We start from the raw sequence: 57,671 nt of genomic DNA, 5'->3' as shown, positions 1-57,671 counted from the left end.
GGGGTTTATTATTTTTAGGTGTATTCATGGTCTTTGAAGTTAATGTTTAGAAACCTACCCTTTGAAAGTTTTTATGTGAAATATTAACAACTTGCACTATGCATTACTAATGGAAGTACTGTACTGTACACCCCCGAAAAGGATAGTTGGTATAAACTCCAAACATAAGAGCCATTCTTCCCTATCAACAAGTTTTCAGGGGCATTAACTTTTGCCTGCTTAAATCCTGAAAACACTGTTCCAGAAATCAAATTCCCACAGTTTTTTTTGCGTAAATGCTTCTACAAGCTTACATGAGAGGATTTTTACAAAAAATCAGGATCTAACAAAAAATCACGGAATAAATTCCCTGGTTAAGACTGGGGAACTGTAACCTCACTGGGCATCCAAGACCCCAAAAAATTGTAATTGTTAATAATGGAATACTTTTTTTCGTAATAAGTAGAAAATAATGTTGTCCCATGTTCCGATAACTTCATTCTTCACGCTGAGAGTGGTTAAATGATTTTTCAAAAACCCCTCATTTATCTTATATATTTTTACTTTCATTAAAACCCATCAATAAAGCAAAAGGAGAGAATTCCTTTCAAATCTTCCTCTTTGAATTCAGTAGGGCACGAAAGAACCACCTTAGAGATTGAGTTTCACGTTCCATCTACCGCTATTATAGGGTGCCTCCCCATGTCTATCAAGGACTAATAAATGCGGAATTGTAGGGGCAATTTTTCAATGATGCGGAGAAGATCCGAATTTATGGTTCCATGATATCTTCTGTCCAGATGGCTATGCGTACAACCCACGAGAAATTGCCGCTATCCGCACCGCAACGGGTAAAAGTCAGAAGAGATAAAGCCGTGAGCGAGTAAGTTTACCTTTTAGTGGTGTAAGGGTATAAGGCCATTTTATTTAAAACTCGCTTCAGCAAAATACCGATCTAAAGCATCGTCGATAACTGGAAGGAAATTCCCTTTTTCGCTACCCAAAGCATAGTAAAGCGGGCGGTAAGGTAAGGGCGTGACTCTTTTTGGTGGCAAAAGAGTTTTTTGTTGGATAACAGCGCCCTTCCGACGATTTATTTCTCGAACAAAGTCGGAACATTTCATTTCTCCCCGATTGCTCAAATGCCAAATTCCACTTTCATTATCAATTAATAAATCGAGTGCCATATTTACTAAATCTGGGGTGTAAGTAGGAGAAATAATCGTACGCTCTGAGTCAAAAAAGGAATAATGATTTTCCAAATAACTTGAACTACCCTTACCCAAATCCAGTGATTCCCAAGGGCTGAAGCAAAATCCACTGCGAATGATTAATGCTTGACAATGACCACCCACCGCCATTTCCTCAATTTCAACCATGTTTTTTCCGAAGAAGCTTTGCGGCTTCACATCATCACTCTCCAAATAGGGGCTGTTCTTGGTACCATCAAATACCAATACCGAGGATAGTGTAAGTGGCTTTATGTTGTATTTTTCACAAATAGCGATTAACTGTCTCATCTCCTTTACCTGATGCATCATGCTATTCCCAACTTTCTGCTCATTATTCATCCTTTTTGTATAATCGGTAGCATTTACAATGGCCCAAGGCTTATAGTGAAGAACAGCTTCCTCTAAGCTACTACCAACTCCATGATTCCTTAACTGATGGGTGAGCACCTGGTACTGAATTCCCCGCTGATGGCAACTCACTTCAAATGCCCGGCTCAAAGAACCATTATCCACTAATAGCAATAAGGGAGGCGAAGACACCTCCACTGGCCCGTCTATACTTCTAGCCAACGGCGGGTGAATAAATCGGCTTTCCTTTTGCCACCACCCCTTTTGTTGTAACAAGGGATGATAAAAGGGAGTGCCCGTGCTCAAGGCCTTAACATAGTGCGCCAAAGCGGTTTGCCGGGGCGCTGGCGAGCGCAAATCAAAAATACCAGATTCGTATTCACCATTAGGTTGAGTAAGCAATTTGTCCCACCCGTATGCACCTAGTAGTGACCATACGGTAAGTGCTTTTACGTTCACTTTCTCCTGATTTAATGCTATACAGATGTCCCAAACGTGTTTCAACCACCGCAGTTGTTCTTCTCGGGTACAGTGCAGATGAACCTCCGTTAATGCAATGTCGATGGGATAACGTTGATGAAGTTCTTTAAGCAATATTTTTAAACCCGAAGGTTGACCATGATTAATTCTAACTGCTTCAATGTCAGAGTAAGCTTCTTTGCCGTTACCGCCATGAAGATGAGATGGATATAAAGAAAGATTGTCGTCAAGATAGCGTTCTGAGGTAACATAGTGATTTACCCCCAATAAATCTGGAGGACAAGGGTTGTCTGAAAAAAATAAAAGCATTCTTTCGGGGATACCTAAATCAAAAAAATAACTCCACAAGGGATGATTACGATCAAAATTGCCCATTAGAAAATCATAGGTCAACCACCGCCGTTGATTTTCAAAATCGGCTTGATATTGTAACGAAGGGGTACTGTAGGTTTTGGCTAAATCTTCGGTTTGAATCAATTTTGCATCGGGGTTAATTTTCCTGATTTCTTGCATTGAAAGGACGATGCCTTTTAATTGATTCAGTAATATTTTGGCAAAGACTACATCATTTTTGGCATGGGGGTGCCAAAGTCCGTACAAACCTGCAAAACGCGCCGTCGTTAATGGCTCATTGATGGGTTTATAATGGGTAAGCCAAGGAAACTCATTAGCGACTTGTTTGGCAAAAGCACTCAGCCCTTCGGCAAAACCATCATCTAATAAATGAGTAAAAGAAGGACCACTCCCGTGATGAAGCAGTCCAACTATTGGCAATATGGAAAGAGAACGCAACTTGTTTAGTTGTGATGCTGCCCAATCCCACTGGATGGGAGATGCTAGTTGGGGTTGATAACGTTCCCAAAGTAACGGATAATGCAAGGCTTTTATACCTAAGCGAGCAAAGTGCTCAATGTCGTCTAACCGTTCATAATGTTGACTTTGGGATAATTGATCAATAAATATATCTCCTACCCGGTTATAACTACATTCCATACCAGCCCAGATATCTGGATCGAAACTTTGAATATTTTCAGAAGTCATACACTATTTTCTTTGAACATAGGCCTACCGATATCCGTCCTTATGTCAGACAAACCCTGGGCCTGCAAAATAGCCTTACGGTTTTCATTTTTTGGTGCCGTATCTTTTTTTGTTTTCAACCGATGGCGTACCAAAGCGGCCATACTTGCCCATGTAGCATCCCAAGAATTATCATGAAGAAAGGCATCTACTCTTTGCAACCAATGTTGCTTATCAGTTATTGCCAGCTCTTTTTCTGTACATTCGATAAATTCCTCTGGGGTTTCGACAATGTGCACTAAGTCATTTTTTCCGTAGGTATCCACTATATCTTTTATGGGCGTTGAAATGACTGGTTTGCCTCCCGCCAGATATTCAGGGGTTTTGGTAGGACTAATGTAACGTGTAGATTCATTGCGGGCAAATAGGCAGGTAGCCAGGTCCCAACCCGCTAAATAAAGCGGTAATTCTTCATATTTTTTGCTGCCTAAATAATGGATATTATCCTCCTGCGGCAGACTGGTTGAATCAATTTTGACAATAGGACCAATAATAATAAAATGCCATTGCGGGCGCATTTGAGCCACGTTCTTCAGCAGCTCTATGTCAAATCGTTCGTCTACAACCCCATAAAAACCGATGCGGGGATGAGGAATTAGCAATTGATCGGTAGGTTCTTTACTGTATTTTCGCGCTTGGTAGAAGTGGGCTTTGTCAATACTACTGGGAAAACAATAGACGGCTTCATGGACCTTTTTTTTAGCTTCAAAAATGCTTAACCCTCCCGTAAAAACGATATCGGCCTTCGCAAAAAGCGCTCTCTCTTTTTGTTTCAATTCGATGGGTGCAAACTTAAAGGCCGATAATTCATCCATACAATCATAGACGATAAGACGCGGCCGAAAAATGTCGCTGACGTCCAGCGCTAAGGGAGTATAGTACCAAAATAGATAATCTTTGATTGATTTTTGATAAAACAATACTGTTAATAATTTTTTTTGCCTTTCCAATATACAGGCAGTGGTAGATGATTGGAGAAATGGAGTAACAACCCAAAGATTTTTTTGAGGTGAACTAAGCTCGATTTTATCAATACCTTCGTATAAAATGGGTTCTTCAATAAAAAAAACGCGCGAATCATGCGCAAATCGACTCAACAAATGTTGCGGTCTTTGGTAGACAAAATTCCATCGCAAGTGAGAAAAACATACAATGTCTGTTAATAATTGCTCCATAATAATGCTTAATAATGGTGTGACATAATTTAATTCATAAGCTGTTAAGGCCGACAATCGGGGTAAAGTCGGGGTAAAACTGAAAATTTCATATGTTAAAATCAGCTTATCTTGGATACAATATATGTTTGTCTACAATTGTTCTTTTTGTTAGTCCTGTTAAAACTAACAACAAGTTCACCCCTAATTTTACTTTGCCCACCCATTATAACCCTCGTTTTGAGACATTTTAGGAGAATCGTATTTTACAGAGTTAGTAGCCAAAAGTTACATAAATTGTTTCTGTAGGCTTATAAAAGAACAATACCACCATTTGCTGGAATAGTTGCTGCCTATTTTTGGGACTTTCAATTCCCGATGGGGTAAGAGTACCCCATTTTTTTGCCAATTGTACATATTTAATCTTCTACTATTTCGCTGTTTGGGAACGTTGAGCAACCTGAGTTTTTGTGGCTTACTTTCGGGGGTGGGTAGTTAAAAATACGATGGATAAAACCGCTAAAAATTCACTTTGCCATAGCTAAATTGATTCAAACCGAAAACCGATTTTTAAGCCTTACACCCAGCGCCTTAACCGTTTGGAACAACAACTTTAAATAAATCTTGACAAACTGAGGCACGACCATTAGCCCGACTTTGTCATTTAATCGGTCAGCCAGTGAGTTACTCTACTCTCTTATGCATTAGCCGTAAGACACCACCATTGGCGCAGTCTATGGTTAAGTGTTTAGGGGGTGATGATTTTGCGTTCAGGAAAGGGAGTCATGATGGGGATGTGGTATCATTTTCAGTGCCCTTTCAGCAGGAATTTCAATTCCACTGAGGTACGCTTAAGAGAGTAGGTTCCAGGCATTAGAGGGGAGTTCGTAGGAAATTTCCACTTCCTGATTTTTTTCGGCGCGTTGTGGATAGCTTTCCTCGCCGATGAGCTTGCCTTCGTACACCATCTCTGACGTGTGTTCCATACGGATCGCGTGAGCGTGTAGCCACAGTTTGCGGTGACACAAAAAGTAGTAATTGACAAGGGTAGCATTAATGTTTATGTAATTTGTGGCAAAAACTGCTGTAAAAACGTTTCCAATGAAACAACCCACCCATTTTCCTGAAACGGATAGCTTTCCTTTACGCGACCAATCACAAATACCTTCTCCGCTTTTAAATCCTCCATGGCCACACGAAACCCTTTTTCAACGGTGGGGGCACTGCTTAACTTTATTTCGATAGCGGCTTTAATGTGTCCATTTTTTTCCAATACCAAATCACATTCTGTCCCTTGATGGGTACGGTAAAAATACGGTTGCAGGTCGCCCGAAAGAGCATCAATGATCTGTTCAATCACAAATCCTTCCCAGGAAGCGCCCACCTGAGGGTCTCCCAGGAGGCTCTCCACTGAATTTAAGTCCTTGAAAGCGTGTAAAATACCGCTGTCTCTCAAATAGATTTTGGGAGATTTTACCAATCTTTTTTGAATATTGACCGAATAGGGCATCAATCGTCGCACCAAAAACGCGCCTTCCATAAAATCCAAATAACGATTTACCGTCGGAGCCGTAAGCCCCATGGAGCGGGCAATACTTTCGGCGTTCCAAAGATTGGCGTGCGAACTCGCCAACATGCGCCAAAACCGCTCAATTGTCCTACTTTCCGCACTTAACCCCAACATGGCCAGGTCTTTTTCAATGTAGGTGCGGATAAAATTCTTTCGCCAAATCATACTGCTGCGGTCGGAAGGCGTCAGAAAAGCCAACGGAAACCCGCCCCGACTCCACAGTTTCATGGGTTCGCTGTTGTCCACTTCTCCCAACAGCAGCGGTGTCAACTCAATGTAGCCGATTCTTCCCGCCAGCGAATCGGCACTGCGACGTACCAACTCAGGAGAGGCCGAACCCAATAACAGAAATCGACCCGCGCGTCGGTCTCGGTCAATAAGGCCCCGCAGTTCGGCAAACAACTCGGGCATTTGCTGTATCTCGTCAAAAATCACCAGTTTATCCAAATATTGCTCCAGATACAGCGACGGGTCGGTCATTTTTTGGCGGTCGGCCGCTGTCTCCAGATCCAAATAATGAACCGATTGGTGCTTTGCCAGACTTTTGGCAAGGGTAGTTTTGCCCACCTGACGCGGCCCGACAATGCCAACGGCAGGAAAAATGGTTAAATATTCGTTTAAAAGAGGCGTAATATTTCTTAAAACTTCCATGAAAATCGAAAATTTGATTTTGGTTTTTCATGGTAAATGTACCTATTTTTTATAAAATATGTCTACACTTTTAAAAAGGAAAATCGTCTTCGCCTGGCTTATAATCTTATAATTTTGATGCAAACAAAGTACTTTACCTTGCGTGCAATCTACGTACCCGCAATTTTATATTATGAAAAAAATCAGTAAACCGCAGTTTGAAAGGCTCCAAAAAATCAATACCCGTCTCGTACCTACCGCCGAGTTGATGCGATTGTGTGAGTGTTCTGAAAAAAACCTTAAAAACGACCTTCGCTATCTGCCCGATACCTACAATGCCAAAATTCATTTTGACCGAAAGCTAAAAGGGTATCATTACCTGGACAAATTTGATTTGGATGTAAACGTTGCCCTTAGTGAACGTGAGTATAAAAATCAGGGCTTCGGTTGATGAACGTTCGACTGCATGTGGCTATCCGAAATATTACAGGGAAATCGGGCCTTGCTATTATTGAAACTATTCTGGCCAGTACCCGAGATCCCCATTATTTAGCCTCGTTAGTTGACGTACGTATGAAAAAATCCAAAGAGAAAATCGCTCAATCGCTTGACGGCTGGTGGAGACAGGAGCTGCTTTTCGAATTGCAGGCCTCCTTAGCTTTTTATAAGATTTATCAGAATGCCTTGGCAGAGTGCGACCAAGTAATTGAGCAGGCTTTACGAAGATGTATGCCTGTAGAACCAGTTGCTGTGTAATGGACCAAACTGCCTAATTTGCATCCCCCGAACATGATTGTAGTTAACATACCCCCCATCCTATCCTGTACAGCTATTTTTTATTCAGGCTCAGACACCTGTTTTTAAAAGTAATATACATTGGTTGAGTTTTTATCAGCCGTTACTAATAAAAACAAAAAGCCCGTTGTTTCATGTTTCAATGTTTCAGAGACTGGGGCTGTGAAACACTGAAACATGAAACACTTGGAACAGAAGTGCAACATTTGCATGAGCATAGTATAATTGCCGTTATTGGCTTATAAAGCAATACAGTCTGGTGTTGTTTTTGAGCTTGTCAATTTATGCTGTTTTTAATAGCAAAGCCCATGTAGCTCATACTTAAATCATTACTCTCTCTGAACCTTATCCTGCGACCCATTTCTCCATAGGTTATTTCCCCTTTTATCCGTTGGCGGCACAGAGAAATTATCTCAAACGGGTTCACTCCCGGACTCATCCCTTTCACATCTTTGGGCTGAAGTCCGTTGGATTTCATCAATGCATCAAGTTCTTTGGGTTTGATGAACATGTCATACACATGCAGGTTAGGGGGCATAAAAGCCGTCCATTTCCACTCCTGCATAATTTTAATCGCAATCAGTTTACTTTGGAAAGTCCGGTTAATGGTGTCGTAGAAAAATACTCCCCCAGGTTTAAGCACACGAGCTATTTCTGACATACACTTAGGCAGATCACGCACGTGCTCCAGCACATCACAGCAATAAACTACGTCAAATGAGTTGTCCGGGAAGGAAAGGTTTTCACCTGTGCCTGTTTGGTATTCAATGTCCAACCCGGAATAGTTGGCGTGATTTTTAGCGGTTTCGAGCGAGGCCTCTGAAGGGTCAATCCCTGTTACCTTAAAGCCTGCTGCGGCAAACTCTTCGGCCAATATTCCGCCCCCGCAGCCAATGTCCAAGGCTGTTTTATCAACTGCGCTCATTTTTAGCTGTTGGTTATATGCGTTAAGGAAATAAGGGAATCGACAGGGGTTCAAGCCCGTTTTTAAAAAGTAAAGTACGGCATTTTCCTGCCACCAGGAATCGCCTTGTGTGTTGTAAAGATGATTGTCGATCCGATTGTAGGTTTGTTCTGCTATTGCATTCATAATCAGTTGTGTTTATAATGCAAAGCTACCATCTGACCCTTCCAGAAAAGATTGATGTATGTTATGTTTTTCTGGTAAGTTTGTTTTTTAATCTGCTGTAGGATTCTGGTTCGATACCCAGATAAGAAGCAATGTATTTACCGGCGATGCGGTTGGTGATTCCGGGAAGTTTCTTCATCAGGAAGTCGAGTTTTTCTTCTGCTGTACTATATTTCTGGAGCATTAACTGTTCAATATCGGCATGATGGTTTCTTTTTTCTACCTTAGTACGCACTTCTGCCAGCGAAGGGATTTCGCTGGCCAGTTTATCCCAGTCAGCCACGCTGGCAACTTGCAGAGTACTGTCCTCCAGGGCCTGAAAGAAGAATTTGGTGGGAACCTTATTGACTCTGCTGTGAAGATCACCAACCCAATAGCCTTCAATATTGAATTCAACCACTATTTCGTTACCATTTGTATCAAGAAAAAACTTTCGAAAACATCCTTCTTCGCAATAAACCACATACTTACATATCTCTCCATGGGTATACAAATAGTCCTTTTTCTTTAATTGCCTGCAAGAAAAATGGCTTAAGACGTAAGCATACTGTTGCTCGGTCATGGGAACGAGTTCGCGTAATTTTTCTTGAAGGACGATTTTTTTCATGTTTTAGTAATTAATGGTGTGCTGACCGCTAAAAACTGGACACAGGACTATCCTTATTTTAGGTTATACTGATTTGATAAATGGGGTTATCTTTCATATCAAACCCCTTGGTTTTTAAGAAGTCAGCGGGACTTTGAAAACCGATGCCCCTGTGTATACTTTCAAAAGTATAAAAACCTCTAAAATCATTCATAATTTTTTTAATATCATTTAAATCTTTGAATTAAACACTCTGACAAACAGCACTTTCCATAATGGAATGATAAGCTTCAATATGGCTGTTTTGTTGAGGTGTTGTCTTGTCCTGTACAAACAAACGCGGGTTTGATAATACTTTTTTGCCTTAACTCCCAAACTCATAAAATCAACCCAAAACCAACCCATTTAGTAATAAAAACTTGTATAGCAATCAAAGTATAATTAATTTTTAAAATCATTGATTAAACCTATACAAATGCTGATTGGTTACGCCAGAGTGTCAACAAAAGACCAAAATTTAGAATCACCCTAGGATGACATCACTAAAGCGGGTTGCGAAATGATCTTTCAGGAAAAAGCTTCAGACATCAAAGCCGACTGGCCTGAATTGGAGAAGATGATGTCCCAACTTCGCAAAGGAGATGTGGTCTGTATCTACAATCTCGAACGTTTAGGTCGTTCTCTAAAAAATCTATTGGAACTGGTAGCGGAATTTGAGAAACGCGGAGTGGGCCTGCGCAGCCTGACCGACTCGATTGATACCACTACGCCGCAGGGGCGATTCTGGCCGAGTTGGAGAGGGACCAGATTCGGGAGCGAACCAAAGCGGGATTGGAAGCCGCTCGTGCCCGGGGGCGAAAAGGTGGACGAAGCAGCGGGCTTTCGGCCGAAGCGCAGAAAAAAGCAATGTTGGCCGAAATGTATTACAAAGAGGAAAAATTGGGCGTTGATGAAATTGCCAAAACCGTGGGTATTACCAAAATGACGTTTTATAAATATCTGCGACTTCGGGGGTAAAGATCAGTGCGTATCAAAAAGGAAAGTAAGTAAAGTAAGACGGCTGCTTTTAATCGCTGAATGCCCTGATTGAAGGCTTAGAACGGCCATGTTAATTTTATCATTTTTGCGTTTGTTATCACTGATACTTTCGATCTCAGTTCACTCATGTTGGAAAGGCCAGATCTACGTGTCTACGTGGCGGATTTACTGTAAATATATTAATTACCTTAATATATAGCATTGATAAGTCAATACTGTTATTGCTTTACTAAGCTGTCTTTTAGCTTTGCAAGAGACTGTAAAATAAGTATACTTACAGCTCTATTTGGAACTGCCACAATATTTCTCCTTATGTTATGAAAAAAATGCTGCTTCTAGCGTACCTTTTAGGAACGCTTATCGGTTTGAATGCCCAAAATGTAACCATTACTCCCAACGGCATTACACCCGCAGTTACTCACCCACGCCTTAGTTATGATGATATCTTGGCCTTGCCGAACCCGCAGGAAGGTGATATTGCTTACGATTTGACATTCAAATGTTTAAGGGTGTATACCGTTAATAAATGGCTGTGCAGTTATCAGGCGTACAGTGATAATTACAGTTCTCCCAATGCACAGGTATTTGCAGTTACGGGAGGAACCGAAGATGATTTACCGCAAGGTGTTGCCGTAGATGGCAGCGGGAATGTGTATGTGACAGGATATTTTAACAGCACCGCTAACATTGGCAATACTTCAATAACTTCTGTAGGTTTCAGTGATATTTTCTTAGCAAAGTACAACAGCAGCGGCAACTTACTTTGGGTTCAATCTGCGGGAGGAGTTTTTGGTGATCTTGGTTACGATGTTGCCATAGACGGTAGCGGAAATGTGTATATGACTGGCTCTTTTCAGGCCACGGCAACTTTTGGCAAAAATACTCCTAACCAGGCAATTATAGGTTCTTCAGGGATTAGCGATATATTTTTGGCTAAATACAACAGCAATGGAGTGTTTCAATGGGTAAGATCTGCCGGAGGGGCGGCGGCGGATTATGGTCAGGCAATTGCACTGGACGCGAATGGTAGTGTATATGTAACAGGCAATTACCAGGGTACTGCCAGTTTTAATATTACACCAAACATTACCACATTGACCTCTGCAGGGATGAGAGATATCTTTCTGGCCAAATATGACAGTAATGGCACGTTTCAATGGGTAAAATCTGCCGGAGGTGCGTCTGATGATTTTGGGATCGACATCGGCTTAGATAATAGTGGGAAAGTATACATAACGGGATATTATTCGGGTACGATCAACTTTGGTTCTATTTCTAAAACCGCTATGGGTAACACAGAAATATTTTTAACCAAATATGATCCGGTGACAGATGCTTGGGTTTGGGTACAGTCGCCCGGTGGTACAAGCTCCGACTATGCCTATTGTCTTGCCGTGGATGGCAACGGCAATGCCCATATCGCAGGCAATTATGGGGGAACGGCTGCTTTTGGTGATACGACGCTCAATTCTACTTCAGGCAATGCCTATATTGCTAAATATAACAGCAGTGGTATCTTACAATGGGTACGTTCGGCTTCAGGGTATAATCCTAAAATACCAGAAGGTATAGTATTGGATGGAAGCGGTAATGCTTATATGACGGGTTATTATTTTTATACCGCGAGCTTTGGTACCATCTCTACAACGGCTGCTGGGCAAAGTGATATTTTTGTGGCGAAGTATAATAATAATGGTATAATTCAATGGGTTAAATCGGCGGGGGGGACGAATTTTGAATATGTAAGCGGCATTGCTGCCAAAGAGAATGGGAGTTTATTTGTAATCGGTTATTATCAGGGAACTTCTTCCATCGGGACTTCCACTGTTACTTCAGCCGGCCTTAATGATGTGTTTATCATGCGAATGGATAAGTAAAGCCAATAATCGCTAAGTAGTTGTTCAAGAATAGTTTAAAGAATTAAGTTGCGCTCATGGGACATACTAATGAACCGATATTAAGCCAAGAAAAGCAGGCAGAATTAGAAAAAATGTTGAAAACAAGTGATAATCATATATGCGCAAAATTCTGTTATTTTTTCTGCTCTTAGGAGCCTGCTCCAAATCTAAAACTGACATTACACCTGAAGATTGTTTTGTTTCCTCAATATTTTCTACTTCCTCAGTGCTTTCGGGCACAGAAAGGTTTCTTTATAAATTTGATGAGCAAACGCGCATAGCATCTGTGGAGCGAGTAAATTCGTCAACCAGTACTACTTATACTTATGAAGCGTCAAAATTAGTTATTGTGGATAAATCGCCATCAGGCGCAACTAAAACATATCAATATACGATTACTAAAGACAGTCAGGGTCGAATCATTTCCATTTTTGAACCAATTTTTGGTAATCAACATGTAATTACCTACAACGCTGACGGGTATTTGTCTACTGTAGAATATCGGGTAAATGGCAAGATGTATGTTTCATCAAAGCGCATTTATAAAGATGGCAATATGGTAGAAAATACAGTTACGGATGATCAGGGTAGAGTCAATGTTTATAAATACACCTATGATTTAACTAAAAAAAATTATTCTCGAATAGCTGAATACGCTTTGGGTATTGAGCTTCCGGCATTCTCGGCAGGCAAATTTCTTTTGGGGCCAATATTAGGGGAAAGTTTAAAAAATTTACCTGTCAAAGCCCAATTGGGTTCAGAAGAAAGCCCCATGACTTACCAATTCGACAGTCGCTCTCGCCCTACACAGCTTACCATACTTATCAAGAATACTACTTTACAGTCTTTTTGGGAGTACAATTGCCCTTAGACCGTTCTCTAAAAATAATAATTTGTGTTATAAAAAACTCCAACTATGAGTATTTATAAATTAATTGGTCCGTTATTTTTGGGATGTGTGAGGTGGTCCATTTTAGACGGACAGTTCCTTGTGGCCAGCCAGCATCTTAGCGACCGTTTCTTGGCGAAAGGCTTCTTAATCAAGGCCGTTTATCCCCCTTTTACATCCATTTGAAAAAAGCTGTTGGGAAAATATAAGTAAGTTCATAAACACCATTAAGCCCTGAAATCTTGGCAAATACCAACATTTGGTGGAAAAAGGACGCTTAAATTTGCATCATAATCGTCCACTAAGACCATGCAAACACAAACGATTTTTAAACGAATTGCTCAGGGGTTTATTCTTGTATCAGCAATAGCCTTATTGTCCGTTAGCCTCATGGCTTTTTCCAATCCGCAATCAGTGATGAGTCTAGTTCAGGTAAAACTCACCAACACCGATGCCTTCAGCTCTATTCGGGGCGTTTACGGTGGTGTGGGGCTCACATTATTCATCAGCTTGCTTTACCTGATGGTACAGGATGTGCAGAAAGGGCTGCTCTTTCTAAGTTTACTGTGGGGATTTTACGCGCTCTCACGAGTCATAACTTTGTTTGTGGAAGGACCTCTGGGAGCGTTTGGTCGGCAATGGCTGATCATGGAGACCCTTTTCTTCATCATTGCTCTGACCCTATCCTGGGTAACACGGAAAGCAAGGCCATTTCCAGTTCATCCATAAAGCATCTTGATTTATTTTGAGTGCTCGCTAAGATCATCCATATCATGACTCCTCAGGGAACCATTTCCAGTGAACGTTTTCTCTTACGTTACACGATTGACGGTGAAGGGCCGCCAATGGTTGTTATTGGAAGCGCCGCCTATTATCCACGGACATTTATGGGAGATATTCGCCAACAACTTCAACTCCTCTTTATCGACCATCGTAGCTTTGCTCAGGCAACCAGCCCCCAGCCCAATACGGGCGCCATCAGCATGGACGTCCTGATTGAGAATATGGAGCCCGTTAGACAAACACTGGGTATTAAGTAGTTTACACTGGCGGGTCACTCCAGACATGCTTTTTTGACTCTTGAGTATTCCAAGCGCTACCCTCAGTATGTATCCCATCTGCTTCTGATAGAGGTAAGTCCTGACTTCAGTAACCGCACCAATCAGGCTCAATTTGATTTTTTTGAGCAAGATGCTACGCCGGAGCGAAAAGCAGCTTTACAACCGAGTTTGACTGCACTACCCGCATTGAACGCTGCCTAGCCCGAAGCTCGTTTCATCAGTTTATGTTTTTGTACAGTCCCCTAGGCTGGTATAATTACGACCGTTGATGCAACTCCGCTTTGGGAAGGAGTTACCACCAATATGACGATGATTGACTATGTATAGTGGGTACTTTTTCGAGATATTGACATTTTCCTAGGTTTAGATAAACTAACGCAGCCTGTACTTCTGGCGCTTGGACGCTACGATTACTAAACCGGAATGTCCTTCTTGTGGGAGCAAGCAAAGACCAGTTTAGTTTCAACAACTTACAGATTGCGATTTTTGAGCAGAGAGCGCATACACCCCATTGTGAAGAAGGCAGTCGGTTAAATCAATGCCTGCTGGATTGATTAGCACTTTATCCTTTTGAAAAAAAGCAGGAGGGATTTCATTAGCAGGCATCATAGCCTAATGAGCTAAAAATGAGCAGTACGCCAAGCACGGATTACCACACTTTTTTAACAGTTGATGCAGCCAATCAGGCAATTCAGGCAGCGGCATCTTTATCGCAGGCAGCTATCGGCCCAATTTTGCATCAACCAATTCATTTTCCTTAAATCAACTGACAAAATTTCATAAAATGACAACCTTTTTTAAGAATATTTTCTCCACCTCATTTATTCTGTTCGGCCTGCTGCTGAGTTTGGCCTCCTGTCAGACGAATCAGACGCCTGGCCCACAAGGCCCTAAAGGTGAAGACGGAGCACAAGGCCCCAAAGGTGACCCCGGCACGCAGGGACCCAAGGGGGAACCAGGCACTGTCAACGCTTGGAGCTATATCTATAAAAATCAGCGCTTTAGCGTCTGCTGTACTCCCGAATACAACAGTATAACAAAGACTTACACGACAACTGGGTATCTGTCACTAACGCCTGAGAAGTACGCCGAAATCGCTGACCAGGGCGTTGTGCTGGTTTATTTGCGCGATGAAATCAATAGTTGGACGCTGAGTTCGGTTCGTTATATTATACTCGGTGTTGACCCGACCGAGCCCGTCAGCGTAATCGAATCCACGGCACAAACCCTGGCCGATAAGGTCCGTATTCGGGCCATCCTGACCAGCCCACGTAATGGCAACCAGTCACTGCTGAACTACCGAGGTGATGTGAAAGTTATTTTGATTGCCCCTACCAATACCTTTGCCACGAACCTGCAGAACGCCCGCATCAATTGGAAAGACAGTCAGGCGGTTGAAGCGTATTTTCATGTTAAACCGAATTGATTAAGACGTGAAACTTTCCACGTAGTTCGGGGCGTATCCTACTGGACTTGCGACCTTTGAGAAAAACACTGCATTTTTTGAGTTTATAAGGTTTGCGTTGACTAAAAATTGTACTTTTTAATTAAAAAGAGTACCTAAACAGTTACAAAAAAGACATCGAAATTGGGACAAACTATTGACGGAAATATAAGGGAATGATATAATCTACGCCATTTATGTGGTGTTTGGTTCATGGCCGTGCGAGTGTTAATTCACGCTACGAAGAAAAAAGGCCACGATGCAGCAAAAAAGGACAGGAATTCAGGCGTTGCTTAGAGGTAGTACTGTCAACCAGGGACTGAGACATAAGAATGGCCGCTTGATAACTTTTTAACATATTTTTTAGGTAATACCTTTCAAATCAGTATTTTGGCATTTATTATTCTTCGCTAAATACTACTTACCTACAGTTATGAAAACCTATCTATACTTGTTATGCTTTTCTTTAGTCGCCTTATATGGGCAGGGACAAAAACTGACTTTTTTGAATCAAACTCCCTATCCCCTAACTGCCTATCTTGAAGTAATGTCAAGATATAAAGATTTTCAGGTTATTGATTCTTTTATTGTCAAGCCTCAATCCAATGTAGTTATTGAACGAAAAAAGCATCCTGTAAGCTTTTTTAACCTAAAAGTTAGTGGTAAACAGCAATCTCAAATTACCTTCATTTGGGACAATGAAATGAAAGTAATCCTTGACACAACGGGGAATCTGGTGAGCGCTAACAGTGCTTTGACCAACCAATGGGTAACGTTTGAGGCCCTTCAAATTAACCCTTTACGATCCCAACTGATGCAGAATACTATTGAGGCAAATAAGCGTATTCAGGCCGGAGATACCATAGGGGCAGAGGTGCAAAGATTAAAAACGGATGCGTTAGTTCGCGTTTTTAATAAAGCTTTGGACAGTCTTATTTTTTCGGGACAAACCAGCTTCATCAATTTCTATCTATTGGCGGGTAGGTGGAATGCTTGGCCAAGACAAACACTCAAGCAGCAACTTGAACGATACTCCTCTAATTGGGCAAATCATCCTTTGATGAAAGAGATAACGGATGAAATGACAAAAACAGAAAGCTTTGGTGAAGGGGTTAGAATTAAGTCCTTCAAAAAGAAAACTATCCTGAATACTGAGTTAAACCTGTCAACGATAAAATCTGAGTATATTTTGTTGGATTTTTGGGGAAGCTGGTGCGGTCCCTGTCTGAAAGCTATACCCGAATTAAAGTCACTCTACAGTAATTTTGATGAATCAAGACTTAAAATTGTCGGCATTGCGGGTGAAAATACCATCCCCAGTCAAGCAATGCGCGATATAATCGCTAAGAAAGAAATTCATTGGGATCAAATCGAAGAACTGCGCCAAGGCCATGAAACGTTAGCGCAAGCATTCAATATTACATTTTATCCAACGTATTTTTTACTTGACCGAAATTTAAAGATTATCAAAAGGGGAGATTCACGCATCCTGCCAGAGGTACAAAAAATACTTTCTGGAAAATAGTAGGCTTGTTTTCATTACTCTAAATCAAGGCTTTAACTGACAAAAATATTGTAACAACCTTGGTAAATCCAGAGATTAAAACTTATCATTACTAACTTTCTCCTGACTTGCTTAATGAAAACACATGTTTGAAACTATTCGTGAATTGAAGGAAACTTACCCCAATATAATAGGGGTAAGGTTTCAGGAACGACCCAAGTAGCTGCCCAACTCATTGGCAAGGAGTTTGCTCTTTTTGAGGAGTCTCAACGAAAGTTCACCGCCTGCTTTGGCTGAATAAGGGTTACTTAACGGCACAAACTCTACAGGATAGCCCAACGCCGCTTTGTAATCGCTGGTCAGTTTATCGCCCATCTGCCCCGTATTATAGCGCAGCACCGTTTGGCTATTTTCTTCGGTCCAGCTTGATTCAGCAGGATGGATCTTTTTACCATTGTTGAGCAGGCTCACGTCAATCATGCGGTCGCGTGCAGTGACTTTCTCGCTTTTACTGAAAGTGCCGTTATAGATGTAAACAAACGGTGTTTTGGTTGGGTGTTACTTAAAATGATTTCATCTTGAGGTACATATCATGCGATGAAAGTACGACGAGGCCAATCCTGGCAAGGGCGAATAGTGAAAGTTTTTCAATTGTGTTTAGTTTAGGTTTATATTCGTTATGGTCAACTAAGCCACTGTAATTGATTTGTCCAAATACACCTCCTGAATTAAGTTCAATAGTTCTACTCCTTCTCCCATCGAGCGTTGGAACGCTTTCCGACCGCTGATGAGCCCTGTGCCCCCAGCTCGTTTATTGATTATGGCGGTTTCGACGGCTTCCGCAAAATCATTTTGCCCTGATGCTCCCCCCGAACTGATCAAACCCGCTCGCCCCATGTAGCAGTTGGCTACTTGGTAGCGGCACAGATCAATGGGGTGTTCGGTTGTGAGTTGGTTATAAATGCGAGGGTCATTTTTGCCATAGGCCGATTCTTTGGTGTTCAAGGCCAAATAACCGCCGTTGTTTTCGGGGAGTTTTTGTTTGATGATGTCGGCTTGGATGGTTACGCCCAAATGGTTGGCCTGCCCTGTCAAATCGGCGGAGAGGTGGTAGTCTTTATCTGCTTTTTTGAAAGCAGGATTCCGAAGATAGCACCACAGGATCGTTGCCATGCCCAATTCATGGGCCATCTCAAACGCCCTGCTTACTTCCTGTATCTGCCTGCCTGATTCTTCGCTTCCAAAATAAATCGTGGCCCCTATGGCCACCGCGCCCATATTCCAACAGGATTTGATGCCAGCAAACATGATTTCGTCAAATTTGTTGGGGTAAGTCAGAAACTCATTATGGTTGATTTTTACGATAAACGGAATCTTGTGAGCATATTTTCGGGCCACCGACCCCAATACACCATACGTACTTGCTACGGCATTACAGCCCCCCTCAATCGCCAATTTGACGATATTCTCGGGATCAAAATAAAGTGGATTTGGGGCAAACGATGCCCCCGCACTGTGCTCCACACCTTGGTCAACGGGCAGAATAGAAACATAGCCTGTATTTGCTAATCGTCCGTGAGCGTAAATTGTTTGCAAATTACGCAGTACGTTGATGTTGCGGTCTGAATGAAGCCAAACTTGGTCAATGAAGTGCGGATTGGGGAGGTAAAGCTGCTCTTTTGGAATCGTTTTTGATTCGTGATTTAAAAGAAAATCGGCTTTGTCGCCCAATAAATCAATAATTTTGTGAGATGCCATTTGTTTCAGCGTTTGAATCAAATAGTAATGTTAGTGAAAATATTCCATGCCGTTTCTTTTTTTAGGTAGTATCTTCTTTGTGAATCTATGAAATGGATTACCCGTGCACGCCCCAAAATTGACCGCATCGCCTGCCCATGGCTCATCCGAAAATTCATTGATCCTGCGGCCGAATTTATCTTTGTACCTTTCGATGAAGTCCTTTCCCAAGCTAAAGCACTTAACGCCATTCCATTTGATGTACCGAACGTCGAGCTGACTCACTACGGCGATAAATGTACCTTCGATTGCCTCATTGAAAAATACGTCATTCAGGATACTGCCGTGCATATCATGGCGGCGGTGGTAAGGGGAGCCGATACGGACCGCCACGAATTGGCGGCAGAAGCGGCGGGTTTGTGGGCAATTTCTGCAGGACTTGCGTACAACTTTACGGACGACTACGCACTGTTGGAACAGGGAATGATACTCTATGATGCCCTGTACAGTTGGGCAACTCACTTACATGGAATCAAACATTTGCAGACTCCTTTTGAAGATTTGTTGGTCAATATTGTAAAAAAAGCATTTGCGGAAAGCCCTTCCAGACGCAAACCGGCGTGGGCGATTACGCTTAAAAACATAATTCAGGACCAGATTGATACGCAGTTGTCGCTCAAAGATATTTCCAAAGAACTGGACATCAATCCCGCTTATTTGTCTAGGGAGTTTTCCAAGTATTTTGAAAACGTCAGCTATGGTGAATACATCCGCAAACTCCGCATCGAAAAAGCCCTTGATCTGTTAGAGAACTCTGACCACACCCTGACGGAAATTGCGTACTTAACTGGCTTCTCGGATCAAAGCCACTTTACCCGAATTTTCAAAAAAACAATGGGTGAGAACGCCTCTTCTTATCGAAAAACCAAAAAAAAGTAAAGAATATACAAAAGGTAAGTTTTGTTCTATTTTGGGAAATCGGTTTAGTAAAACTTTACCCGAAAATTACATAGAACGATGACAGTACAGTATTCACTGAAAGACTTAACGTTTTACTTTCTAAAACTCGGCTATGCAGGTTTTGGCGGACCTGTGGCGTTGGTAGGCTACATGCACAAAGATTTGGTGGAACATCGTCAGTGGATTTCAGAAGAAGAATATAAAAACGGATTGGCGTTGGCGCAACTTGCTCCTGGGCCCTTGGCGGCACAATTGAGCATTTATCTGGGCTATGTGCATTATGGAGTCTTGGGGGCCACGCTCGTTGGGACTGCTTTTGTACTTCCTTCATTTATGATGGTGCTTTTGCTGGGCATTGCCTACCAGCAATTCGGCGGGCTACCGTGGATGCAGTCGGTTTTTTACGGCATTGGGGCAGCGGCTATCGGAATTATTGCCCTAAGTTCGTACAAACTCACCCCAAAATCTATTGGAAAATTTACGCTTATCTCCTTGAAAACCAATTGGCTACTTTGGTCGTTTTTTTTAGGGGCTTGTACGGTTACGTTTATTACCAAACAAGAACAGGTATTGCTTTTTGTAGCGGCAGGTTTGTTGTACATGTTTGTCAAAAATCCGCCCAAAATACCTTCAAACGCAGCCCAAGGATTGGTATTCTTACAAATAGATTTTTGGCAATATGAATCGACGACGCTGTGGAAAATTGCCCTTTTCTTTGCCAAAGCGGGAGCTTTCGTATTCGGAAGCGGCTTGGCGATTGTACCCTTTTTACACGCTGGGGTCGTGGAGGAATACGGCTGGCTCAACGAGCAACAGTTTCTGGACGCCGTGGCGGTAGCGATGATTACACCTGGACCCGTTGTCATTACTGTCGCTTTTATTGGGTATTTGGTCAATGGTTTCTGGGGGGCGTGCGTAGCGGCTTTGGCTACCTTTTTACCCTGCTATCTCTTTACGATTTTACCCGCTCCGTATTTTCAGAAAATCGCTAAAAATAAATCTATCAAAGCGTTTGTGGATGGCATCACGGCGGCAGTGGTGGGCGCATTGGTGGGAGCGGTGTTGGTCATTGCCAGGCAAAGCATCATTGACATCCCAACGGCACTCATCGCCGTGGCGGCAATGTTAGCCTTGATTTACGTCAAAAAAATAAAAGAGCCGTACATCATCATTGCCGCGGCGGCAGTCGGATATTTACTAAAATTATAGGATCAAACCCATATCATTCATAATTATTGATCAATGAAAAAAAATCGTACCTTTTTTGCTTATTGACAAGTGCTGTTTTTGCCCAAACTTCCCACTGATGAACAGCAAGTTTGGGCAAGGTACTTCAATCAAACCCGCCTTTCGGACAAATGGGGACTTTGGGGTGATTTCCATTTTCGTACCACCGATCACTTCATCAAAGAACCCTCAAAAGGCATCATTCGCCTGGGTTTGATGTATTGTTTCAAAGATGATCTGAAGTTTACAAACGGCTACGCCTTCATCAATCACTTTCCCGAGGAGGGTCACGCCAACGTTTCGATGCCCGAACACCGTATTTGGCACCAAATACAGTTGCACAACAAATACGGCAAAGTGCGTACCATGCAGTGGACGAATGTCTATGACGTATTCGAGCAAAACCGCCTTTTTGTGGGTTTGGACTATAATTTCAACAGTCATGCCCATGTGCAATTAGGCTATATGAATGTTTATCAGCAATTTGCAGCGGGCAGCAAATTCAAATATATACATTCTATACGGGTGTTTTTCTTCCAAAACTTAGATTTTTTGAAAACAATTAAACAAGCACTGAGACCATGAATCGTAATCAATTCCTTGCCAATACCGCCCTGCTGACGGGCGCAAGCCTCTTGAAAGGCAACGATGTTTTCAGTGCGAATCTTGCCGAAGGTGGCGACAAGCTTACCGACGAAACAGGGAAGTTTGTGTTGGGGGCGTTACCTTATTCAGACACGTTTTTAGAGCCTTTTATGCCCGCCGATGTGCTGAAATTGCACTACACGGCGCACCACTGAGGGGCGGTTACTACGGCCAACAAAGCCACGGGCCTGATAAAATCGGCCTTGGAATCAGGTAATTTTGAAGGCGTGGATTACTGGACAAAAAAACTCTCGCTCCACCTGTCGAGCCACGTGCTGCACACGATTTTCTGGACCAACATCACCAACAAAAAAAACGATCCCACGGGCGATTTGATGAAGCGCATTGAAAAAGATTTCGGTAGTTTCGATAGGATGAAAGTGCACTTGTCGCACCACTCCAAAAACGTGGACGGCAACGGTTGGGGGCTATTGGGCTACCATCCTGCCAGCAACCGCTTGATGATTTTGGAGGTTGAAAACCACGAAAAACTCACCGTATGGGGCATAGTGCCACTCATGGTGGTGGATGTATGGGAACATGCTTATTACCTCAAATACAAAAATAAGCGTGCCGACTTTGTGGATGAGTTGTTCAACTACATGAACTGGGACAATGCAGCCCAACGACTTGACGCGGCCCTTAAATTAACCAAATAAAAATGCGCTGCCCAAACTGGAAATTAACCCTCCGCAGGGTCAATTTCCAGTTTATTTTTGAACATCCACTCCTGATGAAGGCATTAGGCAAATCTATGCTTATCCTTACTGTCTTCTCTTTTGATTAGTTTGCTCATTGTTTTTTGCTCCAATGACATCAAATGAATATCGAAAGTACACTTTCGTAACAATGTACATTCATTGAGTTACCTACCGAGGCAATTACAATTGCCACTTTTTATTAGTCTACTGACTAATAGGACTTTATGCCGTAATGCCTGATATGCACTGTTGTGTATTTATGTACTTTCTGGACAACGGGATAAAATTTGGTACAATAGCCATAAAAAATTAAACATATAGTTATTTTAAGGGCTTTTTACACAAAAAACTCTCCTCATTTACTCTTGAATATATCCTATAAACAGATATGTTTTAGGGGTTATATTATTGAAAAAATTAAATTTTTTACTTGGTATTCTCGAAATGGATTTCTAACATTGCACCATCAAACAATACTTATCCAACCGAAGTTATAGTTTTTGTAATTTAAAGAAATACCAACTGCTACCTGTCTTCTTGTAAACCACCTGCACAAAGACAGAATGAGGTAAATACTTTCATCTAATTATTGATAAACATAGGTATATGAAAGTTAATACTCTTGATTCAAATCCGTCGACCAATGGTCAGACGAATAGGGTGGTATGGCTCTTAAAAGGAGACATCGATTGAAACCAGCAGGCCAACCTGCAACTATTCAAGCTCCCGTCCTGATTAAATAAATTTCCTTGGCGCATAACGTGGGCGACTGGCCGTTGCCGACGGTGGTTGTCTAATACGTGTCCAGTTGCTCCGTTATGCGCCAATTTACTATATATTTTCTATAGAATTAAATATAAAAACAATCAACTAAAGCCGATCCAGCGGCAACTGGACCGGCCGAGGTAAACAGACAAAGGGGCTCATTGGCAAATGACTCAGATAATCGTTTTCGGCGGTTATCTCACCCAATTATTTAATTTAACCAATACAAAGAAATGAAAAAAAAACTACTCCTGTGGGGTTTAGTTATTTGGTTTCCCATCCTATCCCAATCGCAAAATAACCCAGTCATCAACGCGACCCTAACGGGTAAAATCATTGATGCTAAAACAAGAGAGCCACTCATTGGGGCCGCAGTCCTCATCAAAGGAACCACCAACGGCGGGACTACAGACGTAGAAGGGCAGTTTTTCCTAAAAACGGGCCAAAAACTTCCTTTCATACTCGTAGTAAGCTTCATCGGATATGAACCAAAAGAAACAATCGTTGAGTCTAATACCGTCGAAATTGCCCTAAATCCTGATTCTAAACAGCTTTCGGAAGTCGTTGTCGTCGGTTATGGCTCCCTCGAACGTAAAAACCTGATTGGTTCAATTGCCAAGATTGACCCAAGCGACACTAAAACCATTCAGGCGGGCAGTTTTGATGCACAATTACAAGGTAAAGTCTCGGGCGTTCAAATCTCCTCCAATACGGGAGTGCCTGGCGAAGCAATTAATATCAGGGTAAGGGGCGCTACTTCCATCAACGCCGACAATGACCCGCTGTACGTCGTAGACGGCGTTTTTATCAACAACAACAGTCTGCAAACCATCGGTACTGGCGGAAAAGCCACGTCCCCTATTGCCGACCTGAATCCCAACGATATTGAAAGTATTGAAGTCCTTAAAGATGCTGAAGCGACCGCGCTTTATGGCTCACGCGGAGCCAACGGGGTCATTTTGATTACTACCAAGCGGGGCAGTTTTGAGCAAAAACCAAAGGTTAGTTTCAATGCTTCCTACGGACAGGCCAAAGCCACCAAACTCTGGGAGCTGACCACGGGGCCCGAGCACGCGCAGCTGGTCAATGAATGGTGGATCAACACGGGCAAAGATACGCCTTCGTTGAACCGGACCTTTGTCAACCGCCCCTTTCGGCCTGTCTCCGAAGGTGGCCGCGGACTGTCAGAAGAGCAGCAGACCTACGACCGCTTAGGCGAACTATTCCGCACATCCAGCCTTTCAAACTATGATTTATCTCTCGCAGGAGGAACTAAAACCACCAAATACTACATCGGTGGCGGGTTCAACAACCAGGAAGCGATCATCAAACCCATCAAATTCCAACGCGCCAGCTTCAAGGTCAATTTAGACCAGAAGGTCAACGATAAAATTCAGGTGGGTGTGAGCAACAGCTTTACCCGCACCTACCGCAATCAGGCCCGCGCTGGCGACGGCCCTGCGGGGGGATTGTTGCAAGCTGCTCTGCACACCCCTACGTATTTATCTCCCGTCAATGAGCAGGGTGTGTTGGTTGGCCGTGCTGGCTTTGATAACCTGACACTTTTATTAGATAATTATAACGTCAATTCTACCAGTCTGCGCTACATCGGAAACCTCTACGCCGATGCCGAACTGTTGCCTAATCTTAAATTCAGAAGCAGTTGGGGGATTGATTATAACAATTACAACGAATCAGAATACTGGAACAATCTGCTGATTTCGGGAAGCCCCAACGGATTGGCAACCTCGTCCATCACGCAGTTTACGACTTGGCTGAATGAGCAAACGCTGACCTACCGGAAGAAAATCGGCACGCAGCACTCGTTTGGGGTATTGATCGGAAACACCCTGCAAAGCGACCTGCAAACCCGCACCTACGCCGAAGGAAGAGGTTTTGCCAATAATCAGTTTACGCAGATATCATCCGCCGCCACCACGGCCGGCTCTCAAAGCTGGACCAAGAGCAATCTGGCGTCATTTTTCGGAAAAGTGGATTACAGTTTTGCGAGCAAATACCTGATCGATTTCAGCCTGCGCGCCGACGGTTCGTCCCGTTTCGGCAACAACCGCCAATGGGGCTACTTCCCGTCGGTCGGTCTGGCCTGGCGCGCCAAACAGGAATCCTTTCTGCGGGATGTCCAATGGCTGAACGACCTCAAGATCAGAAGCAGTGTCGGTATCACTGGAAACCAAAACGGCATCGGGAATTTTGCCTCTCAGGGCCTTTGGACGGGCGGAGCCTCGTATCAGGGAAGTGCAGGTATTGCTCCGCAACAACTCGGCAACTCAGACCTGCAATGGGAACGCACCCGTCAGTTTAACGTTGGGCTGGATGCATCCATACTGAATTCTCGCGTATCGTTTGAACTGAATTATTACAACAAATACACTTCCAACGGCCTGTTACAATTGGCATTGCCCGCCGCCACTGGTTTCAGCGGCTACTGGTCAAACGCCGCCGAGATCAGTAACAAAGGCTTTGAATTTGTGCTCAATACCGTCAATGTACGCAAAGGCTATTTCAACTGGACCACCAGTCTAAACATAGCGCAAAATGTCAACAACATTGAGAAACTCCCCAACCCGCTGCGCTACGGAAGTCGTGATCTGATCCTGCTTCAGGAAGGCACACCGATGTATTCGTTTTGGGTGTACAAAGAACTGGGCGTTAATCCGGAAACGGGTAATGTGATCTATGATGATGTCAACAAAGACGGACAAATTACGGTAGCCGACCGTCAGATTGTGGGTAGTATTTGGCCCAAACTCTTCGGTGGACTGACCAACAACCTGTCTTACAAAGGCTTTGACGTCAATTTCTTTTTCTCTTTCCAATACGGCAACGAAATATATAACCACAACCGCTTCTTCGGTGAAGGTGGTGGTGCCCGCGATGCTGCCCGGGTGATTCTGGCGAGCAACAACGACCGCTGGCAAAAACCTGGCGACATCACCGATACGCCTCGACCCGACGGTGTCAACGTCAACAACTATCGCGATGGTGGCAGCCGCTGGTTGGAAGACGGCTCTTTCCTGCGCCTGCGCTCGCTCAATATCGGTTACACCCTTCCCAAGGCCGTGACCCGGAAAATCGGTGCGGAATCCCTACGGGTGTATGTGGCAGGAACCAACCTTTTTTTATTGACCAAATACACGGGGCTTGACCCAGAGTCGAGCGCGAGTAGTGACCAAAACCAGCAGGGAATTGATTTGGGAACCCCTCCGCAGCCATTGGGTGTACAAGTTGGAGTCAATATCTCTTTGTAATTCAGTTATGTACAAATTCATTAAAGCAATGAAAGTAACAAAATATATTCTGTCAGTGTCATTGATAACAGTACTGGTAAGCTGTGATTCCTTTCTGGACGTAAAGCCCAAAGAATCCATTTCTGACGTGGTAACCATCGTAGATCGAACCTCTGCCGAAACAGCCATCAGAGGTGTGTATAGTGCCTTGGCCGATGGGGGCTATTATGGGACAAGTTTTCAGTCGATAGGCTATCTTTCAGGCGACAATATTGTTTGGACTGGCTCCCAATCGCAGGTGCAGGAGTTTATCAATAAAAGAGTAAATGCTGATAACTCCACCATCAGCGGAGCATGGATTGCGATTTATCGGACCATTAACCGCGCCAACAATGTTATTGAAAAAGTGGCGACTGTCACGGATCCGCAACTCACACAGGCGCTGAAAAATCAGTACATTGGCGAGGCGTATTTCATCCGTGCGTTGGCCTATTTTGATTTGGCCCGCACGTGGGGCGGCGTACCGCTGATCACCAAGCCCACCGTTAACCCTACCGATAATGTGGGCATCGCCCGCAGCAGTCAGGCCGAAACCTACGCGCAGGTGTTGAAAGATCTGGAGGCCGCCGAGCCGCTTCTTCCCGCCACGACCGATCGCTACCGTGCTACGCGCAAAACCGTGTGGGCACTCCGTGCACGCTATCATTTGTACCAAAAAGAATGGGTAAAAGCAGAAGAATATGCCGACAAGGTGATTACCGACGCAACTAATTACCGACTATTAAAGCCATTCAGCGCGTTTTTTGCCAACGACGCCCGAGGCACTGCCGAATCCGTCTTTGAAATTTTCTACAACGGTACCACCGAAGTAAACGGTCACCGAGGACAATGGCAACCCCAGACCAACGGCGGTACGCGTCAGTGGGCACCCAACGACGCACTGGTCACGCTGCTCAATAACCCCGCCGTGGGCGGAACGCGCAGCTCGTTGGTGGCCAAAGACAACCAAAACCGCTGGTACGGAAATCTGTATTACCGCAACCCGGCTTCAGACCCTTCTTATATTCTTAGGGCAGCAGAACTGTACCTGATTAGGGCGGAAGCCAGGGCGCAACAGGACAAACTGACCGTAGGGCTGGCGGATTTGAATGCCGTTCGTGATCGTGCTGGTGTGGTAGCAAGTGCCGCTGCTACTAAAGATGAATTGCTGTTGGCCATTGAGAATGAGCGTCGTATTGAGTTTGCACTGGAGCCGCACCGGTGGTTTGACATTGTTCGTACGGGTCGGGCAGCAGCCGTCTTCGGTGTTACGGACGCAAATCGCCTGCTGTTACCCATTCCGGTACAGCAACTTTTATCGGACAAAGCATTGACTCAAAACCCTGGTTATTAAAGACTTTAAACATTTGGAAAGTTTCGAAAACTATCCAGGTCTATCCTTTCATACTCAACATTTTTACAAAGATGACCAACAGGAATAAAATCATTTTGGATTCGACGTGGTCGAATACGGAAAAGGCGGTCTTCCGGTTTTTTGCGCTGTACTTTTTCATTCAGGTGTTGCCGCTGGATGCTCGATTCTTTAAAAATTTGGGAACAATAAATTGGTTTAGTATCAGTTACCGTGACATATTTTATTTGTCACGGTACTCCCCCTCATTTGCTGGGGCGGATACTTTTCTCAATTGGCTCATTGTGGCAGCATTGGCGGGCATAGGCGCGGTGATTTGGTCGCTTCGCGATACCTCAAAAACCGATTACGACCGCCTGTACTACTGGGTTCGGGTGCTCGTTAGGTATCGGTTGGCCATTGGCGTTATTGCTTATGGATTTATCAAGTTGTTTCCATTACAGGCACCGTTGCCTTCTATCAGTAATTTGAATACTAATTACGGAGATTTCACGGCTTGGAAGCTGTTTTCGTTGGGTTTGGGGGTCGTTCCAAATTCCCAATCCTTTCTCGGCTTGGTCGAAATCATTGGCGGTCTACTACTGCTCAATCGCAAAACCACCACCATCGGGACGTTAATCATCATTCCGTTTACGGGTAATGTGTTTGTTTCTAACATCGCCTATGAAGGTGGCGAATACGTTTACAGTTTTTATCTGATCACCCTAGCCCTATTTCTTTTTGCATACGACGGCCTGCGGTTGTTCAATTTATTCTCCCTAGAACAAGCCACCGCCCCTGCACATTTCAAGCCTGTTTTTTCAGAGAAAGGGCAAAAAGCTCGCTTAGCGCTCAAAACCGCCTTTATATTTTTTTTCGTGGCATTGTATGGATATAAAACCTACGCGGGATACCGCCAAGGTCCTTATCAATTTCCGCAAAAAGCAGGATTGCCCAAAACCGAAGGCCTTTATAACGTAAGTGAATTCAAATTAAACGATACCATTTTACCCTACTCTAAAACGGATGCTAATCGCTGGCAAGATGTGGTATTTGAAAAATGGAATACTGTCAGCATCAAGTCCAATCGTCCGGTGATTTTGGAGGTGACCACCACTGAAGAAATCCACCGGAACGATGAAGACCGTGATTATGAATACGCGGGCTCGCAGGGGCGGCATTATTATAGCTACGAAGTGGATACTAAAAAGCAGGTGCTACACCTCAAAAATCGCAACAAAAACCACGCAAACGAAACCCTGACGCTGCACTTTTCACAGCCCAACGACTCTACCATCGTGCTGAAGGGAGTCAATGAGCGCCAAGATTCTTTGACGGCGGTCCTGAAGAAAATCAACAAAAAATACCTGATGTTTGAAGCTCAAAAAACAGGGCGTCGGCGCGGTCTGAAACTCTAATCTCTACGTTTAAAATCTTTTCAAACAATGGCTAAGACATTGAAAATTACTTCTGAACGACTGGATTTAGGAATGAGTGCGCCTTCCTCCGCGACAACTTCCTCATCGGCCGAACCTTTCCCCCAATACCTCGAACCAAGTACTGTTTCCGAATGGAAACCCTGGCAAAAGGTGCTGTTCCGAATTGCGTTCGTGTTTTTTGTCAGCATGTCGCTGCCCAATAACTTGGACTGGTACAAAGAGGTTTTGACTTTTGATTGGCTTCACCTACATTACCGCGACCTATACGATGTAGCGCGTTTTGGCTCTGGCCTGAATTTTTTCGGTAACACCCTTTTCGGCAGCAATCTCAACGGCTATGCCGTATGGATCATCACCCTGATCTTTGCCACCGTGCTAGGCTTCATTTGGACTGGGATTGCGATCTATCGTCAAAAGGAAAGAGCCGAGTATAACCTGCTGTATTACTGGCTAAAGGTCATCGTGCGCTACCGGGCGGGCATCGGCATCATCGGATTTGGGTTTACCAAATTGACCCCTACGCAGCTTCCGTATCCTTCGTGGGGGATTCTGAATACCAATTTCGGTGACCTGACCCTGCAAAAAATCTATTGGCTTTCCATCGGCATTGTGCCTTGGTATGAAGTATTTACAGGAGTAGTGGAAGTATTGGCAGGAGCATTTTTATTCTTCCGCGCTACTACATTTTGGGGGGCAATTCTACTTTTTGGTGCCTTGGCCGACATTGTGTACGTCAATTTCGCCTACGACGGCGGTGTGCACGTGTACAGTTCCTATTTTGTGTTGTTTTCGGCTTTTTTGTTGGTGGATTATATTCCCAAACTCTACAATCTGCTGATTTTGGAAAAATATACCTTCCCAAATACCTACTATCCAGTGTTTTCGGAGGCTTGGCAGCGCGTGACGCGCATTACCCTCAAAACCGCGACCATTATCATTTTTTTGCCCGTATTTACGTATTTGGCGGTGGTTAATTTCCTGTACGATCCCTACAAACAGCCGGCGCTCAAAGGTATCCCCGAACTGCGCGGCAATTATAACGTGACCGAATTTAAGTTAAACAATCAGGTCATTCCGTACTCGCCCTTGGATACGGTTCGCTGGCAGCAGGCCACGTTTGAAAAATGGACTACGCTTACATTCAAAGTTAATAAGCCCGTGGAACTGGACCTCTCGAACGGCGGCGGCGCTCCTATGCGCGACATCAACCGCACATTTGAGCTGACTGGAGTCGCTGGGGGGCAGCGCGTCTTCTATTACGAAGCAGATACAGTCCATAAGACCCTGTACCTGCAGGATAAAAATCGCGGAAACCGTCAGGAAGGGCGTGAGTTCCTGGGCAACCGAACCGATTTTGGCGGCGACGGGCGCACAAATGCCGCCGCTAAAAAGAAAGGCGAAAAGCCCAAAGAAGACAACTGGATTCCGAAAGAAGTCCTGGCCATCATCGGGCCAGAAGACCCTAAGATCGAATCCATTGCCCGTTCTACACGACGCACCAAGGGAATTCAGGCGGAATCCCGCCCCGCCAAACGTCACCGCATGGTGCTGAACTATGAAGTGCTGAACGGCGGTGCGCGGGTGATTCTGTCGGGCATCAACGAAAACAAAGACTCCATTAGGGTAGTGCTTGACCGCTACAACAAAAAATATGCCTTGTCGAGAAGTACGCTCGAAGCCGGAAAATACGATTGATGCACTTCAACAACTTCTATAAATACCCCTGCTTTCCGGACGTCAATGTTTGGAAAGCAGACCATTACTTACCACAAAATACATATTAGTTATTAATGAAATACGTATGAAAATCAGAACACTACCCATTATTATTCTTTTAGTGGCAAGCACGGCCTTATCGGCGTTTGCTCAATTAAAAGCAATTTCAGGAACCATCCGAGACCAAGAGGCTGGAGAGCCGTTACCAGGGGTTTCGGTCATTATCAAAGGGACCACCAACGGGACCATTTCGGACCAGCAGGGAAATTTCAAACTTAATGCGCCCGAAAGCGCAACCCTCATTTTTTCGTTTATCGGTTATACTTCAATCGAAAAAATTGTTGGTAATCAATCTACTTTTTCTATCGGCTTAAAATCAAACACCAAACAACTAAACGAGGTACGCGTTGTAGGCTATGGAACGCAAACCAAAGCCGAATTTACGGGTTCTGCGGTACGCATCACTGGCGATGTGGTCAAAGAGCAACCAGTACAGAGCTTTGACCAGGCCTTGCAGGGAAGGGCTGCCGGGGTAAGCATCGCGCAGCCCAACGGTGTCCTCAACAACCCGCCTGTGATTCGTATCCGGGGGGTCAACTCTATTTCATTGAGCTCTTATCCGCTGGTAGTTGTAGACGGGATCCCCATCAATACCGGAAACGTCTCGACCAGTACGGCCGTGCCCAACAATCCACTTGGCGATATTAACCCCGCTGATATTGAGTCAATTGATGTATTAAAAGATGCCGCCTCCACGTCCATTTACGGCTCGCGGGCCGCAGCGGGTGTATTGCTCATCACGACCAAACGGGGCAAAGCTGGCAAGCCGCGCATCACCTACGAGACTTGGGCGGGCGTGTCGGACGTGGTCCGTTTGCCAGAATTGTTGAATGCCGAGCAATACATCGCCATCAAAAACGAAGCTGTGCTGAATGCCAAAATATTGGGGGGCAATGCCACTAACGATAAAGTTGCATCGGCACTGTTTTTCCCCAATTATGACGAAAACAAAAATCCGATTGATACCCGTTGGTACGATTACATCTACCGCACGGGAACTTCCCAAAACCATAATGTAAGTATTTCGGGAGGAACGCCGAGCACTTCGTATTATTTCTCGGCCAATTACACCAAGCAAAACGGCTTTTTGGTCGGCAATGAATTCAACCGAAAATCGGTTCGTTTCAACATCGATCAGGAAATCACGAATTGGCTGAAATTAAAAGGGAGCGTTTCCTATAATTCAAGCTACAACGAATCGCCTTATGCCGGGTCGCTGCCCAATTCCAACTTCTTTCTGGTGGGAGCGGCTCGTCTGGCCATTGCGCTGCCGCCCAACGTGGCAGCCTTCAATCCCGACGGCTCGTACAACATCAACCCCGCCGCTCCCAACACCATCGGCATGGGTAACAACCAAGTGGTAAGCAACTGGGGTAACCCCGTAGCGCTGCTGCGCGAAAACCGCTATACGTCCGAAAATGACCGCATCATCGGCAGTTTCTCGGCGGTAGCCAAGCTGCTCAAAAACCTTGATTTTACGACCTCTTATTCCGTAGACCGGCTCCGTACCGACAACGTCAGCTTCGACAGTGCCATTCAGGGAAACGGGTTTTCAAGTCGAGGAAACGCCACTAACACCACCGCACTCCGCGACAACTGGAACTGGACTAACACCCTTTCGTACAACACTGCGTTTGGGGCAAAGCACTCGCTTTCGGCTTTGTTGGGATATGACCTGCAAAAATTCAACAACAACGCTTGGGGGGCTTCCCGCACCCAAACATCGGACTCCTTCTTTGATAATTATCAGGGCAACTGGGGAGCTATTTCCGCCACGGGCAATGACATCAGCGAGCGCGCCTTTTTATCGTATTTTGCCCGTTTAAGCTATGACTTCGGCAAAAAATACTTCGTCACCATCAATGCCCGACGTGACGGAAACTCGGCCCTGGGCAGCGGCCGAAAATACGGAAACTTCGGCGGCGTGTCGGCAGGCTGGGCGCTGTCAGAAGAAGAGTTTTACAAAACCTCTCCCCTTTCCGCCGTTCTGAGCAACGTCAAACTCCGCGCCAGCTGGGGGCGTGTCGGCAACGGAAACCTGAGCGATGCCTACAGTTCGTTGGAATTGTACAGCGGCTCTTTGTACGGAAATGCGCCAACCTGGGCCATTTCGCAAGCAGGAAATCCGAACTTAGGCTGGGAAACCAGCAACCAAACCAACATCGGGGCGGATTTGGGCTTTTGGAACGACCGCATTCAGGTAGAATTGACGTACTTCAACAACGACGTGGACGGTCTGATCCTGAGCGCGCCGCAGGCGGTTTCCAAAGGAATTCCAGGCAACGCTATTTTGGGTAACGTAGGCTCAATGTACAACCGGGGAATCGAATTGGGCATCACTGGCAATGTACTGCGTAAGGGAGACTTCTCGTGGAATACCTCGTTGAATTTCACCAAATTAACCAATAAAGTAACCGCCCTCGCCGACGGAAGTACCGACATTGTGGGCACCACCCACGTATCCTACGAAACCACTAATATCACCCGCGTCGGGTATTCAGTCGGCAGTTTGTACGGTGCCAAAACGGCGGGTGTCAACCCAGAAAACGGCCAACGGATCTTCATCAATGCCAAGGGAGAAAAAGTGCAGTACAGCCAAGTCGTGCTGCCGGGTCAAAGTCAGTGGACCTACCTCGACGGCACCAAAGCTGCGGCCATCACTGGAGCAGATTATTACCTCATCGGCAATGCCATTCCTACATGGTACGGTGGATTCGGTAACACTCTCAAGTACAAAAACTTCGATTTGGGCATCAACTTCTCGTTCTCGGGCGGCAACCTGATCATGAACGGAACGCGCGCTACGTTACTTGACCAACGGGCTTATAACAACTCCACCGAGATCCTGAAACGCTGGCAAAAACCAGGCGACATCACCGACATTCCCCGCTTGGTCTACAACGACCAATTGTCGAGTGGCTCGTCGTTTCCCGTTTCCACCAATGCCGAAAAAGCGGATTTTCTGCGCCTACAAAATGCGTCATTGGGCTACCGAATTCCCGCCAATCCCGTGTTTACTAAGATCGGACTCAGCACGGTGCGCGTCTACGCCCAGGGCTCCAACCTGTTTTTGCTGACGCCTTATACGGGCACCGACCCCGAATCATCGGTCAACGGCAACTCCAACACTACTCCGGGTGTCGAGAAGAACTCAGTGGGTCAGGCCCGGACATTCACCTTCGGCCTCAACGTAAGTTTTTAATCATAAGCCATTATCAGAACGTATAACGAAATCAAGCGTATGAAAAGAGTACACACATATCCAACCGTTCGTCGTATCCCCGGCGCTTTGTGCGTGGGGCTATTGCTCACCATCTCAAGCTGCGACGACCAAACATTATTGAACCCTGCCCCCGAAACTTCCATCAGCGGAGCCAATGCGTTCGACACCCCCGATCGTATTTTGGGATTGGTCAACGGAATCTATAAATCCGTCAAAAGCGGAAACTTTTACGGCGGCAATTATTACATCTACACCGAAGCCCGGGGGGAAGAATTCATCAACCGCACCAGCAATACCTTCACGGCCTTTGAGGCGTGGAACCAAACCTTAAATTCAGGCTCCAACTTTGTGGCTGGGTTTTGGTCGGCGGCGTACACGTCCATCAATAATGCCAACATTCTCATCAAAGGTCTGACCGACAATCCCACCAAGGTAAGTGCCGCGCTGACCAAGCAGTACATCGCCGAAGCCAAGTTTCTGCGGGCATTGAGTTATTACAGTTTGGTAACGCTCTACGCCCGTCCCTACAACGAAAACAAGGGCACTTCGCCAGGTTTACCGCTGCGGTTGCAGGCCGAAACCAACACCGCCAACAATGACCTCAAACGCAGCACCGTGGCCGAGGTATACGCTCAGATCATCAAAGACCTCGACGAAGCCGAAGCAGACCTTCCGCTCAATTACGCTTCTGCCCTGCTGAATACCACCCGTGCGCACCGCAACACCGCCATTGCGCTCAAAACCCGTGTGTACCTCAACAGCGGCAACTACGCCAAAGTGATCGAGGAAGCGAAAAAGATCGTGTCGACGGGAGCACCTTTTGCCGCTTCGTCGGGAGTAGCGCATAAGCTGCAAAACATCGTGGAAATTTTCACCACCAACTACACCAGCACCGAGTCGATCCTGTCGGTACCGATGACGGAATTGGACAACGTCGGCGGACAATCTTCTTTTCCGTACGTGTACAATGCCAATTCAGAATACAACCTGAACCCAACGGGAATCTGGGGCGATACCGAATGGAAATCCACTGACTTGCGGCGCACGTTTGCGCGAACCGCTTCGGGCGTTCAGTTTTTGACCAAATACAACAAACCTTCGCCGTTTTTGGACTATCTCCCCATTATCAGATATTCGGAAGTGCTGCTCAACTACGCCGAAGCTGCCGCCCGCACGGGCGATGTCGCCAAAGCCACGGAGTTGCTGAAGGCCGTTCGGAATCGCTCCGATGCCGCCTATGTATTCCCCGCAAGCGCCCTCGAAACACCCACGGCCCTGGTCAATACCATTTTGAAAGAGCGTCGAATCGAGCTGTTGGGCGAAGGCTTCCGCTCCAACGACCTGCTGCGCAATCTGTTGCCCCTGCCTGCTAAAGCGAGCAGTGCCCTGAGCGCTCCGGAAGTGAAACCTACGGACGTGAATTACATTTTGCCATTGCCCAACGTAGAGATCGTTACCAACAAAAAATTACTGGACTGATTCCACAAAAACCCGACGTTACCGGCGGCATGAACAATGCATGCTGCCGGTCATTCCACCCAACACATTGATTCTTTTCATTCTATGGTCTTTCGCATCTTTCTTTTTTGTTTACTCGCCTTCAGCGCCACGGCGCAGCGGGTTCGGCAGAGTGAGCCGCAGGAACCGGCGCACGATGGCCACCGGCAGGAAGCCCACGATAGGTCCGGCCACGACCATCTGAATCACATTCAGGAATACCGCAAGGAAACGGTGTTTGTGCATAACCTGCCCGTACCGCAACTGCTGACCGGTATTGGTTCCGCGAATTTTCCCATCTCGACCCAATCGGCCAAAACGCAGGCTTTTTTTAATCAGGGTATTCAGTTGCTGCACTGTTTCTGGGATTTTGAGGCGTACCGCGCCTTCAAAGAAGCCATTCGGCACGATTCTGCGGCGATTATGCCCTATTACGGATTGTACAGCGCCATTGGGGCTATTGAAGGAGATGAGTTTAAGAACGACCAAAAACTGGCCCTCCGTAAGCTGAAAGCCCTGAAAGACAACGCCACGGAACGCGAAAAACTATACGCCGAAGCCATTTTACTACGTGACGGCGACGCTGAAGGCGGGAAAGCGGCGTATCAGAAAAAGCTGGAACTCATCATCCACAAATACCCGCAGGATGTAGATGCCAAGCTGTTTTTGGCCTTGAGCAAAATGGGTGGCTACGATGCCAAACTCAACCCCCGCGAAGGGCAACTCTACTCCGAATACTTGCTGAAAGACCTGCTCCGCGAGCATCCCAACAACGCGGCGGCCCATCATTATTGGATCCATTTAAAAGAAAACTGCTGTCCGGAACAGGCCCTCGAAAGTTCTGAAAAACTACCAAAACTCGCCCCCAATTCGGGGCACATGGTTCACATGCCGGGCCACGTGTATTACAAATTGGGCGAATACAAAAAAGCGCACGATGCGTTTGTAGCGGCCGTAAAGGTGGATTCAATTTACATGAAGCAACAAAATATTCCCGAGGTCGATGCCTGGAACTATATCCACAACATTAATTACCTGCTCTCCAACTGCGCCGAAAACGGTCGGTATCAAACGGCCCTGTATTACGCGGAAAAGCTGCAAAATATGCCTGCCACGAAAGAACGGAAACGCAAATACGAAGGCCGTTTCTTCTATCAGGGGGTGATCGCGCCCGCCAAAATGGAGCTTTGTTTTGGGTTTTACCAAAAAGCCGCTGACCGATTGGCCGCCATTCGATTGGACAAAGACAGCCTCTTTACCGGCAAAGCCATCGCGTACAAAGATGCGCTGTTTTACTTCGCGTCGGGCATGCAGGCCGTCAAAAACGGCCGCATCGACGACGCCAAGCGCTTCGTCAATGCCCTCGACGCGCTGCTCTGGCGCAACGAAAATCAGGGCTCCGCCAAAGAGATCATTGCCACCCGTCGCATCAACGACCTGAACGTGGCGTCGCTGGAATTGCAGGGGGTCATCAAAAGCGCCGAAAACAACTACCCGGAAGCCGTAGCCCTCCTCGAAAAAGCCAAGACCAAGGAAGTTGAACTCGGTTACAGTGAGCCGCCGTCGTACGCGCGTCCGGTGCTGATCAGTTTGGCCGAAGCCCACCTTAAAGCGGGCCAATACGACAAAGCCGTAAAGGCCTACGAACAACTGTTGGAACGCTATCCCCATACCGCCAACGCCTACTGGGGATTGTACAGGGTATACAAACAAAAAGGAGACCGTGCCAAAGCCAACGAATATGCCGCCCAACTGGCAGAAGTATCCAAATTTGGCGACAAAGGCCTGTTCCCGCTTTAGCAAACCCAATTATTAACCGCTGATTTTTAACAATATCCATCTATTATCTCTCATTTTTCACTCAAAATTCATTCATCATGAAAAAGTACGCAACACACGCAGCAGTACTGTTTTTGTCGGTCTTCCTGTTGGCTTTTACGGTAGAGACCTCCTACGAAGCAGAGATCAAAACCTGGCATCAAAAACGCATCGACGACCTTAAAAAAGAAGAAGGCTGGCTCAATCTGGCGGGTTTGTTCTGGTTGCAGGAGGGCGAAAATACCATTGGCGGTAATGCCAAAAACAGCATTGTATTTCCCGAAGATCACAGCGATGCTTTTTTGGGAAAGGTCATTTTAAAAAATGGCAAAGTAACCTTTGAAGCTGCCAAAGACGCGTCGGTCGCGTTGGGCGACCAACCCGTAACCGCCGCCGAACTTTTTCCGTATCAGGGCAAACCTACCGTGTTGAAACACAAAACCCTGCGCTGGTTCATCATTCAGCGGGGCGACAAATACGCCATTCGTCTGCGTGATCTGGAAGGGCCGTACCTGAAAGGAATTAAGGGAATCGAAACGTTTCCCATCAGTCAGGATTGGCGCGTAAAGGCAAAGTTCATTCCGACGGTTGGGAAAAAACTGAGCATTACCGATATCACGGGGCGCACGTACGAGCAGGAATCGCCCGGTAAGTTTGTCTTCACCTTCGGCGGCAAAGAGTACAGCCTCGACGCCGTCGGCTCCAAAGAGCGTCCGCATTTCGTGTTTGGCGACTTGACCAATAAACACGGCTCGTACGGCGGCGGACGTTTTCTCGACGCCCCCGCTCCTGACGCTGAGGGCTATACGTACATTGATTTCAACAAAGCGTACAATCCGCCGTGTGCCTTCACACCTTACGCCACCTGCCCGCTTCCGACCAAAGAAAACACGTTGGCATTGGCCGTCAAGGCAGGAGAAAAATACCACGGAGACCATTGATCGCGCTTTTTTTCTCAATTTGTTTTAACTTACCCATTCATTGACAAATTGAACGAATAACCCCCATTGATTCCAATGCAAAGACCTTTTGCCCTAAGCTTAAAGTTGTATGTTCAACTCCCGATACTGTTTTCGGTATTGGGAGTTTTGTATACCGGAAACGACGATTTTCAAGCCCCAAACCAGTATTTGGCGATTTCTGATACCACGCAACACCCCGCCTCTTTCGGTTTCGGGCGTCCGGCCACAAAGGCCGAAATTGACCGATTAGACATTGACATCCGTCCCGATGGCAAAGGCTTGCCGGCGGGTTCTGGTCTTGCCACCAAGGGCAAAATCATTTTTGATAGCAAATGCGTGGCCTGTCACGGAGCAGGCGGCATCGGCGGGCCGAATGGCTCACTGGTGACCACAACTGCCGCTGGCGATAAAGAAAAGCGGGCCGAAAAAACCATCGGCAATTATTGGCCCTACGCCACCACGGTGTTTGACTACATACGCCGGGCTATGCCGTTCAACCAACCTGGCTCACTGACCAATGAAGAGGTTTACCATTTGACGGCTTATCTGTTGAGCGCTAACAAACTCATCGACGAAAAAACCGTGATTGATGCCAAATCGCTTCCCAAAGTCATCATGCCCGCACAAAAACTGTTCGTTCCCGACGACCGGAAAGGAGGACCGGAAGTAAAATGAAAAACACCCTCATTCAACTCAGTCAGTTTACGGAGAAACTCTCGCGGCGTAAACTCCTCGGCGGAGCGGCCACGGTCGCCGTCGCCCTTGTTCAAAATGCGCACGGACATACCCTCCAAAAAGGCATTCCGCAGTCAGCGTTGGACGATGACCCCACCAAAGTCCCAGGGGTACCGCCCGGAGAGCTGGGCACCCGGTCGCCGTTTGAAAAATTGCTCAAAGACCCCTCTGCCACCTCTTCGCGGTCGCCGTTGCAGGATATTTACGGAATGATCACCCCTTCCGATCTGCATTTTGAACGTAACCACGGCGGCGTACCTGCCATTGATCCCGCCAAACACGAATTGCTAATTCATGGGTTAGTGGAAAAACCCCTCATTTTCAAAGTGGCTGACCTAAAGCGTTTTCCGTCGGTGTCACGAATTGCTTTTTTGGAATGTTCGGGCAATTTCCGTTCGGGCAAAGAAACTCTCCGTCCGCAGGATGTGTGCGGCTTGACCAGCCAAAGTGAATGGACGGGTGTGAAACTCTCCACGATCTTCCGGGAAGCGGGCATCAAACCCAACGCTACGTGGTTTCTGGCCGAAGGAGGCGATGCTGCCGTCATGACCCGCAGCATTCCCGTCAAAAAAGGTTGGGACGATGCTATTTTGGCCTACGCTCAAAACGGCGAAGCCCTCCGTCCCGAGCAGGGCTATCCGCTGCGGTTGTTTTTGCCGGGCTGGGAAGGAAACACGAGCGTCAAATGGCTGCGTCGACTGGAGCTTTCCGATCAGCCGTTCATGACCCGCGAAGAAACCTCCAAATACACCGAAAGTGTCAACGGCAGAGTACGGCAGTTCAGTTTTGACATGGACGCACGCTCCATCATCACCTTTCCTTCGTACCCCCAAAGCGTAGAAAAAGGCTGGATTGAGATTCGGGGCATTGCCTGGAGCGGGCGCGGAAAAGTAGTGCGGGTGGAAGTCAGCACTGATGCAGGTAAGTCGTGGCACCTGGCAGCCCTTCAGGACCCGATCCTGGACAAAGCGCATACTGCTTTTCGGTATTTGTGGCAATGGAAAGGCGATGAAACCGAGATCATGAGTCGCGTCACCGACGAAACGGGTTATACCCAACCCACGCTGAAGCAACTGGTGGAAGCACGTGGCGAGTCGGGCGGTTATCATTTCAATCCCATTACGGCTTGGCAAATCAAGCGCGACGGTGCGGTGCTGTTCAAACCAGAAAAATAAAAATGTTCCCTTTTAATAAGCAAAACTGAAATCCCAATTTTAACCCATTGAAAAATAACCAACCATTTATTACAACCCAGCCCTCCTTTCGGGGGGCAAAAAGCTATGATTTTGATGCTGTTGTGGTTGGTTCTGGCCCAAACGGGCTATCCGCGGCCATTACTATGCAACAAGCAGGGCTACAGGTTTTGCTGGTAGAAGGAAAATCTACGATTGGAGGTGGCTTACGAACGGCAGAATTAACCCTGCCAGGCTTTAAACATGATATTTGCTCAGCTATTCATCCTATGGCGGTGGCCTCTCCTTTTTTTAGCACTTTACCATTAGAGAAACATGGCTTGGAATATCTTTATTCTCCCATTGCGGCAGCCCACCCATTTGACGATGGAACCGCGGCGGTACTTGCCCAATCCATTGACAAAACAGCTTCATTATTGGGAATAGACGAGGCAAAGTACCTATCCTTGATATACCCCATTAAAAAACACTGGACGTCCCTTATTTCGGGCATTTTAGGTCCTTTGCGCTTTCCCGAAAACCCGATTAGTTTTGCTCAATTCGGCCTTAATGCCTTAGCGCCAGCTTCTTGGTTGGTTAAAAAGTTCAAAACCCCAGCCGCGCAAGGGCTGTGGGCCGGGATGGCGGCGCATTCGATTTTACCCCTCAGTCACTTGACTACTTCCGCCATCGGTTTGATCTTACTGACCGCTGGGCATGTGCAAGGGTGGCCCATTCCTAAGGGAGGCTCTCAGCAAATCAGCAATGCCTTAGCTTCGTATTTTACGTCAATTGGGGGCAAAATTGAAACAGATTTTTACGTTCAATCACTTTCGCAACTGCCTTCCGCCCAAACAATTTTATTCGACATTACACCGCGACAGTTACTCAAAATTGCTGGACATCAGTTTTCGGCTATTTATAAATGGCAGCTTGAAAAATACCGTTATGGGATGGGCGTTTTTAAGGTTGATTGGGCATTGGATGGCCCCGTTCCGTTTCGCTCCGAAGCAGCTAGGGCTGCTGGTACGTTGCACCTCGGAAATACTTTTCAGGAAATAGCCGCCGCCGAGCAATCGGTTTGGAATGGCTCCCATGCTGAAAAACCTTTTGTTTTGCTAGCCCAACAAAGTCTTTTTGATGCTACCCGTGCTCCAAAAGACAAACATGTGTTGTGGGGTTATTGCCACGTCCCAAACGGTTCCACTAAAGACATGACAAACACCATAGAAAGGCAAATTGAACGTTTTGCGCCAGGTTTTAGAGAGCGAATTTTGGCAAGACATACGCTCAATACGGCCCAAATGGAAGAATACAACCCCAATTATATCGGGGGAGATATTAACGGCGGTGCTTTAACCCTCGACCAACTCTTTACACGGCCGGCATTGAGGTGGTCTCCGTATCGCAGCTCCACAAAGGGGTTATATATCTGTTCCTCTTCTACCCCTCCCGGAGGAGGAGTTCACGGGATGTGCGGTTATCACGCCGCAAAACAGGCACTTTATGATATATTTAATATCAAACTTTAAATCTGCTCTAAAGGTAAAAAGCCTCAAAACATTGATTTGGGGCTTTCAGAACTATTCCCCCCACCAATAATACACGGCAATTAAATTATTTATTCTGCGCCATCGGCGCCGACTCAATGGAATTAGCTTCAAACTGACACCCTTTTGAGTAAATAGGCTTTCCTTTTGCTTTCAAGCTGAAATTTTTGCACGAACGGGGTTTCTGATGTACAAATGACGATCGGAGTGGTATATATTTTTAAGGCTCTGAATAATGTAATCCACATCGGCTGGTGTATTGTTCTTGTTAAATGAAAACCGAACATTTTCCAACTCAACATTGCTTTGCGGTGCCGTCAATACATGAGAGTGAGACATATGTAGATTGGAACAAGCACTACCACCCGATTCGCAATCCCATACAGATTCAATTGACTGACCAAATACTCCGAAGAATGAAGGTTGGGAAAAGCAACATTCAGAAGTGTAAAGTGCGACTGTACAAATTTAAACACTAGGTTATTTACGTAAACTTCTGCGTGTTTAAGAGATCCTATTCAACATAAAATTCAGTATGAAACTATTATGGAAACCGACTTTTTGGCCTGTATTACTGCTTTTTATCTCGGGTTTTCAGGAAATCTGTACCTCTGTTTTTATGAGACCTCTATGTTGTCCTAATCAATCCAGCAGGGTCGGGAAGCACTCCCTTTTTAGCAGGTAATCCATAATGTAATGATACCATATGGAAACGTAATGCTGGCTCCCGAAAAATGGAACGTAAGGGTTAGAAAAAACACTATGTTTATGTAGGTAACCTATTAGTTACCTCAGGTTACTTAACCCGATCATTTTGTTTGGTAACCTGAAATTGGGGAAGAAAAGGTTGCCAGACTATACGTTTAGGTTACATGCCGATAGTTTACCTAAGATCAAAGATAGTCCTCGGGACGTTTTTAGCCTCTTTCAAATATCGATTCAGGAAATCAAGTTTATTTCCTAGGCAGATATTTTTTTTCAGTCTTAGCTATTTCTTTATCAGTAAAATTCCAGCTAAAACTAACATTAGACCTATTCCCTTCACCCAATTAAAGGGTTTTACAGGCATACCAAATAAGCCATAATGGTCCAACAATAGTGACATAGCCATTTGTCCACAAATGACAAGTCCTAAAAAAACGGCTATTCCCAGCTTAGGTGAGGCAACTATGGTTGAAATAATATAAAATGCACCCACCAGCCCCCCAAGCCACGCATAAGGTGGAGACTGACCGAGTTGTAAGAATGATTTATATAATGCCGTAGGATTACTTACGCTATAAATAATCAACGCAATTGTGCCTACCGAAAATGAAATCAATGACGACGTGATCGCATTACCCGAAAAAGAAGTAAGCTTATTGTTAAAAGCAATTTGCAGTGGCAAGACAAACCCAGCTGTTAAGGCTAATATTAAATAAATCTTGTTCATTTCTTTTTTGTTGCTAAAACCCACTGATTATCTGTTTCGGTCGTACTGTCCGAGGATTCCTTCAATATAAAATGTTTAAGTTTTTTATTTAATTTTCTTTTCAGTCTATTGTTAGGAAAATTTTTGGGTCCTAAGACGATAACTTCTGAATGGATTAGGTCATCGTTATTGTCATAGTAGTATACTAAAGAAAGATCACATTTTTGGGGATTAGTTTCTACCACCCAATATCCAATTGATGGCATGTGTAGATTACGGCTAGTCGATTCACTGAAGCCATTTGTCTCAATGGATATAAGTATTGGGAGTATACAGATAAGTGTTTTCATAATAATGTAGTTGAATTAGTTTTAAAGTAAGTAATGTTTGAACTGGCAGGAAAAGGATATTTTCAGGGTAGAAGCATTTTAATGCAACTCATAACGAAGAAACACTCCTGGATTATAAAGTGTGGAAATGGTCTTTCCCCGTTGGTCAATATTTAAGGCAATACCCACCACCGTTTGTCTTATATGAAGCCCAGCCCGAAAATTTTGAAAACTTCTGTTGTGATGTTTAGGGCCATAATTGGTCATAAACTGGGCACGTGAATAAAAATGAATACGTTCAGTAATTGCGGGAGTATACTCCAACAGTATCATCATTTCTACGGAACCATTTTTTTTAAGATCAACACGTGGAACCAAAAAAGCCTGGAAGTCACGATGTGCATATCGAAATTGAAGAGATACTGCTGGAGAGATGCCTGGTTTACTGGCATAAAATGTGCCCAACCCAAGCTTGAGAAATCGCATCACTGAATAAGTAACATAAGTTTGGCTCATCAATTCATTCATGTCATCACCTTCATAAAATGCATGAAGCGATGATGTATGCATAAAACCAAATCGGGAACTTCCAAGGCTTTTTGAAATAGTATGCTGGTAGAAGTAATTCTGTTTACCCACCATTGTTTCAATAGTGGTGGGTTGTGCGTTAACGGCAGCCACGGCGACCATCCCAGCAAAGACGAGTACCCAGCGGATCATAATGGATGGCTTTTCAATATTTTGTAATCTACCGAAAGTGCTCCACCTCCTGAAATGAAAAGCATTACGCACATGGCTAACACAAGTATGTGATATTCAAAGCCTTCACCAGCATTTGTGCCCGACCAGTTCATGTAAAATCCATAATCGAAATGATAGGTGGCCATTCCAATGAAGATTCCGAAAACACCTAATGCGGCAACTCGGGTCAGTAGTCCTGTCACTAGCATCAATGATCCAAAGAATTGAATGCAGATTACTGCATACCCAATGAGCGCAGGTAATCCCATATTGGCAGAAAGAAATTCGATGGTGGATTGTAATCCAAAACCACCAAACCAACCGAGCATACTCTGGGCACCATGTGAGAAGAGAACAATTCCCAGAGCAAAACGAATCGCTGTTGCTCCCCAGTTTTCAGTTGTGGTTATTAGTTGTGTTTTCATTTTAATTATTGTTTTGCTGTTAGAAATGTGAAGTTTTCTATGTTGGATTTCGAGTCGGCTTTAAGTTGTTGTGTAAGCGTAGCAATGCGTTGCCCAAAAAGTTCAGCAGTATGCAGATCTGCTGGATCGTAAAATTCTTCATGGGAATTACTGGATAAGGTCATCAATCCTAGATAGCTGGCCATTCCATTGGGCTCGGACAATTGTTTACCAGCAGAATCGTATTGAGGCATTATTCCAAGCGGGATCCATAACATACCATGTTGAGCAGCAAAAATGGATAAGTTAGTAAGCGTATTAAGCTTGTCACCATTTATGCTGGATGAATTGGTGAAACCCGCCGCCAATTTGTCTTTCCAATGTTGATTGGCCCACGCCGAACCAGTAGACTCCATAAAGAGCTTAAACTCGGCTGAAACATTTCCGAAGTAAGTGGGGCTACCAAAAACCAAAGTATCAGATTCAATCAACAAGTGGGGATGCTGTATCGCCATTTTGCTTGTAAGCAAAATGACATCGTCCACTACTTTTCTTGCACCTTCGGCAATCCGCTCGGCCACCATTTTGGTATGCCCAAAGCCACTGTGATAAATAATTGCTATTTTCATAATTTTACATTCGGTTTACCCGCGTTTTGTTGGTTGCAAAATTACAGAGTAGCCAAGGGGGGCGAAATAAACTAGATTATCGTTTTTAGTTGAACTAGTTCAAGATGAAGGCAGATTTACTACTTGAAAGCCTCGAAAAGGAGATTTGGCTTTCTGACCGAGATAAAGAATTAATTGTGTCCCTTGTTCGGGAACGAAGAATAAAGAAACACCAATTTGTGGTACATGAAGGCGCAGTCAGCCGTTGCACAAACTTTGTAATTGAGGGAAGCATGCGTACCTATTTTGTGGATCTAAATGGGCAAGAACACATTGTCCAGTTTGCCATTGAAGGTTGGTGGATTAGCGATTTAAACAGTTTTATCATGCAAGTGCCCGCTACCTTTAATGTGCAGGCTATTGAAGACTGTGTAGTTTTGGAGTTACCTTATGAAAACCTGGAAACACTTTATGAAAACGTACCAAAGATGGAACGCTATTTCAGGATCCTCACCCAAAGGGCATTTGTGTCTTTTCAGCAACGTATATTACAGAATATCAGCATGACAGCTGAGGATCGTTATTTAGCTTTTTTAAAAAAATATCCCAAGATTGAGTTACGGATTCCACAGAGGTTAGTAGCGTCATATCTGGGTATTTCACCAGAGTTTTTAAGTAAGATTAAAAAGCGTTTAAAAGAGGCTAAGTCCAATTTGAAATAATGGCCGTTCAGAGTCAAAACGGGTAAAAAAGCGGCGTTTTGGAGAAGAAAATCAATTTCTTTTGTAAAAAAATACGTTTCAGTAACTCGGGTTACCCCATGAAACAGACTCTATACCGACAATAATTGTGCTGTTACCCGTAAGCTATCGTTAGTAGCTAAACTTGTACAACAGTGTAAATATCTGATAGAAAGCTGGTTAACTTACTTAGATTTGCCAAGAGCTAAGCCAAGCCAAAATTTTAGTATCACCGGGATACTGTGGTTATAGAGCGTACCAGCCTGTTTCCGACAGTAGTCGCTACTTTTGCGCCTTATGTATAATACATAATCCTTTCACACCGTGCGGCTTATCCCGCCAGCTTTGCTTTCACTAATCACATGGCCATCAAGATTGCCAAAGCAATGGGGGCGTATGTCGTTGCTTTTACCACATCAGAATCAAATTTTGCAGAAGTCAAACGCCTTGTAGCCGATGAAGTCGTGTTGTCAAAAGACTAAGAGCAAATAGCGGCGTACCGAGGGAAACTTCACTTCATTCTTGATGCCGTGTCTAGCTGAACATAATATCAATAATTATTTGAACTTGCTTCGTGTAGACGGTTCGCGGGCGCTTGTTGGCGCTCCTAAGCACCCATTTGCCCATCGTAGCTTTCAGTCTGATTATGGGGTGTAAGTGCTTTGCTGGTTCTATGATTGGCGATATTGCTGAGACCCAGGAAATGTTGAACTTCTGCGGTGAGCATAACATTGTCGCAGACATTGAAATGATTGATATACAACAGATCAACAAAGCGTACGAACGGTAGTTGAAAGGCGATGTGAAGTATCACTTTGTGATAGATATGGCGTCTTTAAATGCGAACGAAAATCGACGTTGACTTAGTGAAGCGAGATAGCACAACCTTCGATGAGATGCAATTACTTCGAAGGTTAGGCTTTTATTGGCCAGCAAGATTTTCTTTATCAGCCAATAATGTTTTTAAGCCGATGGTGTACGCAGGCATGGGGGAGAAAGACAGCGGCATGGTTTATTTACAAAAAGCGGCCGATTTGGACGTTATTCATTCTGATGTATCAATAAACTCTTCATTCAAAATCTGCCAAAAACACTCCATTTTCGGGATGTTATTAGCAAGTTTGACTTAATGGAATCTAAATCTCTGACTCAATAAATCTGAAACTGACCGCCATATTCTTCATCTCATTGCCGGCTTTTTATTTTCGGTTAAGTATTCATTTTTGCTCTTCAAAAAAACTATTGGGATAATAAACTAAGTTTTTGGAACAATAAACTAAGTCTGGAACGATAGACTAACAAATTGCGCAAATAGACCAACATCATCAAAGTGCGGCTCTTTACTTTTGTCAAGGCAATGCCCTAACGGCTATTCTCTAAACCTTTAAACCAAAATTTGATGAAAGCTCTTTACTGTTTTGGCAGGTGCTCACCCATGCTTATCACTCCCATGACTTCATGATTCGGTGCTCGAAATGCCAGCCTTGGCTGCTTTTGCGGGAGCGTTTTCACGCTTGGGACGTCTCACTTTTTACACGTTTATAATTACACTTTACCCTACTTTTTTTAACACGCGTTTCGTATGAAAAACTCTCTTTTATTTCCCCAATCTGATCTATTTATAAAGGTCTTTTCCCCCACTGTTTTAGATTCAATAAGAAAATTCTTCTCCCTCTGCCTAATCATCTGTACAAAGTTGGGCCGAAGTCCCTAAAGTCAACGCTGGCGATGCACCGGCCTCGATCGCGCATCAGCCTAACTCTTTTGATTTTTCCTTTTATTTTTCAACATTTTAAATCCCTACTACAATGAAAAGCTCAAAAATTTTGACACGGTTGATTCTATTACCATTGGGAGTATTTGCCACTCTGATCAGTTGTACCAACGAAAGCCTCACCCCATCCCCCGATGCACGGCAACAAGACAAAAACGCTACTGCCATGGCCTCCAGGAGGGTGGGCATTGTTCACCATGTTTCTGCCGGTGGGCCCGATATTGATACCCCTAATTATGGTCCAGGTGCTGATGCAAATTATTCGCTGGTAGCTAATATGATGGCTGATGGAAGTGTAAATGGTCAGTACTCCGACCGGTCTTCGCAGGAAAATGGCGGTGGTGGATTTCATGCTACCATTGATTGCATGACCATTGTCGACAATGTAGCATGGCTGAGTGGTGTCATTACCTCAGGTAATAGTGGTGGCACTGATTTGACCGGAAGACGTGTACTTACGAAAGTTGTGGATAATGGGAATAAAGATGATCAGATCAGTTTTTCTTATTTCTCTAATACTCTGTGTAGCGCAAAACCTAGCTCGATGGCGCTTTTCCCGACTAGAGGACAGGTCACGGTATGGTAGGTAGTCCGACTTGCTTAAATAAGTCAATAAAAAAATCTGGCGCTTTGGTAGTTAATACCAAAGCGCCAGATTTTTTTATTAGGTCAAGTACATTTAATTTAACATTCTGCTTCAGGGAATAATAACTGTTTCCTTCTATGCTCGTACTTAACTTATGCCTCTTACTCTAAATAGTGCTACCCAGAATTCTTGCCTATATACAAACCCGCTAACAAACGTGAGTTATGGATAATTATACCGGTCTATTGGGCTTCGTTTTTCGCCAGTGAACATAGGAATAAATGTTGTTTTATGCTACAAAAAGGCATTAAAAAATGCCGCCACCCCAATACCATTCCTGAAAATCGGAATTGGTGAAGTGCCGGCCCACTAGGCGGCTATAGGGCAGTTCGAGATCGTTGGAACGATAGTTCAATGTTTTGAGGTCTGGATAAGAAGGCGTTTCTTTGACTTCAATGGCCGTTTCTTTGTTCAGAATAAAATCGATTTCCTGTCCTGATTTTTTTTGGTAGTACGCCACTTCACCCAGCCGCAGTAATTGTAAGGCTACTGCATTTTCAAATACTTGCCCACTGCTTACTTGGGCCAGTATTTGCAACATACCCGTATCGGCAATATACACCTTGCGTTGGGCCGCAATTTCCTTGTCTTTGTTTTTGGTAAAGGACGGAATCAGGTGAATAAAGTAGGTGTATTCAAACAAAGCCATGTATTCGGTAAGTTTGTTACGATTAATCCCCGAAATACTGCTCAATTTACTGACGTCCAAGCGGCTGCCCGTGCGTGAGGCTAGCAGCTGGCAAAGTTTGTACAAATCATTGCTCACCCGAAAATCAGATAATAGTTTGATGTCGAGTTCAATGTAAGCATTGATGATGTCTTTGAGAAAAGCGGTTTTATCGTCGGCCGTTTCGGCCAAAACGACTTCGGGAAAGCCTCCAAACCTCAAATAGGTTTCGTATTCTTGTCGGAAAATTTGATAAATGGGTTCCGAAAATGGTTTTTGGGCGGTATGTTCAAACTGCGAACGCGCAAATCCCCGAAATTGTAAGAATTCATCAAAACCGAGGGGGAACATCTCAAAAATACGTTTGCGTCCAGCCAGACTTTCTGTAAAGTGATTCTTTAGGTAATAAGAACTCGAACCCGTTAGAATAAACTTAATGGCGTAGGTATCGTAAAGGTACTTAATGACGCTCGGCGAGTTGGGCACCAATTGAATCTCATCTAGGGCCAGCACTGCGGGTTGATTGAGGGCCAACCCCAACGCCTCCAAGCCTGCTTCGATGGCTTGGTAGCTGTTTTGGCTAAACAAAATACGGTTGTCTATCTTCTCAAAGTCTAAATACAGCTTATTGGGGTGGGCGGTTTTAGCCAGTAAAAATTTCAAAGCGGTAGTTTTTCCCACCCTTCTCATGCCCGTAATGACCGTAGCCTGTGGTTTGGCTAGGTGTCCCTCTAACTCGCTGAATAATGCTCTTTGTATCATAAATACTAACTATATGCACAAATATAATGCAAAAAGTATTACTATTGAAAAGCAGTTTCCTTAATTTTTTCCATATTTTGAGGGTATATATCAATATCTTCTCTCAAAGTTCTTTTAATTTTACGTTATTTTTTTTACCTGATTCTAATTCGTACTGTAGTGTTTAAATAACTAAAACCCAACTCATTGCTTAAATTGCAACAGATTTGGGGGACTATAATAGGTTTTGATTATTCTAAAAGTATAGGTTCTTCATTCAAAAATTTAACTTCCATAATTTCAACCAATGCCTGTTTAGAGATTCAGTGAAACAAGCTCCTTTTTGTTTATACAAAACAGCATACTGATGGATATTTCTATAAATAAGTGACTTTATGTTTAACGTACTAAATGGATTATACAATGGGCAAATCAATAGCGGCTACTGTTAACATGAATGATTTACAAATAATGTATTATAGTAACGATATAAAAACGTTAAAAACCCGAAATATATTAATTTTTAATATTGCCATTTCAATTTTTACATAATTACATATTACCATAATTACATTAATATGGTTTTACATAATTATGTATTATATTTGAATGTAAAACACAACAATTCATACATGAAAATCATTACCATAGCCCACCAAAAAGGAGGTGTTGGCAAAACTACCATCGCCCTTAATCTTGGATATTGTTTACAGAATTCCGTTCGGGTAGCCATACTAGACAGCGACCCGCAAGGAAGCATAGCAGGATTAGGTGAGTTGGTCGGATTAAAAGGGATTGACCTTTTACCGATTGATGAGATTGCAAAAGCGAGCAAAAGCTACGATGTTGCCATAATTGATACACCACCATATTTGAGCAGTAAGCTGCCTGACTTTTTTCAACTATCCGATTTCGTTTTGGTCCCCACCAAAGCAGGTGTATTGGATGTCATGGCAATCAAAGCAACGATTGCTTTACTTAAACAGGCCCAGACAAAACGTCCCAACCTAAAGGCCGCTATTGTGCTGAATATGATTCAACACCGCACTAGCTTAACCGATGACATTAAACAGCTTCTCGAACAGTATGAAATGCCCATCTTAGACACGATGATTTCGCAGAGAGTTAGCTACGCTCGTTCACCGATTACTGGCGGTGTCTTTGAAACAGAAGATGATAAAGCCCAACAGGAGATATTTAACCTAACAAAAGAAATTTTGGAATATCTGTAATATTTTACATAAAACCATAATACCATAAATATGTAATACCATAAATACACAAGTATGAAAAAGGATAATTTCAAAAATCAGTTGGCCACGTTGGGGGGTAAACTAAAAGACAAAGAAGATAATACTCCTTTGCAGGAGATAACACCAATACAGGACCGAAGCAAATCTGAACCTGACAAGACTCCCAAAGTAGCCGAGACTAAATTTACGGTTCATATACCTACGGAATTAATGGATACCATAAAAGAACTGGGCTTTAAGAAAAAGAAAAAGATAAAGGCCCTTTTTGTAGAAGCCTTGGAAGAATACACCCAAAAGCACAAGCTAATTGAATAATTATTCAATTACACCAGTAATTATGTAAATACATAATGCCATAAATACATAAATTTGGTATTACATCAATTTTTATGCAAAATTAACAACAGGCGTTATTATCACCATTACTACGATTTTTTGCAGCTAACTATCACCATTACTACGAAACTGTATTTTGCGGTAATTTTAAAAACAGATGTAAATTTCTTCTAAAAAACTTTTTTTTACCCTTTTTGAAAAAAAAAATAAAAACAACGGTCTCTGTGTTGTTTTAAATAATGTATGAATAACAATATGTAATACTTTCGGCCCTCATAACACTCTGATTTACATAGTGTTATGAAATCTATTATCACCATTACTACGTTAACTATCACCATTACTACGAAATATCAAAATCTATTATCACCATTACTACGTTAACTATCACCATTACTACGAACTATTATCACCATTACTACGAAAATAAAGTTATCCACAAAAGTGGAATGTGGATAACTTTTCAGGTGAATGATTGTAAGCGAACTATCACCATTACTACGAAAAAAATCACTAACCATAAAATATCACAGAATAACTATCACTTGATTTTATATTAGTGATAGTTATTCTTAATTTGCATCATTATACATTAATAAATAATATGTTATGTCAAAAAAAATCAGGAAAGAGTATGTCAAAGAAGACGTTAGATTTATTAAAAAAGCCAATGAATTAGTAGAGGCAAGATACAAGTTTGATATTTGGGAAACACGAATCTTTGCCATTACTTTATCAATGATACATCCTTCCGATGCCGATTTCAAAGAGTATAAAATCAATGTAGGACAAGTAATTGATGAATTTGGATTGAGTAAGGGAGGGGAGATTTATCAATTTTTAAGAGAAGCAGCCCTTGGACTCCAAAAGAAAATCATTGCCATACAGAGCGAAAGAGATGGTTTTAAAACCGAGCTTACCATTCCACTATTCACAGGTATTGAAAGAGTGATTGATGAAAGAGCTAAAAAAGATACGGAGAAAAGCATTTGGGTGACATTTGAACCGCGACTAAAACCTTTTTTATTGGAGCTCAAAGCCAGATACCTGATATACGATATTAGGAGCATACTTTCAATAAAAAGCGTTCACTCGATACGGATTTATGAGTTGTTGAAGCAATACGAGAAAATAGGCAGCCGTACGTTTGATATTGATGAGCTGAAATTAATCTTAGGAATTGCCGCTGATGAATACGCTTTGTATGGTCACTTCAAAGACAAAGTAATTCTAAAAGCCCAGGAAGATTTGAATGCAAACCGAGACACCGACATTAAATTTTCATTTGAAGAAATAAAGCAAGGTAGGAAGGTTGTAAAGATAAAGTTCAATATACTGACACATTTGCCAGAAAGAAAGCAACTGCCCGATCTGGCTTTGTTTTCGACCGAAAAAGAAACGGCTCTGAATGAGCTTTCAATCTTAACAGCTGATTTAATCCCTGACCAGACATTGCAGCAGTGGTTGTCAAAATATACATACGATGACGTAAAAACGGGAATTGTTTATACACTCAATAGAATAAAAGCAGGCGAGAAAATTAAAAATATTCCTGCATACATGGCAAAGATGATTTCTACAAAAGGAGTAATTGACCCTATTGAAGTAAAGCGGCAAAACCGAACTAAAATAGCAGCGCAACAACAAGAAAAGGCAAATGAAAGAGGGGCATTGGAGAACGAGCTGGAAAATCTTAGAATTGATCACTATGAAAAGCAAAAGTTGATAGTTGCTGAGATTTTTGAGCAAACACCTGAAACACGCCAACAAATCATTGAAGGGTTAAAGTACAGCCGAGATTGGGATAGAAAGAAAGACGATGCAGAAAATCTGAACAGAGAGCATGTTCAAACCCTTATTTTCATGAAAGCCATGCAAAAATTCCCCGAGCGATTTTCTGTTGTCAATAAAGACTTTGAGCTAAAAGAAGCGGAATTAAAGTCCAAATTAAGGCTTATAGGGTGGCTGGGGTAGGGTTTTACATATTTATGGTTTTACATAAAGCCATAAATATGTATTAAATGCAAGCTATCCCCAAAACACCCATCAGGGTTTCTGCTGATTTTTCAGGAGAAGATTGAATGATTTTTGGCAGCTGTAAAATTTGTATTAAGAAGTTTATGAAATGTTGGTTGGATGGGATCTTCAACAATTTCTACCGAAGCACTCTTGGCCTGCAACACAATCAAATCTGAATCTGCGCAGGGATATCCAAATAAATAAAAGTCTAACTCAGTTTGCTAGCTAATAAACGTAGGTTTTGTTTCTACTATATTTGAAAACATACAGCAACACTCACTCAATTTTTTACGACATTTAAAAGCAGATAAAACCGCCTATTGTTGATAGCTACCTTGGTAATTAAAATGAGCGTAAATTTCAAAATCAAAATTATTTAATAGAGTAACACAGCCATTATGTGGAGATTTTTGATGTCGTATACACCATATAGTAAGGCACTAGGGCTATACTCTGGGTTTACTATTACTCCTTTGCTTTTAAGCGAATTTGGCATTTTTGGTAAAAAATCAGTCAAAAGGATGTTTTAACTCATATTTTTTTATCCCGTATATTCCTAATTTGGGATAAAATTTAAAGTAGAAAAAAGCCCACCACATTCCACTTTTCAAAACTGTGGGAAAGATGTGATGCATCTCTAGAGTCATATATTACTTGGTGACAACCAAGCAAATTACCTTTGACAAATGCGTGCTGAAAAAATAATGTCCATGAAAAAGATGAAAATAGGTTTGTTGGTTCTAACTTTTTGCTGTTTGAGTACTGGTATTTTATTAAATGCTCAAACCCCACTTTTAAATGGTACAAACATCGATTATCAAGCGCCTTTTGAAAATATAAACAGGGTATCGGCGGCGGCTCGAACTGGTGGTAGCGGCATACTTCCATGGCCGCCTGCAAAAGTCAGAATAGGCTATGTTGTTCCCTCCAATCGTACTCCCCAAGCCAATTATAAAGAGAATCTGCAATTTGCCATAGAAATGGCGCAAGTGTGGTTTCGTGATAATATGGAACAAAATGGTTTTGGCCCCAAAACGTTTATTTTTGAAACTGAAGAGGATTCGCCCAGACCCAAAATCCATTTGGTCAACGTTTCCGAAACGGATAATGAACTAAGAGGTAATAATGATATAGAGTTATTTAATAATACTAAGTTTGCCGCCAAAAATGCAGGTCTAACCATTGATTTAGAAGGAGAAGTGTGGGTACTTATCCCGGAAACGCAGGTGCAACTTCCGGATGGAAGTTTTATAGGTGGAGTAGCAAGAGGGGGTGGGGGTGATAGTGGGAATGGAAATAATTCGTCGACAGCTGAGTTGGGTAGTAATGTCATTCAATTATTCAATCCTCAACGGTTGCTGGATAATACGAATTATGCCGGCCAAATTATTCCCGAATTGGGCCCTTATCCCTTGGTTCAAGATGTGTCCTTTGCTTGGTTTGAAAGAAATACATTTAGTACTGTGGCTTCTTCCTACCTCGGGGCTTTATGCCATGAGATGGGTCATGCCTTTGGTTTAAATTACCACGATGCTCGTCACGACGATAATTTTTTTGGAGGATTGATGGGCAGTGGACTAAGGGGAATAAGAGGTAGCTTTTTTCCTGCTCTATATTCGGGAAATTATACTCGATTGGAATATGGTTCAGCATTAATGTTAAATGAAAGTTATTATTTCAACCGTCAAAGAAAAGCAAGCCATTTTGGACCCAATTTAACGGTCTTAACCAATGGAACCGTAAGCCCCGTTGCTGGATTGTTGAATATAAGATTCGCCGCTTCTAGTCCCGATAGTATTGCTTATGCGCATTTATACGATTACAATGGGCAGCTCATTGACGAACTGGCACTGCACCAGTTGAATGTAGACACTACTTTTAAAACGCCATATTTTCAAGCGGGGACAACTAATTCTTTCAGTATTGTTGTAGGGGACAGGCAGGGATACCGGACCGTTTCCTCGCGTTTCACTTTATCGGTTACGGCAGGCAACCAAGCCCCCAAGCCTTATTTGAAACCTTATTATCCTAACATCCCTTATTCAGACAATGGCACCCGCTTTGATGCCAATTCTACCACCGATCCCGACCAAGACTCTTTTACGGTTGAATTTGACGTGAACAACGATGGTATTTTTGAGACGACTCCTCTAAATAGCCGCGTTTTCGAGTATTTAATTCCTCAGCCAGGACCTTACAGTGCGCGAATTCGCGTGACGGATTCCAACGGAGCTTCTGCTGTTTCGAGTCCTATCAGTGGAAATTACGGTAAAGAATGCGGCATTGATCCACCAAGTATTTATGGGGTAAATACCATTTGTCCAGGTTCTGCTACTAAACTTTCGGCCTATGGCTGTTATGGAACGCTTTTATGGTCAAATGGCGAAACGACTTCTTCTATTACGGTCAGCCCAACTTCCACCACAAATTACACAGTGACTTGTAGTTACGGTTGTGGAGCTCTGTCAAGTCAGCCATATACAGTTACGATTGTGGACGATTCTACGGTGCTTTCAGCAACTGCTTCGTCGGGAGTTGAGCAGGTGGTACAAACCATTGTTTCAACGCAAGAAATACCCGTTGGTAGTACGGTAATGTATTGGGCGGGCCACGGTGTTAGTTTGCTGCCAGGCTTTGAGTCGTCTAAAGGAAGCGTATTTACGGCCTTGATTAAGGGATGTGGAACTCCAATGGCCAAAGCAGATATTTCGTCGGCGGCAGCAGGATATGCCAAGAAAATTACAGTCCTAGCCAATGACTTTAATCCTGATGGTTCGGCCATAACAAATTTGACACAAGTCTCTTTACCCGTAATTGTTGTCAACCCAACCCATGGAACGGCCACCGTCAATCCCGACGGAACCATCAGTTATATTTCAAATGAAAATACCGGGACCGACAGTCTGGTCTATTCGGTCTGCAATAGAAACAATCCCTCTTTCTGTACCACTGCCTCCCTAAAGTTAACATTAAACCAGGGGTTTCCTTTGATCCCTAACGCCGATTTTGAGAACGCTGTTAACTTTGTAAACGCTGGTGCTTTTTCCTATTGGCTAAAAGGCGGGTATAAACCCGATCAGGCAGTATTCTCGTGGCTAGTAGGGCAAGGGCGCAACGGCTCCAATTGCATCAGGATTTATTCGGGTCCCGTAGCTGGGCCTGTGCAAAGCAATGATGTACAGGCGTATCAGGTTCTTTTTCTTGCGCCTTATACCAATTATGTTTTGAAGTGCTGGATTAAAACTGAAAACGTTACCACCAATGCCAACCCAGGAGGGGTAGGGGGATGTTTGAGTGTCAGCACAAGCATAGACAGTGCTAGTTTTCCTCCGAGAAGTAAAGACATTAAGGGTACAACTGACTGGACACAGGTAGTGCTTCCTTTCAATTCTGGTGATGGTTATGTGAGAATCAGTTGCCGTTTAGGTTATACGGCAGCAGATTCGGAAGGAACCGCTTATTTTGATGATTTGACGCTTGAACGGTTTTAAGTAAACGTCGTGGTAAACGGCTCAACACCATTACTCCAAAGGACTTGAAAGGAAGTGCTAACAACATTATTGATTTGATAAATATGACGATGAACCACTTTCATAGGAATTTACAATAGCTAAGTAAAAACAGTATTTATCATACGATAACACTGTTTTTACTTATTTTATTACTCCCTTAGCTTACGAAGGAATGGGCGGCAACCATTGACTCATTGAGGGAACTGTTTGACCGTTAGGGCCTGTGTTGGCCCCACTTGGCCCCGCATTGGTGCCGCTACCGTTGGTCGTCATCGCATAGTTAAGGGTGTATAGGGTATGCCACATATCTACCTGTATCCGTGCCGCTGGAATATTGTCAGTTTTGACGAGGAAATTTCCCGCAGGAGCATCTTGCCCACATTGGTAAATATCCACCGAATAATCCGAAGCTTGCTGCCCTGATCCTGTATAGTATAACACATAAATATAAGTGGTTTTTATATCCCCAATGGCCACAATATCAGAGTAAATGGCATTGGTAGGCAATTGCATAAAGGGTGAATTTTAAGGTGCGAACTGTTGAAACATACTACAATGGGAATTATGAATAAAGATATGGTTGAAAAATGGATTTTGCCCCTTTTACAGTAGGGGGCGCGCGAGCCTCCTTAACAGAAATTGTTGAAGGGGCTGCCTGCTGTACAGTGAGATAAGGCCTGTGAATCTTGCCGCTAGCTGGGCTGTATAACTATATCGGGTTAAGGTAATCTGATTTGGCAGAAAAGAACCGCTGTAAAATGATGCAGAAGGGAGCCACCGAATGATGGCAAAGTAGTCCAAGTGTGGATAAGTTCAGAGCGATAAAAA

General features: G+C 43.9%; 48 protein-coding genes and 2 pseudogenes (1 of these 50 running past the window's edge). 34 read left to right on the top strand and 16 right to left on the bottom strand.

What is annotated here, in order from left to right; all coding sequences use genetic code 11:
* Positions 1-28, bottom strand: the 5' end (the start) of a protein-coding gene (locus GVN20_RS27040) for a catalase (RefSeq protein WP_166561341.1). It extends 2,147 nt beyond the left edge of the window; only the first 28 of its 2,175 coding nucleotides appear in the window; the start codon lies at positions 26-28; its stop codon lies off the left edge, out of view.
* Positions 29-650: 622 nt separating this feature from the next.
* On the opposite strand from GVN20_RS27040, the pseudogene GVN20_RS30195 reads away from it, so the two are divergent.
* Positions 651-716, top strand: a pseudogene (locus GVN20_RS30195) (KTSC domain-containing protein); the annotation flags it as partial.
* A 186-nt stretch (positions 717-902) separates the two neighbouring features.
* Here GVN20_RS30195 and GVN20_RS27030 read toward each other — a convergent pair.
* From GVN20_RS27030 to GVN20_RS27015, 4 genes are all read right to left on the bottom strand, one after another.
* Positions 903-3,080 carry a family 1 glycosylhydrolase gene (locus GVN20_RS27030; protein ID WP_166561340.1) on the bottom strand — a complete coding sequence of 726 codons (2,178 nt, stop codon included), beginning with the start codon at positions 3,078-3,080 and terminating at the stop codon, positions 903-905.
* On the bottom strand, positions 3,077-4,294 hold the full coding sequence (locus tag GVN20_RS27025) for a glycosyltransferase (RefSeq protein ID WP_166561339.1): 1,218 nt from the start codon (positions 4,292-4,294) through the stop codon (positions 3,077-3,079). Before GVN20_RS27025 ends, GVN20_RS27030 begins: the two co-directional genes overlap by 4 nt.
* Before the next feature lie 830 nt (positions 4,295-5,124).
* Positions 5,125-5,388, bottom strand: a complete 264-nt coding sequence (locus tag GVN20_RS27020; protein WP_310586856.1) for a Dna2/Cas4 domain-containing protein — start codon at positions 5,386-5,388, stop codon at positions 5,125-5,127.
* The gene (locus tag GVN20_RS27015) at positions 5,334-6,494 is read right to left on the bottom strand and encodes an ATP-binding protein (RefSeq protein WP_166561338.1); all 1,161 of its coding nucleotides are present in this window, start codon (positions 6,492-6,494) and stop codon (positions 5,334-5,336) included. Before GVN20_RS27015 ends, GVN20_RS27020 begins: the two co-directional genes overlap by 55 nt.
* 172 nt (positions 6,495-6,666) lie before the next feature.
* Here GVN20_RS27015 and GVN20_RS27010 point away from each other — a divergent pair, with 172 nt between their 5' ends.
* Together GVN20_RS27010 and GVN20_RS27005 are read left to right on the top strand one after the other, a co-directional pair.
* Positions 6,667-6,924: a hypothetical protein gene (locus GVN20_RS27010; protein WP_166561337.1), complete on the top strand. Its 258-nt coding sequence runs from the start codon at positions 6,667-6,669 to the stop codon at positions 6,922-6,924.
* Positions 6,924-7,229 (top strand): hypothetical protein, encoded by a 306-nt coding sequence (locus GVN20_RS27005; protein WP_166561336.1) that lies wholly within the window; start codon positions 6,924-6,926, stop codon positions 7,227-7,229. The genes GVN20_RS27010 and GVN20_RS27005 overlap by 1 nt, the downstream gene beginning before the upstream one ends.
* A gap of 316 nt (positions 7,230-7,545) precedes the next feature.
* Here the strand turns inward: GVN20_RS27005 and ubiG are convergent, their stop codons facing one another.
* Together ubiG and GVN20_RS26995 are read right to left on the bottom strand one after the other, a co-directional pair.
* On the bottom strand, positions 7,546-8,358 hold the full coding sequence (gene ubiG, locus GVN20_RS27000) for a bifunctional 2-polyprenyl-6-hydroxyphenol methylase/3-demethylubiquinol 3-O-methyltransferase UbiG (protein ID WP_166561335.1): 813 nt from the start codon (positions 8,356-8,358) through the stop codon (positions 7,546-7,548).
* A 61-nt stretch (positions 8,359-8,419) separates the two neighbouring features.
* Positions 8,420-9,004, bottom strand: coding sequence for a Crp/Fnr family transcriptional regulator (locus tag GVN20_RS26995; RefSeq protein ID WP_166561334.1), 585 nt, complete (start codon positions 9,002-9,004; stop codon positions 8,420-8,422).
* Positions 9,005-9,542: 538 nt separating this feature from the next.
* Between GVN20_RS26995 and GVN20_RS26990 the strand changes: the two are divergent.
* The 6 genes and pseudogenes from GVN20_RS26990 to GVN20_RS26965 all read left to right on the top strand — a co-directional run bounded on the left by GVN20_RS26990 (position 9,543) and on the right by GVN20_RS26965 (position 14,070).
* Positions 9,543-10,000 (top strand): annotated as a pseudogene (locus GVN20_RS26990) (recombinase family protein).
* Between the two features lie 347 nt (positions 10,001-10,347).
* On the top strand, positions 10,348-11,898 hold the full coding sequence (locus GVN20_RS26985; protein ID WP_166561333.1) for an SBBP repeat-containing protein: 1,551 nt from the start codon (positions 10,348-10,350) through the stop codon (positions 11,896-11,898).
* 139 nt (positions 11,899-12,037) lie between these two features.
* Entirely contained in the window at positions 12,038-12,790 is a 753-nt protein-coding gene (locus tag GVN20_RS26980) for a hypothetical protein (RefSeq protein ID WP_166561332.1), read from the top strand.
* A gap of 327 nt (positions 12,791-13,117) precedes the next feature.
* Positions 13,118-13,537: a DUF4345 domain-containing protein gene (locus GVN20_RS26975; protein ID WP_166561331.1), complete on the top strand. Its 420-nt coding sequence runs from the start codon at positions 13,118-13,120 to the stop codon at positions 13,535-13,537.
* A 44-nt stretch (positions 13,538-13,581) separates the two neighbouring features.
* Positions 13,582-13,848: a hypothetical protein gene (locus GVN20_RS26970; protein ID WP_166561330.1), complete on the top strand. Its 267-nt coding sequence runs from the start codon at positions 13,582-13,584 to the stop codon at positions 13,846-13,848.
* Between the two features lie 33 nt (positions 13,849-13,881).
* Complete coding sequence (locus GVN20_RS26965) at positions 13,882-14,070, top strand: hypothetical protein (protein WP_166561329.1); 189 nt, start codon at positions 13,882-13,884, stop codon at positions 14,068-14,070.
* Between the two features lie 261 nt (positions 14,071-14,331).
* Here GVN20_RS26965 and GVN20_RS26960 read toward each other — a convergent pair whose 3' ends face one another.
* Positions 14,332-14,478, bottom strand: coding sequence for a hypothetical protein (locus GVN20_RS26960; RefSeq protein ID WP_166561328.1), 147 nt, complete (start codon positions 14,476-14,478; stop codon positions 14,332-14,334).
* Positions 14,479-14,716: 238 nt separating this feature from the next.
* Here GVN20_RS26960 and GVN20_RS26955 point away from each other — a divergent pair, with 238 nt between their 5' ends.
* Positions 14,717-15,295: a collagen-like protein gene (locus GVN20_RS26955; protein ID WP_229599198.1), complete on the top strand. Its 579-nt coding sequence runs from the start codon at positions 14,717-14,719 to the stop codon at positions 15,293-15,295.
* Positions 15,296-15,746: 451 nt separating this feature from the next.
* A complete protein-coding gene (locus GVN20_RS26950) occupies positions 15,747-16,838 on the top strand; it encodes a TlpA disulfide reductase family protein (protein WP_166561326.1) in 1,092 nt (363 codons plus the stop codon).
* Positions 16,839-17,021: 183 nt separating this feature from the next.
* On the opposite strand, the gene GVN20_RS26945 is transcribed toward GVN20_RS26950, so the two are convergent.
* Both GVN20_RS26945 and GVN20_RS26940 read right to left on the bottom strand, forming a co-directional pair.
* Positions 17,022-17,297: a DUF4198 domain-containing protein gene (locus tag GVN20_RS26945; protein WP_166561325.1), complete on the bottom strand. Its 276-nt coding sequence runs from the start codon at positions 17,295-17,297 to the stop codon at positions 17,022-17,024.
* Positions 17,298-17,504: 207 nt separating this feature from the next.
* On the bottom strand, positions 17,505-18,575 hold the full coding sequence (locus tag GVN20_RS26940; protein WP_166561324.1) for a class I fructose-bisphosphate aldolase: 1,071 nt from the start codon (positions 18,573-18,575) through the stop codon (positions 17,505-17,507).
* Positions 18,576-18,662: 87 nt separating this feature from the next.
* Here GVN20_RS26940 and GVN20_RS26935 point away from each other — a divergent pair, with 87 nt between their 5' ends.
* From GVN20_RS26935 to GVN20_RS26865, 16 genes are all read left to right on the top strand, one after another.
* Positions 18,663-19,493 carry a chromate resistance protein ChrB domain-containing protein gene (locus GVN20_RS26935; protein WP_166561323.1) on the top strand — a complete coding sequence of 277 codons (831 nt, stop codon included), beginning with the start codon at positions 18,663-18,665 and terminating at the stop codon, positions 19,491-19,493.
* 78 nt (positions 19,494-19,571) lie between these two features.
* On the top strand, positions 19,572-20,723 hold the full coding sequence (locus GVN20_RS26930; RefSeq protein ID WP_166561322.1) for a chromate transporter: 1,152 nt from the start codon (positions 19,572-19,574) through the stop codon (positions 20,721-20,723).
* A 78-nt stretch (positions 20,724-20,801) separates the two neighbouring features.
* Positions 20,802-21,326, top strand: coding sequence for a DUF2490 domain-containing protein (locus tag GVN20_RS26925; RefSeq protein WP_166561321.1), 525 nt, complete (start codon positions 20,802-20,804; stop codon positions 21,324-21,326).
* Positions 21,323-21,541 carry a hypothetical protein gene (locus GVN20_RS29850; protein ID WP_229599197.1) on the top strand — a complete coding sequence of 73 codons (219 nt, stop codon included), beginning with the start codon at positions 21,323-21,325 and terminating at the stop codon, positions 21,539-21,541. Before GVN20_RS26925 ends, GVN20_RS29850 begins: the two co-directional genes overlap by 4 nt.
* 48 nt (positions 21,542-21,589) lie before the next feature.
* Positions 21,590-22,045, top strand: coding sequence for a superoxide dismutase (locus GVN20_RS29845; RefSeq protein ID WP_229599196.1), 456 nt, complete (start codon positions 21,590-21,592; stop codon positions 22,043-22,045).
* A gap of 1,040 nt (positions 22,046-23,085) precedes the next feature.
* Entirely contained in the window at positions 23,086-26,121 is a 3,036-nt protein-coding gene (locus GVN20_RS26915) for a TonB-dependent receptor (protein WP_166561320.1), read from the top strand.
* Positions 26,122-26,149: 28 nt separating this feature from the next.
* Positions 26,150-27,493: a RagB/SusD family nutrient uptake outer membrane protein gene (locus GVN20_RS26910; RefSeq protein WP_166561319.1), complete on the top strand. Its 1,344-nt coding sequence runs from the start codon at positions 26,150-26,152 to the stop codon at positions 27,491-27,493.
* A 71-nt stretch (positions 27,494-27,564) separates the two neighbouring features.
* Positions 27,565-28,908: a DoxX family protein gene (locus tag GVN20_RS26905; RefSeq protein ID WP_166561318.1), complete on the top strand. Its 1,344-nt coding sequence runs from the start codon at positions 27,565-27,567 to the stop codon at positions 28,906-28,908.
* A 27-nt stretch (positions 28,909-28,935) separates the two neighbouring features.
* Positions 28,936-30,624 (top strand): hypothetical protein, encoded by a 1,689-nt coding sequence (locus GVN20_RS26900; protein WP_166561317.1) that lies wholly within the window; start codon positions 28,936-28,938, stop codon positions 30,622-30,624.
* Positions 30,625-30,730: 106 nt separating this feature from the next.
* Positions 30,731-33,907, top strand: coding sequence for a TonB-dependent receptor (locus GVN20_RS26895; protein ID WP_166561316.1), 3,177 nt, complete (start codon positions 30,731-30,733; stop codon positions 33,905-33,907).
* Positions 33,908-33,946: 39 nt separating this feature from the next.
* Positions 33,947-35,407: a RagB/SusD family nutrient uptake outer membrane protein gene (locus GVN20_RS26890; protein WP_166561315.1), complete on the top strand. Its 1,461-nt coding sequence runs from the start codon at positions 33,947-33,949 to the stop codon at positions 35,405-35,407.
* A gap of 84 nt (positions 35,408-35,491) precedes the next feature.
* A complete protein-coding gene (locus GVN20_RS26885) occupies positions 35,492-37,225 on the top strand; it encodes a tetratricopeptide repeat protein (RefSeq protein WP_166561314.1) in 1,734 nt (577 codons plus the stop codon).
* A gap of 77 nt (positions 37,226-37,302) precedes the next feature.
* On the top strand, positions 37,303-38,184 hold the full coding sequence (locus tag GVN20_RS26880) for a DUF1684 domain-containing protein (RefSeq protein ID WP_166561313.1): 882 nt from the start codon (positions 37,303-37,305) through the stop codon (positions 38,182-38,184).
* Positions 38,185-38,259: 75 nt separating this feature from the next.
* On the top strand, positions 38,260-38,880 hold the full coding sequence (locus GVN20_RS26875) for a c-type cytochrome (protein WP_166561312.1): 621 nt from the start codon (positions 38,260-38,262) through the stop codon (positions 38,878-38,880).
* The gene (gene soxC, locus GVN20_RS26870) at positions 38,877-40,115 is read left to right on the top strand and encodes a sulfite dehydrogenase (RefSeq protein ID WP_166561311.1); all 1,239 of its coding nucleotides are present in this window, start codon (positions 38,877-38,879) and stop codon (positions 40,113-40,115) included. Before GVN20_RS26875 ends, soxC begins: the two co-directional genes overlap by 4 nt.
* Positions 40,116-40,162: 47 nt before the next feature.
* A complete protein-coding gene (locus GVN20_RS26865; protein WP_206023383.1) occupies positions 40,163-41,644 on the top strand; it encodes an NAD(P)/FAD-dependent oxidoreductase in 1,482 nt (493 codons plus the stop codon).
* Positions 41,645-42,650: 1,006 nt separating this feature from the next.
* On the opposite strand, the gene GVN20_RS26860 is transcribed toward GVN20_RS26865, so the two are convergent.
* From GVN20_RS26860 to GVN20_RS26845, 4 genes are all read right to left on the bottom strand, one after another.
* A complete protein-coding gene (locus GVN20_RS26860) occupies positions 42,651-43,094 on the bottom strand; it encodes a DMT family transporter (protein ID WP_166561310.1) in 444 nt (147 codons plus the stop codon).
* Between the two features lie 407 nt (positions 43,095-43,501).
* Positions 43,502-44,122 carry a hypothetical protein gene (locus GVN20_RS26855; RefSeq protein WP_166561309.1) on the bottom strand — a complete coding sequence of 207 codons (621 nt, stop codon included), beginning with the start codon at positions 44,120-44,122 and terminating at the stop codon, positions 43,502-43,504.
* Positions 44,119-44,568 carry a DoxX family protein gene (locus tag GVN20_RS26850; RefSeq protein ID WP_114464330.1) on the bottom strand — a complete coding sequence of 150 codons (450 nt, stop codon included), beginning with the start codon at positions 44,566-44,568 and terminating at the stop codon, positions 44,119-44,121. Before GVN20_RS26850 ends, GVN20_RS26855 begins: the two co-directional genes overlap by 4 nt.
* 5 nt (positions 44,569-44,573) lie before the next feature.
* On the bottom strand, positions 44,574-45,176 hold the full coding sequence (locus tag GVN20_RS26845) for a flavodoxin family protein (RefSeq protein WP_166561308.1): 603 nt from the start codon (positions 45,174-45,176) through the stop codon (positions 44,574-44,576).
* 104 nt (positions 45,177-45,280) lie between these two features.
* On the opposite strand from GVN20_RS26845, the gene GVN20_RS26840 reads away from it, so the two are divergent.
* The 3 genes from GVN20_RS26840 to GVN20_RS26825 all read left to right on the top strand — a co-directional run bounded on the left by GVN20_RS26840 (position 45,281) and on the right by GVN20_RS26825 (position 48,255).
* Positions 45,281-45,877 (top strand): Crp/Fnr family transcriptional regulator, encoded by a 597-nt coding sequence (locus GVN20_RS26840; RefSeq protein ID WP_114464332.1) that lies wholly within the window; start codon positions 45,281-45,283, stop codon positions 45,875-45,877.
* Positions 45,878-46,734: 857 nt separating this feature from the next.
* Positions 46,735-47,025: a hypothetical protein gene (locus tag GVN20_RS26830; protein WP_166561307.1), complete on the top strand. Its 291-nt coding sequence runs from the start codon at positions 46,735-46,737 to the stop codon at positions 47,023-47,025.
* 678 nt (positions 47,026-47,703) lie between these two features.
* Positions 47,704-48,255: a hypothetical protein gene (locus GVN20_RS26825; RefSeq protein ID WP_166561306.1), complete on the top strand. Its 552-nt coding sequence runs from the start codon at positions 47,704-47,706 to the stop codon at positions 48,253-48,255.
* A gap of 307 nt (positions 48,256-48,562) precedes the next feature.
* On the opposite strand, the gene GVN20_RS26820 is transcribed toward GVN20_RS26825, so the two are convergent.
* Positions 48,563-49,744: an ATP-binding protein gene (locus tag GVN20_RS26820; RefSeq protein ID WP_166561305.1), complete on the bottom strand. Its 1,182-nt coding sequence runs from the start codon at positions 49,742-49,744 to the stop codon at positions 48,563-48,565.
* A gap of 611 nt (positions 49,745-50,355) precedes the next feature.
* Here GVN20_RS26820 and GVN20_RS26815 point away from each other — a divergent pair.
* From GVN20_RS26815 to GVN20_RS26800, 4 genes are all read left to right on the top strand, one after another.
* Positions 50,356-50,955 carry a ParA family protein gene (locus GVN20_RS26815; protein WP_166561304.1) on the top strand — a complete coding sequence of 200 codons (600 nt, stop codon included), beginning with the start codon at positions 50,356-50,358 and terminating at the stop codon, positions 50,953-50,955.
* Between the two features lie 54 nt (positions 50,956-51,009).
* Positions 51,010-51,291: a hypothetical protein gene (locus GVN20_RS26810; protein ID WP_166561303.1), complete on the top strand. Its 282-nt coding sequence runs from the start codon at positions 51,010-51,012 to the stop codon at positions 51,289-51,291.
* A 630-nt stretch (positions 51,292-51,921) separates the two neighbouring features.
* Positions 51,922-53,286, top strand: a complete 1,365-nt coding sequence (locus GVN20_RS26805; RefSeq protein ID WP_166561302.1) for a replication initiation protein — start codon at positions 51,922-51,924, stop codon at positions 53,284-53,286.
* Between the two features lie 755 nt (positions 53,287-54,041).
* Complete coding sequence (locus tag GVN20_RS26800; protein ID WP_166561301.1) at positions 54,042-56,822, top strand: 3-coathanger stack domain-containing protein; 2,781 nt, start codon at positions 54,042-54,044, stop codon at positions 56,820-56,822.
* Positions 56,823-57,005: 183 nt separating this feature from the next.
* On the opposite strand, the gene GVN20_RS26795 is transcribed toward GVN20_RS26800, so the two are convergent.
* Entirely contained in the window at positions 57,006-57,356 is a 351-nt protein-coding gene (locus GVN20_RS26795; protein ID WP_166561300.1) for a hypothetical protein, read from the bottom strand.
* Positions 57,357-57,671 lie beyond the last annotated feature (315 nt).

This window comes from Runella sp. CRIBMP (assembly GCF_009905605.1).
GTDB lineage: Bacteria > Bacteroidota > Bacteroidia > Cytophagales > Spirosomataceae > Runella.
Note: the sequence above shows the minus strand (reverse complement) of the source record. Positions and strands in the feature narration are given on the sequence as shown.

Bases quoted from the DNA above. Each gene is read 5' to 3' on its own strand.
- GVN20_RS26840 (WP_114464332.1), top strand. From the start codon at position 45,281: ATGAAGGCAGATTTACTACTTGAAAGCCTCGAAAAGGAGATTTGGCTT.
- GVN20_RS27025 (WP_166561339.1), bottom strand. From the start codon at position 4,294: ATGGAGCAATTATTAACAGACATTGTATGTTTTTCTCACTTGCGATGG.
- GVN20_RS26960 (WP_166561328.1), bottom strand. From the start codon at position 14,478: ATGATGCCTGCTAATGAAATCCCTCCTGCTTTTTTTCAAAAGGATAAA.
- GVN20_RS26930 (WP_166561322.1), top strand. From the start codon at position 19,572: ATGACAGTACAGTATTCACTGAAAGACTTAACGTTTTACTTTCTAAAA.
- GVN20_RS26975 (WP_166561331.1), top strand. From the start codon at position 13,118: ATGCAAACACAAACGATTTTTAAACGAATTGCTCAGGGGTTTATTCTT.
- GVN20_RS26890 (WP_166561315.1), top strand. From the start codon at position 33,947: ATGAAAAGAGTACACACATATCCAACCGTTCGTCGTATCCCCGGCGCT.
- GVN20_RS26970 (WP_166561330.1), top strand. From the start codon at position 13,582: ATGACTCCTCAGGGAACCATTTCCAGTGAACGTTTTCTCTTACGTTAC.
- GVN20_RS26935 (WP_166561323.1), top strand. From the start codon at position 18,663: ATGAAATGGATTACCCGTGCACGCCCCAAAATTGACCGCATCGCCTGC.
- GVN20_RS27010 (WP_166561337.1), top strand. From the start codon at position 6,667: ATGAAAAAAATCAGTAAACCGCAGTTTGAAAGGCTCCAAAAAATCAAT.
- GVN20_RS26820 (WP_166561305.1), bottom strand. From the start codon at position 49,744: ATGATACAAAGAGCATTATTCAGCGAGTTAGAGGGACACCTAGCCAAA.
- GVN20_RS26860 (WP_166561310.1), bottom strand. From the start codon at position 43,094: ATGAACAAGATTTATTTAATATTAGCCTTAACAGCTGGGTTTGTCTTG.
- GVN20_RS26825 (WP_166561306.1), top strand. From the start codon at position 47,704: ATGAAAAGCTCAAAAATTTTGACACGGTTGATTCTATTACCATTGGGA.
- GVN20_RS29850 (WP_229599197.1), top strand. From the start codon at position 21,323: ATGAATCGTAATCAATTCCTTGCCAATACCGCCCTGCTGACGGGCGCA.
- soxC (WP_166561311.1), top strand. From the start codon at position 38,877: ATGAAAAACACCCTCATTCAACTCAGTCAGTTTACGGAGAAACTCTCG.
- GVN20_RS26815 (WP_166561304.1), top strand. From the start codon at position 50,356: ATGAAAATCATTACCATAGCCCACCAAAAAGGAGGTGTTGGCAAAACT.
- GVN20_RS26885 (WP_166561314.1), top strand. From the start codon at position 35,492: ATGGTCTTTCGCATCTTTCTTTTTTGTTTACTCGCCTTCAGCGCCACG.
- GVN20_RS26980 (WP_166561332.1), top strand. From the start codon at position 12,038: ATGCGCAAAATTCTGTTATTTTTTCTGCTCTTAGGAGCCTGCTCCAAA.
- GVN20_RS27030 (WP_166561340.1), bottom strand. From the start codon at position 3,080: ATGACTTCTGAAAATATTCAAAGTTTCGATCCAGATATCTGGGCTGGT.
- GVN20_RS26880 (WP_166561313.1), top strand. From the start codon at position 37,303: ATGAAAAAGTACGCAACACACGCAGCAGTACTGTTTTTGTCGGTCTTC.
- GVN20_RS26915 (WP_166561320.1), top strand. From the start codon at position 23,086: ATGAAAAAAAAACTACTCCTGTGGGGTTTAGTTATTTGGTTTCCCATC.
- GVN20_RS26830 (WP_166561307.1), top strand. From the start codon at position 46,735: ATGCGAACGAAAATCGACGTTGACTTAGTGAAGCGAGATAGCACAACC.
- GVN20_RS26800 (WP_166561301.1), top strand. From the start codon at position 54,042: ATGAAAAAGATGAAAATAGGTTTGTTGGTTCTAACTTTTTGCTGTTTG.
- GVN20_RS26795 (WP_166561300.1), bottom strand. From the start codon at position 57,356: ATGCAATTGCCTACCAATGCCATTTACTCTGATATTGTGGCCATTGGG.
- GVN20_RS26910 (WP_166561319.1), top strand. From the start codon at position 26,150: ATGAAAGTAACAAAATATATTCTGTCAGTGTCATTGATAACAGTACTG.
- GVN20_RS26895 (WP_166561316.1), top strand. From the start codon at position 30,731: ATGAAAATCAGAACACTACCCATTATTATTCTTTTAGTGGCAAGCACG.
- GVN20_RS27015 (WP_166561338.1), bottom strand. From the start codon at position 6,494: ATGGAAGTTTTAAGAAATATTACGCCTCTTTTAAACGAATATTTAACC.
- GVN20_RS26855 (WP_166561309.1), bottom strand. From the start codon at position 44,122: ATGATCCGCTGGGTACTCGTCTTTGCTGGGATGGTCGCCGTGGCTGCC.
- GVN20_RS26810 (WP_166561303.1), top strand. From the start codon at position 51,010: ATGAAAAAGGATAATTTCAAAAATCAGTTGGCCACGTTGGGGGGTAAA.
- GVN20_RS26805 (WP_166561302.1), top strand. From the start codon at position 51,922: ATGTCAAAAAAAATCAGGAAAGAGTATGTCAAAGAAGACGTTAGATTT.
- GVN20_RS26985 (WP_166561333.1), top strand. From the start codon at position 10,348: ATGCTGCTTCTAGCGTACCTTTTAGGAACGCTTATCGGTTTGAATGCC.
- GVN20_RS26845 (WP_166561308.1), bottom strand. From the start codon at position 45,176: ATGAAAATAGCAATTATTTATCACAGTGGCTTTGGGCATACCAAAATG.
- GVN20_RS27005 (WP_166561336.1), top strand. From the start codon at position 6,924: ATGAACGTTCGACTGCATGTGGCTATCCGAAATATTACAGGGAAATCG.
- GVN20_RS26900 (WP_166561317.1), top strand. From the start codon at position 28,936: ATGGCTAAGACATTGAAAATTACTTCTGAACGACTGGATTTAGGAATG.
- GVN20_RS26905 (WP_166561318.1), top strand. From the start codon at position 27,565: ATGACCAACAGGAATAAAATCATTTTGGATTCGACGTGGTCGAATACG.
- GVN20_RS26950 (WP_166561326.1), top strand. From the start codon at position 15,747: ATGAAAACCTATCTATACTTGTTATGCTTTTCTTTAGTCGCCTTATAT.
- GVN20_RS26875 (WP_166561312.1), top strand. From the start codon at position 38,260: ATGCAAAGACCTTTTGCCCTAAGCTTAAAGTTGTATGTTCAACTCCCG.
- GVN20_RS26945 (WP_166561325.1), bottom strand. From the start codon at position 17,297: ATGATTGACGTGAGCCTGCTCAACAATGGTAAAAAGATCCATCCTGCT.
- GVN20_RS26995 (WP_166561334.1), bottom strand. From the start codon at position 9,004: ATGAAAAAAATCGTCCTTCAAGAAAAATTACGCGAACTCGTTCCCATG.
- GVN20_RS26940 (WP_166561324.1), bottom strand. From the start codon at position 18,575: ATGGCATCTCACAAAATTATTGATTTATTGGGCGACAAAGCCGATTTT.
- ubiG (WP_166561335.1), bottom strand. From the start codon at position 8,358: ATGAATGCAATAGCAGAACAAACCTACAATCGGATCGACAATCATCTT.
- GVN20_RS26850 (WP_114464330.1), bottom strand. From the start codon at position 44,568: ATGAAAACACAACTAATAACCACAACTGAAAACTGGGGAGCAACAGCG.